The following is a 56,388-nucleotide window of genomic DNA, read 5'->3' on the forward strand; positions in this document are numbered from 1 at the left end:
TGGAGCTCGGTGAAGAGTTCTTCGAAGCTCTTGGTGGGTTTGTTCGCCATGATTCCCTCAGGGTACGGGTTCGGCGCGCACCCCCGGTGCCGGGGTTCACTCCGTGGACTACCGCCAGGGTTCGCTGACGGTGCGCAGGGTCATGGCGGTGGAGACGGCGGCGGTGACCGCTTCGTGCCCCTTGTCCTCGTTCGACCCCTCAAGGCCGGCGCGGTCCAGCGCCTGCTCCTCGTTGTCGCAGGTCAGGACGCCGAAGCCGACGGGGACTCCGGTGTCGATCGACACCTGCACCAGGCCCTGGGTGACGCCCTGGCAGACGTAGTCGAAGTGCGGGGTGCCGCCGCGGATGACCACTCCGAGCGCGACGACGGCATCGTAGCCGCGGCCGGCCAGTACCTTCGCCACGACCGGCAGCTCGAAGCTGCCGGGGACGCGCAGCAGGGTCGGCTCGTCGATGCCCAGCTCGTGCAGGGCCCGCAGGGCGCCGTCGACCAGACCGTCCATGATCTTCTCGTGCCACTGGGCCGCGATGACGGCCACCCGGAGGTCTCCGCAGTTCTTCACGCTCAGTTCGGGTGCGCCCTTGCCGCTCACAGCTCTGCTCCTCGGTGTTTCGTTCCGCTGGGGTGTCTTGAAGGGGGTGGGTGTACGTGCTTACTGGTTGCCGCAGGCGGAGGTGGGTACGGCACCCTCCAGCCAGGGCAGGTCGTGCCCCATCCGGTCCCGCTTGGTGCGCAGGTACCGCAGGTTGTGCTCGCCCGCCTCGACGGGCATGGGCTCCCGGCCGGCGACGGTGATGCCGTGGCGGACGAGGGCGTCGGACTTGTCGGGGTTGTTGGTCAGCAGCCGGACGCTGCGGACGCCGAGGTCGGCGAGGATCTGGGCGCCGGCCCCGTAGTCGCGGGCGTCGGCGGGCAGGCCGAGTTCCAGGTTGGCGTCCAGGGTGTCGCGGCCGCGCTCCTGGAGTTCGTAGGCGCGCATCTTGGACAGCAATCCGATGCCCCGGCCCTCGTGGCCGCGCAGGTAGACGACCACGCCGCGGCCCTCGGCCTGGATGCGGGCCATGGAGGCCTGGAGCTGGGGGCCGCAGTCGCAGCGCTGGGACTGGAAGATGTCGCCGGTCAGGCATTCGGAGTGCATCCGGACCAGGACGTCCTCGCCGTCGCCGATCTCACCGGTGACGAGGGCGACGTGCTCGACGCCGTCGGCGGTGGAGCGGTAGCCGTACGCCGTGAACTCGCCGGCGGCGGTCGGCAGGCTGACCTCGGCCTCGCGGCGCACGGTCGGCTCGGCGGAGCGGCGGTAGGCGATCAGGTCCTCGATGGAGATGATCGTCAGGCCGTGCTTGCGGGCGAAGGGGATCAGCTCGGGCAGCCGCAGCATCACCCCGTCCTCGCCGGCGATCTCCACGATGGCGCCGGCGGGCCGCAGGCCCGCGAGGCGGGCGAGGTCGACGGCGGCCTCGGTGTGGCCGTTGCGGACCAGGACGCCGCCGGGCTTGGCGCGCAGCGGGAAGATGTGGCCGGGGCGGACGAAGTCGCCCGCCTCGGAGGTGCCGTTGGCCAGCAGGCGCAGGGTGGTGGCGCGGTCGGCGGCGGAGATGCCGGTGGTGACGCCGTGGGCGGCGGTGGCGTCGACGGAGACGGTGAAGGCGGTCTTCATCGACTCGGTGTTGTTCTGGACCATCTGCGGGAGCTCGAGGCGCTCCAGCTCGGGGCCCTCCATCGGCGCGCAGATCAGGCCCCGGCACTCGCTCATCATGAACGCGACGATCTCGGGGGTGGCCTTCTCGGCGGCGATGACGAGGTCGCCCTCGTTCTCGCGGTCCTCGTCGTCGACGACGACCACGGGACGGCCGGCGGCGATGTCGCGGATGGCCTGCTCGACGGGGTCGAGGCGGAAGGTCTCCTGGGCGGGGTCCGGCACGGACTTGAGGATGGTGGTCATGCCGTTGCTCCTTCGAGGGCCGTGGCGGGGGTGGTGCGCGAGCGCTGGTACCAGTCGTAGGCGCCCCACAGGACGAGCGCGAAGTAGACGACGTAGACGAGGCCGGAGAAGACCAGGCCGCTGTTGAAGGCGAGGGGCACGCCGACGAGGTCGACGAGGAGCCAGGCGAACCAGAACTCCACGAGGCCGCGGGCCTGGGCCACCATCGCCACGATCGTGCCGACGAAGATGTAGGCGTCGGCCCACGGGCTCCACGACAGGGCCGGGTAGAGGGTGAACAGGCCGCCGACGGCGAGGGTGCCCGCCGCCGCCCCGGCCAGGAGCAGTCCGCGCTCCTTCCAGGTGGCGGTGCGCACGGCGATGGAGCCGTCCTGGGCGCTGCGGCGGCCGAGCTGCCAGGCGCGCCAGCCCCAGACCGCGACGGAGATCACCAGCAGCTGCTTGCCGATGCCGCCCGCGAGGTGGGCGGAGGCGTAGGCGGCGACGAGGATCAGGCCGGACAGCAGCTGGGCGGGCCAGGTCCATATGGAGCGCCGCCAGCCGAGGGCGAGGGCGGCCAGGCCCATCAGGTTGCCGATCATGTCGGACCAGATGACCTTCTGGCCGAAGACCTCGAAGGCCTGGGCGTTGAGCCAGGTCAGGGCGGTCACTGGTCCGTCTCCTTCGCGTCGAGGGGGTTCACGCCGGCGGCCAGCAGGCGCTCGACGTACTTCGCGAGGACGTCGACCTCGAGGTTGACCGGGTCTCCGCTCTGCTTGATGCCGAGGGTGGTCAGCGCGAGGGTGGTGGGGATGAGGCTGATGGTGAAGTAGTCGGCGGCGGCCTCGACCACGGTGAGGCTCACGCCGTCCACAGTGATAGAGCCCTTCTCTACGACGTACCTTGCGAGGTTCTCCGGCAGCGAGACCTTGACGATCTCCCAGTGCTCCGAGGGGGTGCGGGAGAGGATCCGTCCGGTGCCGTCCACGTGGCCCTGGACGAGGTGGCCGCCGAGCCGTCCGCCGAGGGCCATGGGGCGCTCCAGGTTCACCCGGGAGCCGGCGGCCAGCGCACCGAGGCTGGAGCGCTTGAGCGTCTCCTGCATGACGTCGGCGGTGAACTCGCCGTCCGCGGTGTCCACCACGGTCAGGCAGACGCCGTTGACGGCGATCGAGTCGCCGTGCTTGGCGCCTTCGGTCACGACGGGGCCGCGCAGACGGAAGCGGGAGGCTTCGGCGAGCTGCTCGACGGCGGTGACCTCGCCCAGTTCTTCGACGATTCCGGTGAACACTCAGTGCTCCTTGGGGGCGTGGGTGGGGACGGCGGTGATGCGCAGGTCGGTGCCGGTGCGGACGGCTTCGGTGATCTCGAGGCGGACCGCGTGGGCGATGTTCGTGATGCCGGCGCCGGCGAGGGCGGCGGGGCCGGCGCCGAGGAGGGCCGGGGCGATGTAGCCGACGACGCGGTCGACCACCCCGGCCTCAAGGAAGGCTCCGGCGAGGGTGGGGCCGCCTTCGAGGAGGACGGAGCGCACGCCGCGTGCGTACAGCCGCTCGAGGAGTTCGCGGACGTCGACGCGGCCGTCGTGCAGCGGGAGCCGCAGGACGTCGGTGCCGGGCAGGTGCGAGGTGTCGGCGTCCTCGCCGGTGACGAGCAGGGTCGGGGCGGCGTCGTCCAGGATCCGGGCGGCCGGCGGCAGGCCGGCGCGGGTGTCGAGGGCGACGCGCAGCGGCTGGACGGCCCCGTCGATGCCGCGGACGGCCAGGTGCGGGTCGTCGGCGCGCAGGGTGCCGCCGCCGACGAGGACCGCGTCGGCCTCGGCGCGCAGCCGGTGCACGTCGGCGCGGGACTCCGGGGAGGTGATCCAGCGGCTGCTGCCGTCCTCGGCGGCGCTGCGGCCGTCGAGGGTGGCGGCGTACTTCCAGGTGACGTGGGGGCGGCCCAGGCGCACGGAGGTCAGCCAGGCGGCGTTGCCCTGCTCGGCCTCGTCGGCGAGGAGGCCCGCCTCGGTGCGGACCCCGGCGGCGCGCAGGGTGGCTCCGCCGCCGCTGGCCTGGGGGTTCGGGTCGGAGACGGCGTAGACCACGCGGGTGATCCCGGCCTCGATGAGCGCCTGGGCGCAGGGGCCGGTGCGGCCGGTGTGGTTGCAGGGCTCGAGGGTGACGTAGGCGGTGCCGCCGCGGGCGGCTTCCCCTGCGGCGCGCAGGGCGTGGACCTCGGCGTGGGGGCCGCCCGCCCGCTCGTGCCAGCCTTCGCCGACGACGGTGCCCGCGGGGTCGGTGATGACGCAGCCGACGACGGGGTTGGGGCTGGTGGAGCCGAGTCCGCGGGAGGCCAGCTCGACGGCCCGGCGCATCGCGGTGACGCTCGGGTCGGGTGCTGCCTGCGCGGCGTGTGTCGCCACCGGGTCCTCCTGCCTCATCGGGCACGGACTCCGGGGCCTGTCGGGATACGACAGATGAAGCGGGTGAGCACACGCGGGGACGCCGAGGCCGGAGATACGGTCCTTCCGACACGTATCCGCTGGGGATACGCCGATGGACCGCCGACGGCGGCGTACCGGTGACTGGCCCGCCGCGCACTGCCTCCCATCCGGACTTTAACCGTCGGTCCAGGAATTTCACCTGGTCAACCGGCCGCTGGATGCGGACGGGTCGCGGACTATACCGCCGGTTCGGAATTACACCGACCCCGGAGTGCGCTGCTACTGGTACTAGGGCCAGTGTGCCACGGGTGATCCGCGGCCATGCGGGTGAAGCGCTGTGGCCTGGCTCACAGGCCGGCCGTTTTCGAGCGCCCCTCGTGCGCCGGTGGCGCCAGGACATCCACCCCGCCCCGCTTTGGTCCAGACCTATTGACGGGTTGGTCTAGTCCTCTTAACGTTCCCTTCATCTTCCCCGGGAGCCGGCCTGCCGACGTGCGCACGTCACGGGCCAACCAGCGCCGCCTTTCCGCCAGTTGCCGCACGTCGGCCCTGCCATCCTCCCCTCCCCAGGAGGCACCATGCCGTCCCCCACACGTACGAGAGCGATGCTCCTGGCATCCGGCGCCGCAATCGCCGCGATGCTGGCCGGCGGGCTCTCCGCGGGCGTCTCGCACGCCGCCGACAACGAATCGTGCCGCCCCGACGGGCTCTACAAGACCGCCGGCGTCGACGTCCCGTACTGCTCCGTCTACGACTCCGAAGGCCGCGAGAAGATGGGCGCCGACCACCAGCGCCGCGTCATCGGCTACTTCACCGGCTGGCGCACCGGCAAGGACGGCACACCCGCCTACCTCGCCAACAACGTCCCGTGGTCCAAGGTCACCCATCTGAACTACGCCTTCGCCCACGTCGGCGCCGACAACAAGATCTCGGTCGGCGCCGACAACGCGAACAACGCCGCCACCGGGATGACCTGGCCGGGGGTCGCGGGCGCCGAGATGGACCCGGCCCTCCCCTACAAGGGCCACTTCAACCTGCTCAACAAGTTCAAGAAGCAGTACCCGAACGTCAAGACGCTCATCTCGGTGGGCGGCTGGGCCGAGACGGGCGGCTACTTCGGCGACGACGGCAACCGCGTCGCCTCCGGCGGGTTCTACTCGATGGCCACCAACGCCGACGGCTCCGTCAACACCGCGGGCATCAACACCTTCGCGGACTCCTCCGTCGAGTTCGTCCGCACGTACGGCTTCAACGGCGTCGACATCGACTACGAGTACCCGACCACCATGAAGGACGCGGGCAACCCGCTGGACTGGCAGCTGTCCAACGCCCGCCGCGCCGGCCTGGTCAAGGGCTACGACGTCCTCATGAAGACCCTCCGCGAGAAGCTCGACCGCGCGGGCGCCGCCGACGGCAGGCACTACCTGCTCTCCGTCGCCGCCCCCTCCTCCGGCTACCTGCTGCGCGGCATGGAGACGTTCCAGATGCAGCAGTACCTGGACTACGTCAACATCATGTCCTACGACCTGCACGGCGCCTGGAACGAGTACGTCGGCCCCAACGCCTCCCTCTTCGACGACGGCAAGGACGCCGAACTGGCGGCCGCGGGCGTCTACTCCACCTCCCAGTACGGCGGCGTCGGCTACCTCAACACCGACTGGGCCTACCACTACTTCCGCGGCTCGATGCCGTCCGGCCGGATCAACATCGGCCTGCCGTACTACACCCGCGGCTTCAAGAACGTGCAGGGCGGCACGGACGGCCTGTGGGGCAAGGCGCCTGCCACCAGCTGCCCGGCGGGCGCCGGTCTGACCAAGTGCGGTGACGGCGCGGTCGGCATCGACAACCTCTGGCACGACCTGGACGCCAACGGCGCCGAGTCCCCGGCGGGCTCCAACCCGATGTGGCACGCGAAGAACCTGGAGAAGGGCGTCGTCGGCGACTACGTCACGAAGTACGGCTTCCCCGCGAACACCACGCTGACCGGCAGCTACGCCCGCAAGTACGACTCCACGCTGGTGGCGCCGTGGCTGTGGAACGCGCAGAAGAAGGTCTTCCTGTCGACGGAGGACGAGCAGTCGGTGGCCGCCAAGGCCGACTACGTGGTGAACAAGGGCATCGGCGGCACGATGGTCTGGGAGCTGGCCGGCGACTACGCGTACAACGCGGCCAAGGGCCAGTACGAGACGGGCGACACGCTCACCTCCCTGATGTACGACAAGTTCAAGGCCGCCGCCCCGTACGGGGCGAAGAAGGCGGGCTCGGCCCTGCCGGCGCAGGCCGTGGACATCAAGACGGAGTTCACCGACTTCAAGCTGGGCGACTCCAACTACCCGATCACCCCCAAGCTCAAGATCACCAACAACACCAGGAGCACGCTGCCCGGCGGCACCGAGTTCCAGTTCGACTACGGCACCTCCGCCCCGGCCAACGCCTCGGACCAGTCCGGCTTCGGCACCAAAGTGATCGCCACCGGCCACAGCGGCAGCAACGCCGGCGGCCTCAAGGGCGACTTCCAGCGGGTCTCCCTGAAGCTCCCGGCCTGGCAGTCGCTGGCCCCGGGCGCCTCGGTCGACCTGGCGTTCAACTACTACCTGCCGGTGTCCACGCCCTCCAACTGGACGGTCACCGTCTCCGGCACCGCCTACGCCCTCACCGGGGACCGGGCGCGCGGCGCCACGCCGACGGAGCCCGGCGGCACCCAGCCGCCGACCACGCCTCCCACCACCCCGCCGACCACTCCCCCGACGACGCCGCCGACCACCCCCGGGGCCTGCACCGGCCCGGCGTACGCGGCCGGCACGGTCTACAACGCGGGGAGCGTGGTCGCACACAAGGGCCACACCTGGAAGGCCCAGTGGTGGACGCAGAACGAGGAGCCCGGCACCACCGGCCAATGGGGCGTCTGGAAGGACCTGGGCGCCTGCTGACCCACCACCCCCGGTCAGAGCAGCGCAGACGAGGACCCGGCGGCCGACGGCCGCCGGGTCCTCGCGCATGCGGCGCCCCCGCGCGGAACTCCCGCGGAACTTTTCCGCGGGGGCTGTCACGTTCCGGCGGGCTGCCCTGTCACCTGGGTGCAAGCACCGCCCCAGGGAAGGACCCCACATCATGAGCACGATCCTCGTCACCGGCGGCACCGGGAACCTCGGGGCCCTCGTCGTCACCCGGCTGCGCGGCCGGGGAGACGACGTCCGGGTCCTGAGCCGGAGCTCCGCCGACTTCCCCGTCGACCTGCGCGACGGCACCGGGCTGGACGCGGCGATGGCCGGCGCGCAGGTGGTGGTGCACTGCGCGAGCTCGCCCCGCGGGGGTGACGACGTGGCGGCCGGGCACCTGATCGAGGCGGCCCGGCGCAGCGGCACCGTCACGAACGTCGTCTACATCTCGATCGTCGGGGTGGACGAGATCCCGTTCCCCTACTACAAGGTCAAGCTCCGGGTGGAGCGGCTGCTGGAGGAGTCGGGGCTCGGGGTGACGATCCTGCGGACCACCCAGTTCCACGATCTGGTGGCCCAGGTGGTGGACGCGGCCGCCAAGCTGCCGGTGGTCCCGCTGCCCGGCGGCGTGCGGATCCAGCCCATCGCCGTGGAGGAGGTCGCGGACCGGCTGGCCGAGCTGGCCGTCCCGGCTGCGGCGGGCCGGGTGGCGGACATGGGCGGCCCGGAGGTCCGCACCCTCCAGGAGTGGGGCCGCCTGCACCTCGCGGCGACCGGCCGCAGGCGCCGTGTGGTCCCGCTGCCGCTCGCGGGCAAGGCGTACGCGGGCTTCCGGCGCGGCGGCAACCTGACGCCCGGGCAGGCGGTGGGCCGCGGGACCTACGCGGAGTACCTGGAGCGGCGGGGCTGAGCGGTCAGCCGAAGAGGGCGTCCTGGGCGGCCTCCCGGGCGGCGAGGCGGGCGCCCTCCAGGACGGCCGGGCCGCCCAGGGCGGTGGCGCGGACCGCCGTCGGGACGGGGGTCAGGGTGGTCAGGCGGTGTGCGACGCGGGCGGCGAGGGCCGGCCCGCCCGCGCGGCCGATCTCCCCGCCGAGGACCACGCAGCCCGGGTCCAGGATCGCGGCGACCGCTGCGGCCGCGAGGGAGAGCCGCTCGGCGAGGGCGTCCAGGAAGGCCTCCCCGGCGGCGCCGGCGACGGCCTCCTCCACCGGCCCGGCGAAGCCGTGTTCCGCCGCCAGCGCGGCCACCGCCGCCCGGCCGGCCAGGGCGTGGAAGCCGCCGCCGCAGTCGGTGGCCGAGGGGAGGCCGCCGGTGCCGGGTACCGGCAGGAAGCCGATCTCCCCGGCCCCGCCGGAGGCGCCCCGGCGCAGCCGCCCGTCCAGCACGACGGCGGCGCCGACCCCCGCGCCGAGCCACAGCAGTACGAAGGAGTCCAGGTCGCGGGCGGCGCCGGTGCGCTGCTCGGCCAGGGCCGCCAGGTTGGTCTCGTTCTCCACCACCACCTGGGCGGGCAGCCTCCGCTGGAGGGCGGCCACCAGGTCCCGGTGCCAGGCGGGCAGGCCGCCGGTGTCGCGCAGCTCGCCGCTCGCCGGGGCGACGAGCCCGGGGGCGCCGACGACCACGGTGTGCAGCTGCCGGGTGCCCGCCTCGCGGGCCAGCTCCTCCAGCCGGTCCACGGCCTCGCCGACCGCGTCGACGGGCAGGGCGGCCCGGGCCAGGGGGCGTCCGAGCAGGTCGGTGACCACGGCCGTCGCGCTGTCGGTCCGTACGTCCAGCGCGGCCAGGTGGGCCCGGTCGGCGACGATCCCGTAGAGGCGGGCGTTGGGGCCGCGGCGCTGTGCGCCGGACTCCCCGACGATCTGGATGAGCCCGGCCGCGCCGAGCCGTTCGACGAGGTCGGCGACGGAGGGGCGGGACAGGCCGGTCAGCCGCTTGAGCTGGGCCGCCGTCAGGGGGCCCTCCGCCTGGAGGAGTTCGAGCGCGAGGCGGTCGTTGATGGCCCGGGCCGTGCTCGGCGAGGCGGGGGACGGCACGGTCGGCGCGGTGGCGGGGGTCGGCACCTTGGCAGGGATCACGGCGCCCATCTTAAGGAGGGAACGGCCACTAACTATCAGGCAGGCTCCCTGATAGTTTACGTCCATGACCGGGGAATCCGACCTCAGCCCGGCGCGCCTGCGCCATGCCCGCTTCGCGATCGCCGCCGTCTTCTGCGCCCACGGCGCCGTCACCGGCTCCTTCGCCACCCGCATCCCGTGGATCCAGGAGCACGCCCAGCTCGGTGCGGGCACCTTGGGCCTGGCCCTCGCCTTCCCCGCCCTGGGCGCGGCGCTTGCGATGCCGCTGGCCGGGCGGATCAACCACCGCTTCGGCGCCCGCACCGCCCTGCGCGGGATGCTGGCGCTGTGGACCCTGTCGCTGGCGCTGCCGAGCCTGGCTCCGGACCTGTGGACGCTCTGCGCCGCACTGTTCGTCTACGGGGCCACCTCCGGCCTGTCGGACGTGGCGATGAACGCCCTCGGGGTGGAGACCGAGAACCGGCTCGGCCGTTCCGTCATGTCCTCGCTGCACGGCATGTGGAGCGTCGGCGCGCTGCTGGGATCGGCCGCCGGTACGGTCGCCGCGCACGCGGGGACCGACGCCCGGCTCCACCACCTGGTGGCCGCGCTGGCCCTGACCGCGGCCGGGCTGGTGGCCGTACGCGGGGTGCTGGACCTGCGGGCGGAGCGGGAGGCGGAGGCTCCGCCGCGCTTCGCCCGGCCCCCGAAGGCGGCCCTGCTGATCGGCGGGGTGGGTTTCTGCGCGGTCTTCGCCGAGGGGGCGAGCCTGGACTGGTCGGCCGTGTACCTGCGGGACGTCCTGGACGCGGCGGCGGGCCCGGCCGCCGCCTCCACGACGGCCTTCGCGCTGACCATGGCGCTGGCCCGGCTGGCCGGGGACCGGGTGGTCGACCGGTTCGGGGCGGTGCGCACGGTGCGCGCGGGCGGGGCGTTGGCCGTCGCGGGCGGGCTGGTGGTGGTCGGCGTGCGGCATCCGGCGGCGGCCATGGCGGGCTTCGCACTCATCGGGCTCGGCATCGCGGTGGTGGTGCCGCTGGCCTTCGCGGCGGCGGCGCGCAGCGGCCCGGCTCCGGCGCAGGCCATCGCGGGGGTCGCGACGATCACCTACACCTCGGGGCTGATCGCCCCGTCGGCGATCGGCGCGGTGGCGGACGCCAGCTCGCTGGTGGTGTCGTTCGCACTGGTGACCCTGCTGGCGTGCGCGCTGACCGTCGGGGCGGGCGTCCTGCGGCCGAGGCCGGAGCCGGTCGGCTCCGCCAACCGGGACGAACCCGCCCCTATCCGGCCGTAATATATCCGCTGGCCCGCTGCGCGACCGACCGGCAGGCGGCCAGGATGCTTGATCGGCCGACGGAACGGAAGTGGTGGGACATGGGCTTCGGCGTGCGCTGGACCCTGCACGGAGACGGGCGGACCCCCGCTCCCGGCGCGGTGGTGCGGCCGGAGGAGCGGCTGTCGTGGCCCCGCACCGCCGGGCTCGGCGCCCAGCACGTCGTGGCGATGTTCGGCGCGAGCTTCGTCGCCCCGGTCCTCATGGGCCTGGACCCGAACCTGGCGATCATGATGTCGGGCGTCGCGACGGTGATCTTCCTGCTCGCGACGCGCGGCCGGGTCCCCTCCTACCTGGGCTGCTCGCTCTCCTTCGTCGGCGTCGCCGCGGCGATCCGGGCGGGCGGCGGTGACAGCGCGGTGGTCACCGGGGCGGTGTTCACCGTCGGCGCGGCGCTGTTCCTGGCGGGCCTGGCCGTCCAGCGGTTCGGGGCGCGGATCATCCACGCGGCGATGCCGCCGGTGGTGACGGGCGCGGTCGTCATGCTGATCGGCTTCAACCTGGCGCCGGTGACGGCGTCGACGTACTGGCCGCAGGACCAGTGGACGGCGCTGCTGACCATGCTGTTCACCGGGCTCGCGGTCGTGTGCCTGCGCGGGTTCTGGTCGCGCATCGCGATCTTCCTGGGGCTGGTCTTCGGGTACGCCCTCTCCTGGCTCTCCGACCTGGTCCTCGGCAGGATCCACTCCCCGGTGGGCGGGACCGGGGCGGTGGACCACTGGCGGCTCGACCTCTCCGGTGTGGGCAAGGCCGACTGGATCGGGCTGCCGTCCTTCCACGCGCCGTCCTTCGAGTGGTCGGCGATCCTCATCGCGCTGCCGGTGGTGATCGCGCTGATCGCCGAGAACGCCGGGCACATCAAGGCCGTCGGCGAGATGACCGGCGACCCCCTCGACGACAAGCTCGGCACCGCCATCGCCGCCGACGGCGCGGCGTCCATGCTGTCCACGGCGGTCGGCGGCCCGCCGAACACCACCTACTCCGAGAACATCGGGGTGATGGCCGCCACCCGCGTCTACTCCACGGCCGCCTACTGGGCGGCGGCCGGCTTCGCCCTGCTCTTCGGCCTGTGCCCGAAGTTCGGCGCCGTCGTCGCCGCGATCCCCGGCGGGGTGCTCGGCGGCATCACCGTGATCCTGTACGGCATGATCGGCCTGCTCGGCGCGCAGATCTGGCTGAACGGCCGGGTGGACCTGCGCAATCCGCTGAACCTGGTACCGGCCGCCGCAGGCATCATCATCGGCGTCGGCGGGGTGAAGCTCCGGTTCACCGACAGCTTCGAACTGGGCGGCATCGCGCTCGGCACGATCGTGGTGATCACCGGTTACCACGCGCTGCGCTACTTCGCCCCCGCGCACCTGAAGGAACAGCGGCCGCTGCTCGACGCCGGCACCTCGGACTACGACAGCGGCGCAGGCAAGCGGGGTTGACGGGCCTTTCGCCCGAACCGGCGAAGGAGACGGCCAAGTTCCCCGCGCGGGGCGTCCCGGCTGGGACGCTGCCCCCATGGAAGCGGTACTCGCGCGGATGCGCGCCCTCGACGAGCGGCTCCCCGCGCAGGACGGTGTGGCCGTCTTCAACCGGGTGTACATGACCGTGACGCAGACCCTGCACCGGCGGATCGGGCAGGGCCGGTTCCCGGCGCCCCGGCGCGCCGAGACACTGGCCGTCCGCTTCGCCGAGCGGTACCTGACGGCGGTGGAGGCGGACCGGGCCCCCGCCTGCTGGCGCCCGCTGCTCCAGTACCGCCGCCATCCGGGCGTGCGCCCGCTCCAGCACGCGCTGGCCGGGATCAACGCCCACATCGGGCACGACCTGGCCCTGGCGGTGGTGTCCACCTGCCGCGTGCTGGACTGCCCGCCCTCGGCCCTCGAAGCCGACTTCCACCAGGTCGGCGACACCCTGGTCGCCCTGGAGGAACGCATCCGCGAGGACCTGATGCCGGGGCCGGACCTGCTGGAGATCGCCGACCCGCTCACGCACCTGCTCGGCTCCTGGAGCCTGGAGCGCGCCCGCTCGGGCGCCTGGGCCTCGGCGCGCCTGCTGTGGACCCTGCGCCGCTCCCCCGACCTGGCCGAGGAGTTCGAGGAGTCCCTCGACGCGGGCGTCGGCCTGGTGGGCCGCTGCCTCCTGACCCCGACGGGCCGCCGCCCTGCCGGGCGGGGCTGCGCGCTCCCCTGGTGACGCCGTTGGCGGGGCTACGTGTAGCCCCGCCGGCGTTCGAGGCGAGAACGGGTGAAGGGCGGGTAGGGGACCTCGCCCCGCGCAGCGGCACACGCACCCGCACCCGCCCACCGGCCCGGACGCACGAACCGGCCCCGCCCCGCACACGCCGGACGGAGTCCGGCGCAGCGGCGCGAAGCCGGTAAGGCGCCTTGGCGCCGCACCGCGCGAGCGGTGCGTCGAGAGGATCAGTCCTCGGGGAGTTCGACCGGGGCGATCTCGTCGTAGACGTCGCCCGGGCCGGGGTTGGCGGCGTCCGTCGAGCCGCCGAGGTGGTGCATGACGCCCCAGACCGCGTTCAGGGCGGTCTGGACGGCGCCCTCGGCCCAGCCGGCCGTCCAGGAGATGTCGTCGCCCGCGAGGAAGATGCCGCGCTTGTCCTCGGGGAGGCGGTCCTGCATGAAGTGGGTGAACAGGCGCCGCTGGTAGCGGTAGTGACCCGGCAGGTTGGCCTTGAACGCGCCCATGAAGTAGGGCTCGTTCTCCCAGGACACGGTCACCGGGTTGCCGATGATGTGGCGGCGGATGTCGACCTTGGGGTAGATCTCGCCGAGGGACTTCAGCATGACCTCCATCCGCTCGCTCGCGGACAGCGGCAGCCACTTCAGGCTGTCGTCGCACCAGGTGTACGACAGGCAGATGACCGCCGGCTGGTCCGGGCCGTTGTCCAGCAGGTAGGTGCCGCGGGTCATGCGGTCCGTGAGCGTCATCGACATGACGTCGCGGCCCGTCTCCTCGTCCTTGTCCAGCCAGAAGGGGCGGTCGACGGGGATGAAGAGCTTGCTGGACTCCATGTAGTGGGTGCGCTCGATCGCCGTCCAGTGGTCGATCGGGAAGAGCGTGTCGTCACAGGCGATCTTGGACAGCAGCATCCACGACTGGGCCGTGAAGATCGCGGCGCGGTAGGTGCGGATGTCGCCGGAGGCGTCGGTGACGGTGATGCGGTTGCCGGCCGTGCGGTGCAGGCGGGTCACGGCCGGGCGCGGGGCGCCGTCGTGCAGGGAGGACAGGGACGTGCCCTGGGCCCAGTAAAGGATCTTCTCGGGCTCGCGCTCCCACAGGCGCAGCGGCAGCTGCTGCGAGCCGCCGACGATGCCCCGGTGGTGGTCGTCCGCCTCGGTGTAGACGACGCGCAGGATCTCCAGGATGGAGTTCGGGAAGTCCGTGTCCCAGCCGCCGGTGCCGAAGCCGACCTGGCCGAAGATCTCGCGCTTGCGGAAGGACTTGAAGGCCTCGGACTTGCAGAGGAACCCGTAGAAGGTCTCGTCGTCCAGCTTCTCGACGAGCTTCGCCCAGATCTCGCGGATGCGCGGGACGTCACGCTCGCGCATCGCGGTGTTCATGTCGGAGAAGTCGGCGCCCTCGTCGAGGCAGGCGTTCCACGCGGCGGCGACGTCGCGGTAGACCTGCGGGAGGTCGGCGATGGTCTCGGCGTAGTGGGTCTCGCCCTTGAGGTCCACGACCGTGGAGGGGGTGGCCTCGGCCAGCGGGTTCGGGAAGGGCTGGGTCTGCAGGCCCACCAGGTCGATGTAGTGCTGGAGCGCGGTGGAGGACGGCGGGAAGCGCATGGCGCCCATCTCCGCGGTCAGGCCCTCGGTACCGGCGCCCTCGAAGCCGACCGTGCGCAGCCGGCCGCCGATCTGGTCGGCCTCGTACACGACGGGCTTGAGGCCCATCTTCATCAGCTCGTAGGCGGAGATGATGCCGGACAGGCCGCCGCCGATGACGGCGACCTCGGTGCCGTGCTCGGTCGCCGGTATCTGGCCCAGGCCCGCCGGGTGGGCGAGGAAGTCGTCGTAGGCGTACGGGAAGTCCGGCCCGAACATGGTGATCGGGGGCTGACCGTCGCTGTGCGGGACGGCGGTGGTGGGCACCGTGGACGTCATGGGGGTACGTCTCCTTGCGGCAGAGCAGGCGGGGCGGGGAGGGCGGAGCGGGGGGCTTAGACGAGGGAGGCGTAGAGCCCCGGGCGGCGGTCGCGCAGGTACGGGTTGGTCTCGCGCGAGGCGGCCAGCAGCTCGGCGTCGACCTCCCCGTAGACCATCTCCTCGCCGCGGCCGGCACGGGTGCGGGTGACACCGTCGGGACTGGCGAGGCAGCTGAGGCCGACGAACTCGAACGCGCCCTCGGGGCCGGTCCGGTTGACGTACGCGATGTACATCTGGTTCTCGAAGGCCCGTACGGGCACGAGCTGTTCGGCGACGAACTGGAAGGGGTGCATCTGCGCGGTCGGGACCAGGAGGAGGTCGGTCCCGGCGAGCGCGTGGGCCCGTACGTTCTCCGGGAACTCCACGTCGTAGCAGATCATGATGCCGACGCGGAGGCCGTTCAGGTCCGCCTGGACGACGGGGGCGTCGCCGGGGGTGAAGGCGTCCTGCTCGAAGCAGCCGAACAGGTGGGTCTTGCGGTAGTTCGCCAGCCGCGAGCCGTCGGGGCCGACCAGCTGCGCCGAGTTGTAGACGGTCTCGCCGTCGCGCTCGGGGTAGCCGTACAGGACGGCGATCCCGTGGCGGCGGGCGATGCCGGCGACGGCGTGGGCGGACTCGCCGTCGGCCGGTTCGGCGAACCCCGGTACGTCCTGGAGGTCCAGCGCGTACCCGGTCAGGAACATCTCCGAGGTCACGAGGAGCCCGGCCCCGCCCTGTGCGGCGCGCGCCGCGGCCTCGTCGAGCCGCTTCAGGTTCTCGGCGGTGTCGCCGAGCCGTCCGGAGCTCTGGAGGAGTGCGGTGCGCAGCGGGGGCATGGGCGTACCTCTGTGACAGGTGGGGCGGGGGGTCGTAAAACGGTACGTTCGGGCGTTCGATCCGGACAAGCCGTGAGCGTTGCGCTGGGCGCATCGATTCGTTGCGCGTTCTGCGGGGTGCACGGCGATTCGTTGCGCGGGCGGCGCGAGGGGCGCCCTGGGCGGGCCCGGGCGCGGCGCGCGGCGGGCGCCCGCCGGGGCGTAGCGTGCGGGGCGCCGTCCAGCACTGGGAGACGGTGCTGCGCATCCCCGGCGTCCAGCTGGACGGCCGGGCGGTACGGGCCGAACCCGCGCCGGAGGCCGTCCCTCCGGCACGAGGGCCCGCTCGTGGCGATGGCCGGGGAGCGGATGCGGCCGCCGGGCTGGACGGCGCAGGAAAACGATCATCCGTAACACGCTTTAACACGGGGTTCATTGAGTACCGCCGGAGTTGCCCGTAGCGTCGGCGGAACGGGAGCGCGGGCAGCGGGCGGACGTCCGTGGCGATGAACACGCGGCAGATCAGCGGTCGTCCGGCCCGCCACCGCGCTCCCGGTTCCCGCCCGCGTGGCGGTTCCGTGTTTCAGTGCGCGCCGAGCGGTCAGATGCGCTACGAGGCAACGGAAAGGACTCACCATGACCGACCTCTCACGCCTGCCCGGCCCGGCCCTCCACCACTGGCAGTGGCAGTCCCGGGCCGCCTGCCGGGCGCTCGGGCCCAGCCGGTTCTTCCACCCCGCCGGGGAGCGGGGGGAGGAACGCGACGACCGGGACCGGGCGGCGAAGCAGGTCTGCGCCGGCTGCCCCGTCCGCGCGGCCTGCCTGGAGCACGCGCTGCGCACCCGCGAGCCCTTCGGCGTCTGGGGCGGGCTGACGGAGGAGGAGCGCCGGGCCATGCTGGCCCCGAGCGCCCGCCCCGTCACCGTGTGACCACCACGAGCCGGCCTACGAGCGGGCCGCCGCCCAGGCGCGGGCGAACAGCTCGTGCGGGGGCCGCGGCGCCAGTAGTCGCAGCAGCGGCGCGTGGAGCGTCGTACCGGAGGCGGACGCCAGGTGCGCGGCCAGTTTGGCCTGCTCCACCGGCAGGTGCGGAGCCTTGAACTCCATCCACTGGCCCGGGATGAACAGCGTGCGCCCCGCGCGGGCCCGCTTGCCGCTCTCCACGGCGCCGCAGGCCGCCAGCTCCGCCTGAGCCGCCTTGTGGCGGGCCGCCGTCCAGCCGTTCCAGCGGCGGACGGCGCGGTCCGTCGGGCGGGCGAGCGCCAGCAGCTGGAGGTACAAGGCGGCGGCGTCGGCCCCGACCCCGAGGGTTCCGGCGGCCTCCGCGACCAGGTCGGGGGCGCTCAGCGCCGGGTCGGCCTCGTAGCCGCCCTCCGGGACCGGGGTGGCGGCGGCGCGGGCGGCGAGGCTGCCGAGGCCGTCGAGGAGGTCCCGGTGCCGGCGCAGGACCGTCAGCAGGTGGCCTTGGCGCACCGCGCCGGCCACCCGCTCGGCCCGCTCCATCCGCTCCGGGTCGGTGAGGGCGGCCGTCCGCAGGAAGACGTCCCCGCTGGGCACCGCCACCACGAACAGCCCGTCGTCACGGACCGCGGAGGTCCCGGCGGCCCCCTCCCACAGCGGCTGCGGGCAGGGCAGGACGGTCCCCTCGTACGGGATGAACTCCGGGTCGGCCTCCGCGATCGCGACCAGCTCCTGGAAGAAGCCGCCCAGCGGGAGGAGCGCGCCGGGACCGTCCAGCTGGGCCCGCAGCCTTCCGTACAGGGCCAGCGCGCCCCGGGCCGCCGGATCCCCGACGGGCCGCTCGGTCAGCGCCCAGGCGATCACGGACGCGGCCTGCCGGTGCGCGGGCCACCGGGAGTCCACCCACTCCCCGGCGCTGCCGTCGGGGCCGGCGTGGTGGAGGTGGATCCCGCCCGTCCGGCTGCCGACGAGCAGCAGGCCGCCCTGGCCGAAGGGCGCGTCGGCGGGCGCGTGCCCGGCGGGCAGGGCCCGCGCCCAGCTGTCGGGCAGGCCCAGTTCGGCCTCCAGGGCGGCCGCCAGCTCCTCGTCCGCGGGTTCCTCGGCGCCGAGGAGCCCGGTCCACACGGCGGCCATCCGCTCGGCCGCCGCCGTGGCCCCGCCGGGCTGCCACAGGCCGGCGGGGTCCTGCGGCAGGCCGGCCGCGAGGACCGCGCGCCGTCCGGCGTCGCCGAGGCGGCGGCAGAGGGCGTCGTACTGCTCCGCGAGTGACTTGTTCGCCTTGTAGGGGGCGGACGCCAGCAGCTTGAGGTGCTCGCCGTGGTGGTCGCGGCCGGGGAAGCCCGCGAGGACCAGCCGCGCGACCGGGCCGCGTACGCCGGTCAGCCGGGCGAACGCCTCCACCGCGGCCGGCGGCACCTCCAGCGGGCCCCGCTCGGCGAGCAGGTCCAGCAGCCGGGGCAGGCGTACGGTGTCGTCGTCCTCGACGACGGTGGTGGCACAGTCCTCCGCGCCTTCCGGGGCGGGATCGCCGGCCCGCTGGAGGAACCAGGCCAGGCCGTCGCGGACGGCGCCGGACGTCAGGGTCCGCCCGGCGGCGCGGCAGCCGGCCAGCGCGTCCTCGCGGGCCCGGCCGGTGCGCCAGGCGCCGCCCCGCTCGGCGAAGGGCTGCCCGCTCCAGGTCCGCAGCAGCGCGGCCAGTGCCGTGCGGTCCTGGTCCGGGGTGGTCGCGACGGCGGCCCGCCAGGCGACGGCTCCGATCCCGCCGACCAGCGGCTCCCAGGTCTCGGGGGCGGCGGGGCGGGCCAGGACGCGGGCCTCGTCGCCGATCTCGCCGCGCAGGTGGCGCCCGTCGGCGGCGACGGCGGTCAGCAGCGCGGGCTGCGGGGCGGGCGCCGGCTCGTCGTAGCGGCGGCTGCGGTGGGGCACCAGCTGGTACAGGGCGGGGGCGAGGACGGAGTCGGGTACCTCGGTGCACAGGGAGACGACCGGGGCGGCCCGCATGACGGCCACCCGCCGGGCCAGCTCGCGCAGCCGGCGCAGGACGTCGGCGGCGAGCCGGGCGGCCCGGCCGACGCCGTCGGCGATGCGGGGTTCGAGGCGGCCGGGCAGGGCGGGGGCCGGGTCGCCCGCGAGGGCGGCGTCGAGCAGGGCCCGTACGGCGGTGTCGTCCACGCGGCGCAGGGCCTTGGAGGAGGTGTCGCAGCGCGGGGTGAGGAAGTGCCAGAAGGCGGGCGGCGGGAACGGGCCCGCGGCTTCTCCGAAGCCGGGGGTGCGGCGGCGGTCGGAGCCGGGGAAGCCGTGCACCTGCCAGAGGAGGGAGTTGTCCTCGGCGGCGTGGCAGCGGACGGCCTCCTGGCCGACGAGCACCGCGTCCTCACCGCCGTGGGGCATGCGGATCACGGCCCAGGGCCGGCGGCCCCAGCGGTGGCTGCGGTAGGAGGCCGTGCGGCCGTCGACGCCCTCCAGGACGAACGCGGTGGGCGAGGGGCCCGGGTACGGGGTGCGGTGCAGGACGCGGAAGCCGACGAGCGGGCCGTCCTGGCCGAGCGGGGAGGCCGGGGCGCCGTCGGGGAGGGCGGCGAGGGTCTGGAGGTCCCCGAAGTGCTCGGTGCCGGGCGGGAGCGGGGCGGCGGTGTGGAAGGGCGGCGCGTCGTGGCCGGGGCCGGCCGCTCCGGTGGCGGGGTCGACGCGGGTCCAGGTGCGCCAGGGGTCGTGGACGCCGGTGGACCAGAAGTGCTCGCCGTCGCTCATCTGGACGTCGTGGGAGCCGATGCCGTCGCGGTCGCCCGGGCGCAGCACCCGGCCTTCCTCCAGCCGTCCGCCGTCCGGGGTCTCGAACTGGTAGCCGAGGCCGCCCTGGATCATCCCGCCGTAGCGGCGCAGGCCGAGCTGCCGCTCGGGGGTGAAGACGTCCTCCGGCCGGTCGGCCCAGAAGGCGCGGTCGCCGAAGGAGGCCTTGGGCGTGGTGCCGAAGCCGACCAGGAAGGCGCCGCCGGCGTAGTGGACGGTGTGCGCCGTCGCTTCGCCGGGGAGGCGGAAGGTGCAGGAGGCGCGCGGGCCCGCGTGGTCGACGGCGACGGCCCGGTCGGGCCCGTAGACGGTCAGGACGGGCCAGGTGCAGGTCACCCCCGTGACCCCGGCGGGGCCGCCGAGGGCGGCGACGGCCTCGTCGAGGGCGGGCCAGCCGTACTCCTCGGGCAGTCCGGCGCGCAGGGCGCGGCCGAGCGGACCGGTCAGGTCCGGGGCGGCGAGGGCCTCGTCGAGGCCGTCCAGGGCGCGGGCCGTGGGGCGGTCCAGGAGGGTGCGGAGCTCCTCGACGGCCTCGTCGGCCGCGGCGAGGCCGCCGCCGCGCAGGGCGCCGAGCAGGCTCTCGACGCGGCCGTGCACCTCGGCGGTGATGCCCGCGTTGCGCGGGAGGCGGGTGATGGCGCTGCCGGAGCCGCGCAGGCCGGAGTGGACGGTGCCCTCCAGGCGGGGCCCGAAGACCGGGTCGGCGGCCAGGGCCTTGAGGTCGCGCCGCGAGCGGCCGTCCCGGAACACCAGCTCGACGGCGACACCGGGGTCCTCGACGGCGATGCCCTCGGCGAGGCAGGCGTCGAGGAGGTCGGCGTCCAGCCCCCGGTGGCGGTGGCGGTCCTCGTGCAGCCGCAGCGGGGAGTCGCAGGCGCGCAGCCGGGGGGCGAAGAGGGCGAGCAGCTCGAACAGCTCGGCGGGCATGGGCTGGCGCACGAGGCCGCTGCCGCTGCGGCCGTGGGCGTAGCGGCCCGCGTACCGGGAGAACCACTCGGTGAGGCCGCCCTCGGGGACGATCCGCCCGGCCGCGGCGGCGTCGGCCGCGCCGCAGCCGAGGAGCAGGCGCAGCCAGGAGGAGGCGTCGCCGCGGCTCTCGGGGAACAGGTCGAGGAGCCGGACCGCGACGTCCGGCGCCGGGGGGTGGGCGCGCAGCAGGGGCGCGGCGGCGTCCAGCAGCCGGTCGGGGACCATCTTGCCCCGCGCCGCGCCGAGTACGAGGCCCAGTACGCGGGCCTCCTCGGCGGTGTCCAGGCCGGCGGCGCGGGCGGAGAGCCGGACGCGGCGGGCCAGGTCGGCGGGGAGCTCACCGGGCGAGGCGGCCCAGGCGCCCAGGACGCGTACGTACTCCTCGTGCGCCGCGCCGGGCTCCAGGGCGCCGGCGAGCCAGGCCTGGTGCCCGCTGAGGCCGGTCGCGGGCAGGGCGCCGGCGCGGGCGAACAGCAGCACGTTGGCCCGGTGCCAGTCGGGGTCCACGGGGAGGCGGTGGGTGCGCTCGGCCGTGCGGGCCAGGGTGTGGGCGCGGGCGGCGGAGCGCAGGTGCCAGCCGATGAGCCGGTGGCCGACGGTGTCCCAGAACCAGGGCAGGTGGGCAGGATCCAGCTCCCGTACCCGCCGCTCCAGCCCGTCCACGAACCGGCCGGGCTTCTCGTAGGCCTGGTGGATCGAACCGAGGACCTCGCCGAACAGGGCGAGGGCGGCGGCCGCGGCTCCCGGGTCGTGGGCGCGGGCCCAGTCCGGGTAGACGGTCGAGGTCCGCGGGTCGGCCGGCAGCGGGATCTGGATCTTCATGCGCCGATCCTGGCACGCCGCTGTGACAGGCCCTCCGGCACGCCCTTCGAGACGCCCGGTCAGGCCCCGGTCAGGCCCCGGCCGGGCCGGCCTGGTCAGGCCCGCTCAGGCGGGCGCGCCCGACGTGAAGCGCCGCAGCAGCGGGGACAGGACGAGCACGGACTTCGTGCGCTCCACGAAGGGCTCGCCGGCGATGCGCTCCAGGACGCGCTCGAAGTGCCTCATGTCGGAGGCGAAGACCTGGACGAGGGCGTCCGCGTCGCCGGTGACGGTCGACGCGGACACCACCTCGGGGTACCGCTCCAGCCCCCGCCGGATGTCGTCCGGCGAGGTGTTGTGGCGGCAGTAGATCTCGATGAAGCCCTCGGTCTCCCAGCCCATCGCGGCCGGGTCGACGCGGACGGTGAACCCGGTGATGGCGCCTTCGGCGCGCAGCCGGTCCACGCGCCGCTTGACGGCGGGTGCGGAGAGGCCGACCTCGGAGCCGATGTCCGCGTAGGAGCGGCGGGCGTCCTCGGCGAGGGCGTGCACGATGCGTTCGTCGAGATCGTTCAGTCGCACTGCGGGCGGATCACTTCTCTGCTGTGGCCACTTCTTCCGTGGCCAGTCGGGAGCGGCGGATGCCGTACAGGAAGTAGAACACGAGGCCCACGATCATCCAGCCACCGAAGACCATCCACGTGGCGGTATCGAGCTCGAACATCATGTAGCCGCAGGCGAGGGCGCCCAGGATCGGGGTGACGGGGAACAGCGCCACCTTGAAGGTGCGCGGCATGTCGGGGCGGGACCGGCGCAGGATGATGACGGCGACGTTGACCAGGCCGAAGGCGAAGAGGGTGCCGATGCTGGTGGCGTCGGCGAGCTTGCCCAGCGGGATGAAGGCCGCGAGGACGCCGCAGAACAGGGAGACGATCACCACGTTGGCGCGGGGGGCGCCGGTCTTCTCGTCGACCTTGGCGAAGACCTTGGGGACGAGGCCGTCGCGGGACATCGCGAAGAGGATGCGGGTCTGTCCGTAGAGGACGGCGAAGACGACGGAGAAGATCGCGACGATGGCGCCGGCGGCGAGGACGACGCCCCAGACGGTGGTGCCGGTGACGTCGGTCATGATCTGGGCGAGCGCGGCCTCGGTGCCCTCGAAGTCCTGCCACGGCATGGCGCCGACGGCGACGAAGGCGACGAGGACGTAGAGGACGGTGACGATGGCCAGCGACAGCATGATCGCGCGCGGCAGGTCCTTCTTCGGGTCCTTGGCCTCCTCACCGGCGGTGGAGGCGGCGTCGAAGCCGATGTAGGAGAAGAAGAGGGTGGAGGCGCCGGCGGCGATGCCGCTCATGCCCAGCGGGGCGAGGGGGGTGTAGTTGCCCGCCTTGATGCCCATGACGCCGATGCCGATGAAGAGCAGCAGGGTCACGATCTTCACCGCGACCATGACCGAGTTGACGGTGGCGCTCTCCTTGGCGCCGCGCATCAGGAAGACCATCGAGAGCAGGACGACGACCAGGGCCGGCAGGTTGATGAACCCGCCCTCGCCCAGCGGTGCGGAGACCGACTCGGGGACGGTGACGCCGATGGTCCCGTCGAGGAACTCGTTGAGGTACTGGCCCCAGCCGACGGCGACGGCCGCGACGGAGACCGCGTACTCCAGGACCAGGCACCAGCCGCAGATCCAGGCTATGAGCTCGCCCATGGTGGCGTACGAGTACGAGTACGAGGAGCCGGACACGGGGACGGAGCCCGCCAGCTCGGCGTAGGAGAGGGCCGAGAACAGGGCGGTCAGGCCCGCGATCACGAAGGAGATCGTCACGGCGGGGCCGGCCTTGGGGGCGGCGGTGCCGAGGACGACGAAGATGCCGGTGCCCAGGGTGGCGCCGATGCTGATCATGGTCAGCTGCCACATGGTGAGCGAGCGGCGCAGCGAGCCGCCCTCGCCCTGGCCGCCCTCGGCGACGAGCCGCTCGACGGGCTTGCGCCGCATGAGCGGGTTCACGGGCTTGCGCGTCTCCGGGGAGAGCGGGGGTGCCTGGCCCTGATCGAGCACGAGGGGACTCCTTTGACACTGCGGATGGGGACGGGTCAGGCGTCGACCGCAGCGGTCCGGAGCAGTTGGCAGACGGGTGTGGGCCCGTCTGGGCATGGGGGACCGCCGAGCAGGCGGTCGGCGCCACTCCACGTACAGGGGGTGAGCCTACGAGCTGAGTGATACCGCCCGTAATGCACCATCCTTGCACATTGGCGGACGATCGTTGCGCGGATCCGCTCACCATGGACGTTTGTTGCGCACGGATGATCGATCGCTGCACGGGCCTCCCCGGAGGCCTGTCCTTGACACCTCGTCAGATCTGCCGCAGCGTGCCGCCATGGACCTGGACGGGCTCTACGGGATCTCCGTGCCGCGGCCCCGCCGGCACCGGGGCCGCCCTGTTTCCCCGCCGCGCCGCTGTCCTCGTACGTGACGGGGCAGACGCCGTTCATGGACGGCGGGAGCGGCGTGCGGTTCCCGCACCCGAGGATCGGAGAAGCACAGTGAGACCACCCCTGGGCCCCGACGGGCGCTGGCAGGATCCCGGACCCTTCCTGCGCGGGGTCGCCTGGCTGGACGAGGGCCGGCCGGTGCGCGCCGACCCGGCCGACACCATGCGGCTGCCCTGGGACACCGGCGAGCGGGCCACCCTGCCCATCGGGGTGCGGCTGGAGTTCACCACCCGGACGGCGCACGCCGTGGAGATCCGCTACCGGGCCACCGTGCCCGGGCCCACCGACGCGCTGCACGACCTCGCGCACGGCTTCGCCCTGTGGAACCGGTACGGGCTGCTCGCCGAGGTCTTCACCGAGCCGGCCGCGGAGTCCGTCGTACGCCTCGAACTGCCCCGGCAGCAGGCGCCCTTCACGCTGTACCCGCCCGAGGGGCAGTCCCCGCTGGTCCTCGGGCTGCGCGGGGTCGGCGGCGACCTCGCACCCGCCCCCGAGGCTCCCCGCTGGGTGGTGCACGGGGACTCCATCACCGAGGGCTGGTGGTCCACCCGCCCCGCCCACGGCTGGCCCGCCGTCGCCGGCCGGACCCTGGGCTGGGACACCGTGAACCTCGGCTACGCGGGCGGCGCGCGCGGGGAGCTCGCCACCGCCGAACAGCTCTCCGCCCTCCCGGCCGACGTCCTCACCCTCGCCTTCGGCACCAACTGCTGGACCCGGGTCCCGTACACGGCCCCGCTGCTGTACGAGACCACGCGCGTGTTCCTCGACCTGGTCCGCCAGGGCCACCCGCGCACCCCCCTGCTGCTCCTGTCCCCCGTGCTGCGCCCCGACGCCGAACGCGCCCCCAACCGCCTCGGCGCCACCCTGGGCGCCCTGCGGGACGCGATGGAGCGCGCCGTCCGGGACCGGATCGCCGCCGGGGACGGCCGGCTCGCCCTGCTGCCGGGCCGCGACGTCCTCGGACCCGAGCACCTCGCGGACGGCCTGCACCCCAACGACGCCGGACACCAGGTCCTCGGCCTCGCTGTGGTCACGGCCCTGCGGCGGGCCGGGTTCGACGGGGGGTGAGTGAAACACGCCATACCGCTCCCGCTGAACGGGGCCCGCCCGTGGCGCCGTGTCCCCGACGAGCAGCCGGGGCGGCGCGACGCACCGGACCGGGCCACGGCCCCGGCCCCGGCGGACACAGTGGGAGAGGACACCATGGGCATCAAGCGCGGAACGTCCCTGGCCGCCGTCGCGGCCGCCGTCACCCTGGCGGCGACCGCCTGCGGCACGAACGGCGGCTCCGACGAAACCGGACCGACCGGAGCCGCCCCCGTCCGCGCTCCTCCTGTTTGCGGCCAGCCGCCGCCCTTAGCCTCTGGCACCTCGGGCCTGACGGTCCAGGAACTCGATCAGTCGCGTCTCCGAACGCAGAAGCCGTTCCCGCTGCTCAGGAGGAAGAGACGCGAGGAGGTCGACCAGAACTCGCTTCCGCGGGACGTGCACCATGTTGCCGGAGTAGATCCGGCAAGTGGAACACCAGGCGAGTCCGATGCACCGCTCGAACATCGAGGACTCTCGCGGATGGAAGCGACGCTGGTACGAACAGACGGGCGTTCCGCAGACGGCGCAGACGCGTCGATCGCCGTCGGGAATCGTGTCCCAGCTCCCGACCTTTCGCCAATTCTGCCGCCCGGCCGGTGCTCTTCAAGTCGTCATGCCGACATTCTCCCTCACAGAGATCCACCCATCACAGGCTCCGAGCAAGACTCCGGCCGACCACCGAACGTCGCCTGATCACCCTCATGGAATCCGCGCCTGAACACCCTGTGCCGGCTCGACAAGGACACCGCCGAGCCGCCCGCATCGAACTGCGACGGGGACTGCGCGAAGGCCTGGCCGGTGGTCGCGGCGGGCGACGTCACCGCCGCCTCCGGGATGGACCCGGCGCTGCTGGGAGAGGTCGTCCGCAAGGACGGCGGCAAGCAGCTGACGGTGGCGGGCCGGCCCGCGTACCGCTTCGCCAAGGACACCGAGGCGGGCGACACCAACGGCCAGGGCGCCGGCGGCACCTGGTACGCCGTCGCCCCCGACGGCGGGCTCATCACCGCCCCGTGACCCCCGCCCGGAACCGCGCGGCCCCCGCCCCTTCCCCCCGGGCGGGGGCCGCGCACCCGATTGGCCCGCCCGCGGGCCTTCCCTAGACTCGGCCCATGCTGCGCGTACTGGCCGTCGACGACGAGAAGCCGCTCCTGGAGGAACTCCTCTACCTGCTGCGCTCCGACCCCCGGGTGCGGAGCGCGGAGGGCGCCTCGGACGCCACCGGGGCGCTGCGCCGGATCACCCGGGCGCTGGAGAGCGGCCCGGACGGGCCCGACGCCATCGACGTGGTCTTCCTGGACATCCAGATGGCCGGGCTGACCGGGCTGGACATCGCCCGGCTGCTGGCCGGCTTCGCCCGGCCGCCGCTGATCGTGTTCGTCACCGCGCACGAGGGGTTCGCCGTGCAGGCCTTCGACCTCAAGGCCGTGGACTACGTGCTCAAGCCGGTGCGGCCGGAGCGGCTGGCGGAGGCGGTCCGGCGGGCCCGCGCGCTGCTGGCCGGGCCCGAGCGGGAGCCGGAGCGGGCCGCCGCGCCGGCGCCGCGCCGCCCGGCTTCCGGGGCGGCCGTCGCCGACCGGGCGCCGGAGCAGATCGCCGTCGAACTGGGCGGGGTCACCCGGTTCGTGGCGATCGCCGACATCGCGTACGTGGAGGCCCAGGGGGACTACGCCCGGCTGCACACCGAGGAGGGCAGCCACCTCGTGCGGATCCCGCTGTCGACGCTGGAGGAGCGCTGGGCGGCCCGGGGCTTCGTACGGATCCACCGGCGGCATCTGGTGGCGCTGGGCCGGATCGACGAGCTCCGCCTGGACGCGGGCGCCACCAGCGTCCGCGTGGGCGCGGCGGAACTCCAGGTCAGCCGCCGCCACGCACGCCAGCTCCGGGACCTGCTGATGCGGCAGGCCACCGGCTGAGCACGGCCCGCAGCCCGGACGACCGCCCGGCGTACCGGCGAGCCGTTCGTCGCACCGGGACGGGCGTACGGCGATCCGCCGGGCCCGTCGGCCGCAGGGGCACGCCCGGCGGCCCCCTCGCCGGGACCGGCCGCGCCTATCGTGGACCATCCGGCCCGGGAGGAGCGACATGTCCGAGATCGAGGCGCTGTTGGACGCGCTGAGCGGACTCCCCCGCACCCCGCCCTCGGGCCCCGCCGAGGCCGAGGAGCTGCTGGCCCGGCTGCGCAGCGCCGCCGCCCGCTGGGCCGACGTCCTGTACGAGGCGCAGGAGGGCACCCGCTGCCGGCTGCCGCCGCGCGCGGAGGCGGCCCTGACCCTCGCCTTCCGGCGCGCGGAGGAGTCGTACGTGGAGCTGGAGATCGCCCTGCGCGACTGCGCGGAGCACCGCGACCCGGCCCTCTGACGGGCGCCGCGGCGCCCGGCGGACCGGCCCGGGGCGCCTGCCGGAGCGGGCCTGTTGTGCCGCCGGAGGCGCTGCGTAGACTCCGAGGATCCCCTCCCCCGTCGAAGGACTCCGGTGAACCAGACGTACGCGCTGACCGCGGTCACCGTCGTCGTCCTGGTGACGGTGCTGGTCGGCGCGCTGGGACTGCGCATATCCCGGACCACCTCCGACTTCTACGTGGCCTCCCGCACCGTGGGCCCCCGGCTGAACGCGGCGGCCATCAGCGGGGAGTACCTCTCCGCCGCCTCCTTCCTCGGCGTCGCCGGGCTGGTGCTGCTCCAGGGGCCGGAGATGCTCTGGTACCCCGTCGGCTACACGGCCGGGTACCTGGTGCTGCTCGTGCTGGTCGCGGCCCCGCTGCGGCGTTCGGGGGCGTACACGCTGCCCGACTTCGCGGAGGCCCGGCTCCAGTCGCGGGCGGTGCGCCGGATCGCGGTCGGGTTCGTGCTCGGGGTGGGCTGGCTGTACCTGCTGCCCCAGCTCCAGGGGGCCGGGCTGACCCTGACCGTGCTCACCGGGGCCCCTGACTGGGCGGGCGGGGTCGTGGTCGCCTTCGTGGTCACGGCGGCCGTCGCCGCGGGCGGCATGCGCAGCATCACCTTCGTCCAGGCGTTCCAGTACTGGCTCAAGCTGTGCGCCCTGCTGGTGCCCGCCTTCTTCCTGCTGGCCGCATGGGCGGGGGACGGCGCGCCGCGCGCCTCCTTCGACGCCCCGGCGGTGTTCCGCGAGCACACCGCCGTGACCGTGGGGCAGGACGTCCGGCTGTCGGTGGACACCCCGCTCACGCTGACGGTGACGGGCCGGGTGGACGGGCGGTCCCACGCGGGCACCCGGCTGACCCTGACGCCGGGCCGGCACGCGGTGGGGGCGCGCACCCGGCTGGAGTTCACCCCGGGGACCCCCGTCCCGGAGTCCCGCGCGGGCCGGGTCCCGGACTCGCCCGGCTGGTCGAAGCCGCTGTCCGGGGGCGGGCGCGAGCACCGGCTGTACGCCACGTACGGGCTGATCCTGGCCACGTTCCTCGGCACGATGGGCCTGCCGCACGTCGCGGTGCGCTTCTACACCAGCCCCGACGGCCGGGCGGCCCGCCGCACCACCCTGGTGGTGCTCGGACTGCTCGGGGTCTTCTACCTGCTGCCGCAGGTGTACGGGGCGCTCGGCCGGATCTACGCGCCCGAGCTGGCGCTGACCGGCAACGCGGACGCGGCGGTGCTGGTGCTGCCGGAACGGATGCTGGGCGGACTGCTCGGGGAGCTGCTGGGGGCGCTGCTGGCCGGCGGGGCCTTCGCGGCGTTCCTGTCGACGGCCTCGGGGCTGACGATGGCGGTGGCGGGGGTGCTGCACCAGGACGTGCTGCCCCGGCGGGGGGTGGGCAGTTTCCGCCTGGCGGTGGTGGTGGCGATGGCGGTGCCGCTGGCGTGCGGGGTGGTGGCCACCCGGGTGCCGGTCGCGGACGCGGTCGGGCTGGCCTTCGCGGTGTCGGCGTCCTCGTTCTGCCCGCTGCTGGTGCTCGGGATCTGGTGGCGGGGTCTGACCCCGCCGGGTGCGGTGGCGGGGCTGCTCACGGGTGGCGGGGCCGCGCTCGGGGCGGTGCTGGCGACGCGGGTCGGGCTGGCCCCCCGGGGGTGGGCGCACGCGCTGCTGGCCTGGCCGGCGGTGTGGTCGGTGCCGCTGGGGTTCCTGACGATGGTGCTGGTGTCGCTGGCCACCCGGTCCCGGGTCCCGGCCGGGACGGCGGCGGCGCTGGCGCGGCTGCACCTGCCCGAGGACGTGACCGGGGAGCGTGCGGCGGGGGGCGCGTGGTGACGGGGGCGCTGGTGCTGCTGGAGGCGGCGGGTGCGGCCCTGCTGCTGGGGCTGGGCTGGGCCGGGGGCCGGTGGCAGGCCCGGCGCGGGGAGCGGGCGGCGGGGCTGGACCTGGGCACGCCGGTCGAGCGGGCCACCTTCCACACCCTGCACACCGCTTCGCTGGCCGCTCCCCCGCTGCGGGCGGGCCTGACCGAGGACGCCGCTCGCAAGGCGGCGCGGCGGCTGCGTTCGCTGCTGGGGACGGAGGCGCTGTGCCTGACGGACCGGGAAGCGGTGCTGGCCTGGGACGGGCCGGGCGCCGACCACCACCAGCGGCGGGCGATGGCCCGGGTGGCGGTGATGCTGGAGTCGGGGCGCAGCCAGAGCGTGCGCACGGAATGCCCGCGTCCCGGATGCCCGCTGAAGTGGGCGGTGTTCGCGCCGCTGACCGGTGAGGACGGGGTGCTGGGGGCGCTGGTCGCGTACGGGTCGCGGGAGTCGGCGGTGCTGGTGCGGGCCGCGACGGAGGTGGCGCGGTGGGTCTCCGTACAGCTGGAGCTGTCGGAGCTGGACCGGGCCCGCACCCGGCTGATGGAGGCGGAGATCAAGGCGCTGCGGGCCCAGATCTCCCCGCACTTCATCTTCAACTCCCTGGCGGCGATCGCCTCGTTCGTGCGGACCGATCCGGAGCGGGCGCGGGAGCTGCTGCTGGAGTTCGCGGACTTCACCCGCTACTCCTTCCGCAGGCACGGCGAATTCACCACTCTGGCCGACGAGTTGCGTTCCATCGAGCAGTATCTGGCCCTCGCCGGCGCCCGCTTCGGGGACCGGCTGAAGGTGACGCTGCAGGTGGCGCCGGAGGTGCTGCCGGTGGCGCTGCCGTTCCTGTGCCTGCAGCCGCTGGTGGAGAACGCCGTCAAGCACGGGGTGGAGGACTCGACCGAGGAGTGCCGGATCACGATCGCGGCGCGGGACGCGGGCGCGGAGGCGGTCCTGACGATCGAGGACAACGGCGTGGGGATGGACCCGGCGCGGCTGCGGCGGATCCTGGCCGGGGAGCGGGCGGGCTCCGCGTCGGGGATCGGGCTGCCCAATGTGGACGAGCGGATGCGGCAGGTGTACGGGGACGCCTACGGCCTGGTCGTCGAGACGGGTGTGGGCGCCGGCATGAAGGTCACGGTGCGGATCCCGAAGTACCGCGCGGGCGTGCTCCCCTTCTGACGCGCCGCCCGTTGAAGCGGGCGGGCCGCCGCCCGCACCGCTGCGCCCGGGGGTGTGCGCGTGGCCCCCGCCGCGCCCGGGAGGGCGGGGCGGGGGCCACGGGCGGACGGACTAGCTCCAGCTGGCGTGCAGCGGCTTGCCCTCGGCGTAGCCCGCCGCGGACTGGATGCCGACGACGGCCTTCTCCTCGAACTCGGCCAGCGAGCCGGCACCGGCGTACGTGCAGGAGGAGCGGACGCCCGCGATGATCGAGTCGATCAGGTCCTCGACGCCCGGGCGGGCCGGGTCGAGGAACATCCGCGAGGTGGAGATGCCCTCCTCGAACAGCGCCTTGCGGGCGCGGTCGTAGGCCGACTCCTCCGACGTGCGGTTGCGCACGGCGCGCGCCGAGGCCATGCCGAAGGACTCCTTGTACAGGCGGCCCTCGGCCGACTGCTGGAGGTCGCCCGGGGACTCGTACGTACCGGCGAACCAGGAGCCGATCATGACGTTCGAGGCGCCGGCGGCCAGCGCCATGGCCACGTCGCGCGGGTGGCGGACGCCGCCGTCGGCCCACACGTGCTTGCCGTACTTCTTGGCCTCGGCCGCGCACTCCAGCACCGCGGAGAACTGCGGGCGGCCCACGCCGGTCATCATGCGGGTGGTGCACATGGCGCCGGGGCCCACACCGACCTTGATGATGTCGGCGCCGGCGTCGATGAGGTCCTTGACGCCCTCGGCGGCGACGATGTTGCCGGCCACGATCGGGACCTGCGGGTCCAGCGCGCGCACGGCCTTGATCGCGCTGATCATCGACTCCTGGTGGCCGTGGGCCGTGTCGATGACGAGCGTGTCCACGCCGGCGTCGAGCAGCTGCTTGGCCTTGCCGACGAAGTCGCCGTTGATGCCGACGGCCGCCGCGATGCGCAGCTTGCCGTCGGCGTCGGTGGCCGGGGTGTACAGCGTCGCCCGCAGGGCGCCCTTGCGGGTCAGGATGCCGACCAGGCGGCCGTCCTTGTCGACGGCCGGGGCCAGCTTGCGGTGGCCCGCGTCGAGCTGGTTGAAGGCGTCGCGGGGGTCGATGTCGGCGTCGATGAGCAGGAGCTCCTTCGACATGACCTCGGAGAGCTGGGTGAAGCGGTCCACGCCGGTGAGGTCGTGGTCGGTGACGACGCCGACGGGGCGGTTCTCCTCGTCGACGACGACGCCGGCGCCGTGGGCGCGCTTGGGCAGCAGCGACAGCGCGTCGGCGACGGTCTGGGTGGGCGCCAGCGTGATCGGGGTGTCGAGCACGAGGTGGCGGGTCTTGACCCAGGAGATGACGTCGGTGACGACCTCGATCGGGATGTCCTGGGGGATGACGACGATTCCACCGCGGCGGGCGACGGTCTCGGCCATACGTCGGCCCGCGATGGCGGTCATATTCGCCACCACGAGCGGAATGGTGGTGCCGGTCCCGTCGGGCGAAGAGAGGTCCACGCCCTGGCGAGAGCCGACCGCGGAGCGGCTCGGCACCATGAACACATCGTCGTACGTCAGGTCGTACGGCGGCTTCAGGTCATTGAGGAAACGCACGTGCTGAACATCCCAGTCGATCGAAGGATCTTTCTACGGCCTCGACGGGGCAGCCAGCCGAGGAAACGCACGTACTTCATTCTCCCACGGCCTGGCGTTTATGCCGCCCGGGCTGATCGTCCAGGACATTACGGGCCGCCTGGTCGTTTCCTACGGGACCTGCTCCCGCGGGGCGGGAGCGGGCCGGCGGACGGACAGTGGGAGGAGGGGGAACCACCGGCCGGGCAGGAGGAGCCATGGCGAAGACGACGCGGGAGGAAACGCCCGTCGAGATCGAGGACGGCGCACTGGAGGTCCGGGTCAAGGAGATCGGCGGGGACCTCAGCGTGGGGTTCTTCCGCTTCCCCGAGGGTGCGGACCTGACCGAGGCGCTCCAGGGGCTGGAGGGCGACATGTGCCAGTGCCCCCACTGGGGATACCTGCTCAAGGGCCGCCTCAGGCTGCGCACCGCGGACGGAGACGAGGAGTACGTGGCGGGAGACGCCTTCTACTGGGGGCCCGGGCACGTTCCCGTGGCGCTGGCCGACACCGAGTACGTCGATTTCTCCCCGAGCGGCGAGTTCCGCAAGGTCATCGACCACGTGAAGGGCCTGCCGGGCTAGCCCGGCAGGCCACCCCGGTGCGGAACGGGCTCCCCTCCGTACCGGGGTCGGCGTGCCCGGGGGCACCAGCGGGTGTACGGACGGGGGCCCGGCCGGGCTAGGGGGACGCCGGCCCGGCCAGCAGCACCTTCAGCGCGGGAGCCCCGTCCTGCTCGCGCCAGAAGCCGGCCGCCTCCTCCAGGACCTCCCGCAGGGTGTCCCAGTCGTCCGGCCGCTCGGCGGCGTAGCCGCGCCACGAGGTCACCGCCAGCAGCCGTCCGGGGGCGTCCGGCAGCCAGGACAGGTCGGTCAGCACGTCGGCCAGCGCGTCCCAGTTCCCGCCGAACCACTGCGGCGCCCCCAGGGTCCGCGCGCAGCGCCGCATCAGCGCCGCCTTGCTCCGTACGCCGTCCAGGTCGAGCCGTACGACGCTCCAGCCGGCCTCCTCGGCGGCGGCCAGAGCCGGGGCGAGCGGCTGCGGGTCGAGGCTCATCGGAGAACCGCCTTGAAGGTTTCGTAGTGGTCGTCCGTGTAGTAGAACTCCCCGCCCTGGCCCGTCACGATCCGCCGGGCGCCGCGGTCGTGCTCGCCCGGTGTCCGTACCGTGAACTCGTGGTAGTAGCCGCGCTTCTGCTTCGGCAGGGCCTTCTCGAAGTTCCCGAAGACGGTCCCGTCCTGCCGGTACGCGTACGGCCCGCCCCGGTCGATGAGCGCCAGGACCTCGCGCGCCTGCGGCGGCAGCGCATCGGCCCGTACGGTGGGCATCCCCTTCGCCCAGGCGGGAGCGGCCGCGGCGGTGGAGCGCGCGGCGGACGGCGCCGGGGCACCCCTGCCGCCGCAGCCCAGCAGCGAGGCGGTCAGTACGGCGCACAGGAACAGGGCTCCCAGCACACGCGCCGGCGATCGGGGCACGTTCCCTAGGATCATGCCCCGATCGTCCCAAACATCCGGTCCGGCCGCTAACGGCCCGACGGCGTCAGAGCGCGGACATCTTGGTGTACGGACTCAGAACTCGTTTTTGGACCGAACCGAAGTCGACGAGGACGGCGACCCCCTCCTCCACACCGACGACACGGCCGAGGCCGTGCTCGTCGTGACTGACCCGGTCGCCCACGGCGAACTGCCGCAACGGCGGTTCCACGGGAGCCTTGAACGGGCTTGACGGCAAATGACGGCGAGGCACTGCAGACTTGGTCATCGGAATCAGTATGCGCCCGCGAGGCCGTCCCGCGCCCCACCGGAGGGTCTCGATTACGGCACCATTCGTCCCGCGGGCCGCCACAGCACCGCCACAGCACCTCCGCGGCACGCCGCGAGGGCCCGGAAGAACCCGGTCCGGCGCCGGCCCGTCAGTCGTCCGGGTCGGCCCGCTCCAGCGCCGGCCGCAGCCCCGGAGCGGACTCGGTCAGCAGGTAGTCGGCGACGGCCGTGTCCGTGACGAGGCTGGTCACGAGCCCGGATCGGAGCACCGCACCGATCGCGGAGGCCTTGCGCAGGCCGCCCGCGATCGCCACGACCTCGGGGATCCGGCGCAGCCGGTCGGCCTCGACGGTGATGCAGCGCTCGCCCAGGTCCCGGCCGACCCGCCGGCCCTGCGAGTCGAAGAGGTGGGCGGACATCTCGGCGGCGACACCGAGCGAGGCGTAGTGCGCCCGCTCCTCGTCGGTCAGCATGTCGTGGACCGTGGAGATCCCCGGCTCCCAGGAGCCGATGGACACGGCCGCGACGGTCACCTTGTCGAAGTACTCGAAGGCCCGCGCGATCCCGGTCTGGCTGCGCAGCGCGGCCGCGGTCGCCGGGTCCGGGAGGAGCATCGGGGCGTAGATCGGGTGCGCGTCCCCGCCGGAGACCTGCGCGGCCCTGCGCACGGCCTCCACGGAGCCGCGCTCGGCGGTCCCCGCGTCGTAGACGCCGGTCAGCTGGACGACGGTGCAGGGGGGCAGCCGGTGCAGGGAGGCGGCCATGTGGATGGTCGAACGCCCCCACGCCAGCCCGAGCACGTCGCCCTCGTTGACCAGCTCACCCAGCAGATCGGCCGCGACCGCGCCGAGGTTCTCCGGGTCCGGGGCGTCCTCGCTCGCGTCGGCGGGCGACTCCACCACGACGGCGTGCCGCAGCCCGTACCGGGCGCGGAGCGCGTCGGAGCGCTCCGCGTCCAGTTCCGCCGGCACCCGGATCTCGATGCGTACGAGGTCGCGTTCGAGGGCGGTCTCCAGGACCCGGGCCACCTTGAAGCGGCTCACGCCGAACTCCTCGGCGATCTGGATCTTGGACTTGCCCTCCAGGTAGAAGCGGCGCGCCATGGCCGCCGCCTGAACCAGCTCCGCGGGTCCCATCCGCAGGGCTGACCGTCCCGCCGACATTGCAGACACCGCGCTCTCCTCACTGCTGTTCACACTGTCGTGTTCACACTCTCGACTCGCCGTTCATCCTGTCAGATCCGACGGCCGTTGATCAGCCTGGACGGCTTCCGTTCACCGAGCCGTCCCCCGGGGCACGCCTCAGTGGTCGCACGCCCAGGGCGCCGCGGCGATCGCCGCCCCGGCCTGCTCGCGCAGGGTCCGGACCGCGGCGGCCGGATCGACCGCCCCGTAGACCGCGCTGCCCGCCACGAACACGTCGGCGCCGGCCTCGGCCACCCGCTCGATCGTGCTGGCCGAGACCCCGCCGTCCACCTGGAGCCACAGGTCCAGCCCGTGCTTGGCGATCAGCTCACGGGTCCGGCGGACCTTGGGCAGCATGATGTCGAGGAAGGCCTGGCCGCCGAAGCCCGGCTCGACCGTCATGATCAGCACCATGTCGAGTTCGGGGAGGATGTCCTCGTACTGCTCGATCGGGGTGCCGGGCTTGAGCGCCATCGCCGCCCGGGCGCCCTTGGCCCGGATCTCCCGCGCGAGGCGGACGGGGGCCGCGGCGGCCTCGGCGTGGAAGGTGACCGACCCGGCGCCGGCCTCCACGTACTGCGGCGCCCAGCGGTCCGGGTCCTCGATCATCAGATGCAGGTCCAGCGGGATGTCCGTGGCCCGGCTGAGCGACTCCACGATCGGCACGCCGAGGGTGAGGTTCGGGACGAAATGGTTGTCCATGACGTCGACGTGCAGCCAGTCGGCCCCCTCGACGGCCCTCGCCTCTTCGGCGAGGCGGGAGAAGTCGGCGGACAGGATGCTGGGATTGATCTGAACGGCCATGCCCCAAGCCTGCCATGCCGCCGGGCAGTTCCGGCCACGGCCCCGGCACTCCGATTGCGCGCAGCGGCACGCGGCCGGTCACGGCCCGCGGGCCGCCCGCCGGGCGCGGTGGACCCGCTCCGGCGGGCGCAGCGGGCGGGCGGCTACGCCGTGCGCCGCAGCAGCGCCAGGTACATGGCGTCGGTACCGTGCAGGTGCGGCCACAGCTGGACGTCCGGGCCGTCGCCCAGCGCCGGTACGCCCTCCATGTACGGCCGGGCGTCGATCAGTTCCGCCGCCACCGGCTGCGCTCCCGCGCCCCGGCCCCGCAGGACGTCCTCGACGACCACCCGGGTTTCCGCCAGGTGCGGGGAGCAGGTCGCGTAGCCCACGACCCCGCCCACGCGCACGGCGGACAGGGCCTCGCGCAGCAGGCCCCGCTGGAGCGGCGCGAAGCCCTCCAGGTCCTCCGGGCGGCGCCGCCAGCGGGCCTCCGGGCGGCGGCGCAGCGCCCCCAGGCCGGAGCAGGGCACGTCCATCAGGACCCGGTCGAAGGAGCCCGGCAGCCAGGCCGGCCGGGTGCCGTCGGCCGCGATGACCTGGTACGGGCCCGGGTTGCCGGCCAGCGACTTCTCCACCAGGCGCGCCCGGTGCGGCTGCTTCTCGGAGGCCAGCAGGAAGGCCCCGCGCCGCGCGGCGAGGGCCCCGAGCAGGGCCGCCTTGCCGCCTGGGCCGGCGCAGCCGTCCAGCCACCGCTCGTCGCGGCCCTCGACCGGGACCGCCGCCAGGGCCAGGGCCACCAGCTGGCTGCCCTCGTCCTGCACCCCGGCGCGCCCCTCGCGGACCGCCTCCAGCGCCCCCGGCTCGCCACCCTCGGCCATCCGCACCGCGTACGGGGACCAGCGCCCCGGCAGCGCCGACTCCTCGCCGAGCGCCTCCAGCAGCTCCTGGGGCGTGGACCGGCCCGGGCGGGCCACCAGCGTCACCTCGGGCCGCTCGTTGTCGGCCTCCAGCAGGTCCTCGATCCCGGCGCGGCCGCCTCCCAGCGCGTCCCACAGGGCGCTGACGACCCAGCGGGGGTGGGAGTGGCGGACCGCGAGGTGCTCCTCGGCGTCCTCCTCGTACGGCGGCGCGACCCGCTCCAGCCAGGTGTCGAGGTCGTGCGCGGCGATCTTGCGCAGCACGGCGTTGACGAACTTCGCCCGTCCGTCGCCGAGCACCACGCGGGCCAGCTCCACGCTGGCGGAGACCGCCGCGTGCGTGGGGATGCGGGTGCCGAGGAGCTGGTGGGCGCCCAGCGAGAGCACGTCCAGGACCGGCGGGTCCACCTCGCGCAGCGGCCGGTCCACGCAGGCGGAGATGACCGCGTCGTACGTGCCCTGCCGGCGCAGGGTGCCGTAGACCAGCTCGGTGGCCAGGGCCGCGTCGCGCGCCTGGAACCGCTCGTCCTGCCGGGCCTTCTTCAGCAGCGGGGGCAGGACCAGGTTGGCGTACGCGTCGCGCTCGTCCACCGCCCGCAGCACCTCGTAGGCCAGCAACCGGACGGGGTCCTTCTGGGGCCGGCGGTAGGGCTTGGCCTGCTTGCCGGCGCCCGTCTTGGGGGCGGGACGACGACGGGGCTGTTCGCTCACGTGAAAGGTGCTCCGGGGTTACGAGGTGCGGTTGCGGTGGGGCTCGGGATCAGCCTACGTCGGCCCCGCCCAGGCGCTCGCCGGGAGCGATGCGCACCCCGCGGGCCCAGTCGGCGCCCTTCATCGGCTTCTTGCCCTGCGGCTGCACCCAGAGCAGCTCGACGGCGTGCGAGCCGGTGCCGGCGTAGACGTTGTTCTTGGCGGGGGCCAGCACGCCCGGGGCCAGGTCCGTGCGGTCGGGGACGAGCCCGAGGGAGATCAGCTTGAGGCGCTCGCCGCGGAAGACGGTCCAGGCGCCGGGGGCCGGGGTGCAGCCGCGCACCACGCGGTCGGCGCGCAGCGCGGGGGCGTTCCAGTCCACCCGGGCGTCCTCGACGGTGATCTTCGGCGCGAGGGAGACGCCCTCGGCGGGCTGCTCCATGGCGCGCAGGCTGCCGTCCTCGATGCCGTCCATGGTGGCCGACAGCAGTCCGGAGCCGGCGAACGCGAGGCGGGTCAGCAGGTCGCCGCTGGTGTCGGTCGGGCGGATCTCCTCGGTGAGGACCCCGAAGACCGGGCCGGTGTCGAGGCCCTCCTCGATGCGGAAGGTGGAGGCGCCGGTGACCTGGTCGCCCGCCATGATCGAGTGCTGGACGGGGGCGGCGCCGCGCCAGGCGGGCAGCAGCGAGAAGTGCAGGTTGATCCACCCGTGGCGGGGGATGTCGAGCGCGCTCTTGGGGATCAGCGCCCCGTACGCGACGACCGGGCAGCAGTCCGGGGCGATCTCCCTCAGCCGGGCCTGGAACTCCTCGTCGCGCGGCCGGGCGGGCTTGAGGACCTCGATCCCCGCCTCCTCGGCGCGTTCGGCGACGGGGCTGGCGACGAGCCGGCGGCCCCGCCCGGCGGGGGCGTCGGGCCGGGTGACGACGGCCGCGACCTCGTGCCGCCCGGAGGCGATCAGGGCGTCCAGGGCGGGTACGGCGACCTCGGGGGTGCCGGCGAAGACGAGCTTCACTGGGTCCTACCTCGCTATCTCGGCTGTCAGCAGCACACCAGTCTAGGGGACGTCCACCCCGGCCCACCTGCGGTATCGGGGGGCGTACGGACACCCGCGCGCCCCTCGCATATGCCGACACGCCCCCAGTGCGTGACCTGGGCGCCCGCTGGCGCGTTGGTCAAGTGAGATTGACCGACCCGGGCCGCGATCAAGAACGGTGTCTGCGGCCCGATCCGCTCTCCAGCACCGGTTCGAGAGGCTTCTCCATGGCCGACCACGCCACCCATGACGCCCAAGCACGGGCCAGCCTGCACCTCCTCGTGCGGGACATCGAGCGGGTTCGCCGGCAGGTGGACGCACTGCGTACGCTCACGGCCCAGCTCGGCAACGTCTACCGCCCGCGCCGCTCCGGGCCCTCGACGGGCTTCGTCGTCTACGGCAGGGCCCCCGCCCCCACCGTCCGCCTCGCCCAGGAGCTGAGGGACAGCGTCGAGACGCTGGTCACCGCGGCGGTGGACTTCGACCGCTCCCTCGGCTTCTCCTGGGACGCGGTCGGCTCGGCGCTCGGCGTGACCAAGCAGGCCGTGCACCGCCGCTACGGTGCGCGCCGCGCGCAGGCCGCCGAGGCCGCCGAACCGCTGGCCGAGGGCACCACCACCCGCACCCTGGGACCGCTCCCCACGATCCCGGCGGCCCGCTCGGTGCCCCCGCAGCCCGTACGCGAGGAGGCCCACGCCCCCGTGGTGTCGGCCGCCGCACGCCAGTCGGCCTTCCCCGGCCCCCGCAACGGCTGACCCGTCCCCGCCGCCGGGACGCCGACCCCCGACGGCACGCCACCGCGTGCCCGCCGCCCCCGCACCGTGCCCGGGCGGCGGGCACGCGTACGGCTCAGCCGATGTCCGGGGGGTCGATCCGCACCCGGACCGCCTCCCCCGCCGCGATCCCCCGCGCGAGCCGGGCGGCCTGCGCCTCCTTCAGCGCCCGGGCGAGCGCGGCCCCGCTCCCCGGCGGGACCCGCACGAGCACCCGTTCCCCCGGCGAGCCCCCGCCCCGCCGCCCGGGCAGCGGCACCGGGCCCAGCACCTCCGCGTCGGCCGGCAGGTCGGCGGCTTCGAGGAAGGCCTCCAGCGCGTCCCCCCGGCCGGCCACCTCGGCCATCCGCGACACCGGCGGGAAGCCCAGCTGGGCCCGCTCGGCCAGTTCCCGTACGGCATGCCCGACGGGGTCCCAGCGCACCAGGGCCTGGACGGGGCGCAGCGTCGGCTCGGCGACCACCACCACCTGCCCGTCGCTGCGGACCAGCGAGGCGGCGGCGATCCAGCGGCGCAGGGCGTCCTCCCCCGCCCGCAGGTCGGGCCGGGTGAGCATCGCCCAGCCGTCCAGCAGCAGCGCGGCCGCGTACCCGGCGCCCGCCGCGACCGGTTCGGCGCCCGGCGTGCTCACCACCAGCGCCGGCCGGTCGGGCACCTCGTCCAGCACGTGGTCGCGCCCGGAGGTGCGTACGGCCACCGCGGGGAAGGCCCGGCCCAGCTCCTCGGCGGTGCGCCGCGCGCCCACCACCTGGGCGCGCAGCCGGAAGGAGCCGCACTCCTCGCAGTGCCAGGCGCTCTCGGTCCGCCCGCACCACCCGCAGTGCAGCTCCCGCTCGTCGGGGGCCTCCAGCGGTCCGGCGCACACCGTGCACCGGGCGGGGGTCCGGCAGCGCTCGCAGGCGAGGCGGGGCACGTACCCCCGCCGGGGCACCTGCACCAGTACGGGCCCGCTCTTCAGGCCCTCCCGTACGGTCTCCCACGCCAGGCTCGGCAGCCGCGCCGCGCGGGCCGCCCCGTCGCGGGCCAGCAGTTCGTCGCCGACGGTGCGGATGCGGGGCGCGGCGGCCCGTACGGTCTCCCGGTCCGCGACGAGCGGCCGGGCCCAGCCGGACTCCACCAGCTGCGCGGCCTCCACCGTGCAGCTGGTGCTCCCGGCCAGGAAGCCGCAGCCGTCGCTGACCGCGCGCAGCTCCAGCACCTCGCGGACGTGGGGGAAGGGGGCGTGGTCGTCGCTGTGGCTGGAGTCGCCGTCGTCCCAGACCGCGACCAGCCCGAGGTCCCGTACGGGGGCGAACATCGCCGCCCGGGTGCCGACGACGGCGCGTACGGAGCCCCGGCTGACCGCGAGCCACTGCCGGTAGCGCTTCTCGGGGCCGGACTCGGCGGTCAGCAGCGCGTGCCGGCCCTCGCCGAGCAGGGCGGTGAGGGCGGCGTCGACCCGGGCGGCGGTGCGCCCGTCGGGCACCACCGCGAGGGCGCCGCGCCCGGAGGCGAGGGTGGCGGCCATGGCCCGGGCCAGTTCGTCGGCCCAGCCGGGTCCGGGCAGCGCGGTCCACACCGCGCGGGGGGTGCCCCCGGTGGCCAGGGCCCGCAGGAAGGCGGGGCCGGCGCCGTAGCGGCTCCAGCCGCCGGGCTCGGGCGCGGCGGGCGGCGGCAGCGGCTCCGGCGAGGGCCTGGCCTCGGCGCGGGCGCTGCGCGGGGGCAGGGCCAGCTGGAGCACGTCGGCCAGGCTCCCGGCGTACCGGTCGGCGACGGCCCGGGCGAGGGCCAGCAGGCGGGGGCCGAGGACCACCTCGGGCGAGACGACCTGGGCGAGGGCGGCCAGGGCGCCGTCGTAGTCGGAGTCGGCGCGCCGTTCCACGATGAAGCCGTCGATGAGCCCACCGCCCTCGCGGCGGCCGCCGTGCACCCGGTGGGAGCCGGCTCCGAAGCGCACCCGGACGCGCACACCGGGCTGGGCGGCCTCGGACAGCTCGGCGGGGACGGCGTAGTCGAAGAGCCGGTCGAGGTGGAGCACACCCTTGTTCACGAGGACACGGGCGACGGGCAGCTCCTCGGCGACGGCGGCCCCGCGCCAGGTACGCGGCTTGGCCTTGGGCGCCTTGGCCTTCGCCTCGGCGACCATCTCCCGGATCAGGGCGAGCTGTTCCGGCGGGGAATCGTTCGCGCTGCTCACACAGGCATTCTTACCAAACGCCACCGACAGCGAACGGCCCCGGACCGCGAGGGTCCGGGGCCGTTCACGCGGAGCGGTACCGCTTACAGGCCGGCGGCGGCGCGCAGGGCGTCGACGCGGTCGGTGCGCTCCCAGGTGAAGTCGGGGAGCTCGCGGCCGAAGTGGCCGTAGGCGGCGGTCTGGGCGTAGATCGGGCGCAGCAGGTCGAGGTCGCGGATGATGGCGGCCGGGCGGAGGTCGAAGACCTCGCCGATGGCGTCCTCGATCTTCTGGACGTCGACCTTGGCGGTGCCGAAGGTCTCCACGAAGAGGCCGACGGGCTCGGCCTTGCCGATGGCGTACGCGACCTGCACCTCGCAGCGGGCGGCCAGGCCGGCGGCGACGACGTTCTTGGCGACCCAGCGCATCGCGTACGCGGCGGAGCGGTCCACCTTGGACGGGTCCTTGCCGGAGAAGGCGCCGCCGCCGTGGCGGGCCATGCCGCCGTAGGTGTCGATGATGATCTTGCGGCCGGTCAGGCCGGCGTCGCCCATCGGGCCGCCGATCTCGAAGCGGCCGGTCGGGTTCACCAGCAGCCGGTAGCCCTCGGTGTCCAGCTTGATGCCGTCCTCGACGAGCTGCGCGAGGACGTGCTCGACGACGAACTCGCGGATGTCGGGAGCGAGGAGCGAGTCGAGGTCGATGTCGGCCGCGTGCTGCGAGGACACGACGACCGTGTCGAGGCGGACCGGCTTGTCACCGTCGTACTCGATGGTGACCTGGGTCTTGCCGTCGGGCCGCAGGTAGGGGATGGTGCCGTTCTTGCGGACCTCGGACAGGCGGCGCGAGAGGCGGTGCGCGATGTGGATCGGCAGCGGCATCAGCTCGGGCGTCTCGTCCGTCGCGTAGCCGAACATCAAGCCCTGGTCGCCGGCGCCCTGGCGGTCGAGCTCGTCCTCGTCGCCCTCGACCCGGGACTCGTAGGCCGTGTCGACGCCCTGCGCGATGTCCGGGGACTGGGCGCCGATGGACACCGACACGCCGCAGGAGGCGCCGTCGAAGCCCTTCTTCGACGAGTCGTAGCCGATCTCGAGGATCTTGTCGCGCACGAGCTGGGCGATCGGCGCGTAGGCCTTGGTGGTCACCTCGCCCGCGATGTGCACGAGACCGGTGGTGATGAGAGTCTCCACGGCCACACGCGAGGTCGGGTCCTCGGTGAGGAGCGCGTCGAGGATCGTGTCGCTGATCTGGTCAGCGATCTTGTCGGGGTGACCCTCGGTCACGGACTCGGAGGTGAACAGGCGACGGGACACAACGCTCCCTGGGGTTGCAGCGGCTGCTGGCTGATCATTTGGCGGAACCACACCGGAGGCTGCGCCCGGTCACGTTCCAGATGCAGTTTATCGGTCGCCACCGTTCACCGGACCACCCGTCTCGCCTTATGGGAGCCATGTGACCTGCGGCACTCCATTCTGGCGCACGGACCTACCGGCGAGAAGGGCGACGCTCAGGCGCGTCGGAGATCGCGCGGGGGCGCGAGTCGCGGGACGACCTGGTCCCAGATGACGTCCGCCAGCACTTCCTTGGGACCGTGGGCTACCGGGGTCTCGGCCCCGTCGGAGGCCAGGATGACGGCCTCGTTCTCCTCTGATCCGAAGGTCTTGGCCTCGCCGACCTCGTTGACCACGAGCAGGTCGCACCCCTTGCGCCGCAGCTTGGCCCGGCCGTTGGCGAGCACGTCGTCCGTCTCGGCCGCGAAACCGACCACGATCTGGCCCTCCTGGGGCCGCTCGGCGGAGATCTCCGCGAGGACGTCGGGGTTGCGCACGAGGGCCACGGGCTCGGGATCCTTCCCGTCCTGCTTCTTGATCTTGCCGTCGGCGTACCGGGCGGGCCGGAAGTCGGCCACGGCCGCCGCCATCACCACGGCGTCGGCGTCCGCGGCGGCCTTGAGCACCGCCTCGCGCAGCTGGAGGGCCGTTCCCACCCGTACGACGTCCACCCCGGCCGGGTCGGGCAGCGCGGTGTTGGCGGCCACCAGGGTGACCCGGGCGCCCCGGGCGGCGGCGGTGCGGGCGAGGGCGTAGCCCTGCTTGCCGGAGGAACGGTTGCCGAGGAAGCGCACCGGGTCCAGGGGCTCGCGGGTGCCGCCGGCGCTGACGACCACGTGCCGCCCGGCGAGGTCGGGTTCCGCCGCCCCGCGGGCCATACCGTGCCTGCGCAAGACGTGGCGGCAGACCTCGTAGATCTCGTCCGGGTCGGGCAGCCGGCCCTTGCCGGTGTCCTTGCCGGTCAGCCGGCCTACGGCGGGCTCGATGACCACGGCGCCGCGGCGGCGCAGCGTGGCGACGTTCTCCTGGGTGGCCGGGTGCTCCCACATCTCGGTGTGCATGGCGGGGGCGAAGACGACGGGGCAGCGGGCGGTGAGCAGGGTGTTCGTGAGCAGGTCGTCGGCCAGCCCGTGCGCGGCCTTGGCGAGCAGGTCGGCGGTGGCCGGGGCGACGACGACGAGGTCGGCCCCCTGGCCGATGCGTACGTGGGGCACCTCGTGGACGGTCTCCCAGACCTGCGTGGAGGCCGGGTTCCCGGAGAGCGCGGCCCAGGTGGCCTCGCCGACGAAGTTCAGGGACGCCGCCGTGGGCACCACCCGTACGTCGTGCCCGGACTCGGTCAGCCGGCGCAGCAGCTCGCAGGCCTTGTAGGCGGCGATCCCGCCGCTGACGCCCAGCACGACCTTCGGCTTGTCCACCACGCACTCCCCATTCACGATTCGCTACGACACCTATGACACACCACAGGCCCGGCAGATGTTCTGCCGGGCCTGTGATGAAAGGAATTCCTTGCTGCCTACTGGGCCGGGGCCTCGATGGCCTCGGAGGTCAGCAGACCCGCGTTGATCTCGCGCAGCGCGATCGAAAGCGGCTTCTCGTGGACGTGGGTGTCCACCAGCGGGCCGACGTACTCGAGCAGGCCCTCACCGAGCTGCGAGTAGTACGCGTTGATCTGACGCGCGCGCTTGGCCGCGTAGATCACGAGGCTGTACTTCGAGTCCGTGGCCTCGAGCAGCTCGTCGATCGGCGGGTTGATGATGCCCTCGGGCGCAGTGATGGAAGAGGACACGCTCTACCTTCCGAAGATGGGTGAAGATCGAAACAAATCGATCAAACAACTTTCATCAAGGCTAGCAGCTCACGCGCCACGTCCTCGACGGAGGTGTTCACCAGGGTGGTGTCGAACTCGGACTCGGCAGCGAGTTCGATCTTCGCGCTCGCCAGCCGGCGCTCGATGACCTCGGGCGACTCGGTGCCGCGGCCGGTGAGGCGGCGGACCAGTTCGTCCCAGCTGGGCGGGGCCAGGAAGACGAGCTGGGCGTCGGGCTTGGACTCGCGGACGAGCCGGGCGCCCTGGAGGTCGATCTCCAGCAGCACCGGTTCGCCGTTGTCCAGGCGTTCCAGTACCGCGCCGCGCGGTGTGCCGTAGCGGTTGCCCGCGAACTCGGCCCACTCCAGCAGCTCGCCGTTGGCGATCAGCTTGTCGAACTCGTCGTCGTTGACGAAGAAGTAGTGGACTCCGTGTCGCTCACCGGGCCGCGGCTTGCGGGTGGTGGCCGACACCGAGAGCCACACCTCGGGGTGGACCTTGCGCATATGCGCGACGACCGTGCTCTTGCCGACACCCGAAGGGCCGGAGAGCACGGTCAGCCGCGGACGAACCTCTGCTGCCATAGAGCGATTATCCAGGTTCCCGGGACTGCCTGGGAACGCCGGGAGAACTTCGGGCGACGCCTCAGGCGCTGCTACCGCCGAACTCACGCTCCAGAGAGGCGATCTGGTTGGAGCCGAGACCTCGGACACGCCGGGACTCGGAGATGCCGAGGCGCTCCATGATCTGCTTGGCGCGGACCTTGCCGACGCCGGGCAGCGACTCGAGAAGGGCGGAGACCTTCATCTTTCCGATGACGTCGTTCTCCTGACCCGTCTTGATGACGTCGTGGAGGGAGGCGCCGGAGTGCTTGAGTCGATTCTTCACCTCGGCCCGCTCCCGGCGAGCCGCGGCGGCCTTTTCGAGCGCTGCTGCGCGCTGTTCAGGGGTAAGGGGCGGAAGAGCCACGCCTACGTCACCTCGGATGTCGAACTGTCGGATACGGACCGGCGGGGAGCCCGTGGGCACCACGCCGGGCGAGGTCCCGAACAGCGATGGAACTGCCTCGCTGCGCGTTCGCTCTGGTCGGAGACTAGCGGCCAAGGCCGCTCCAGTCAGCGAGAACGGACGAAAAGTCCTGGTCAGCCTCCACTGAACCGTACATCACAGACAAACCACCCCGGTTTTGTCCGGGGAAAGACGTTCGAATTTCGTCATCGCGCGTCGCCGGGGCGCCCGGCACCCGCCCGATCAGGCCGCGACGGCCTCGCGGACCTCGTCGGCGAAGCGCTTCGCGGAGGCGCGCAGCGCGGCCGCGTCCGGGCCGTGCCGCAGGACGCCCCGCGAGACGTTCGGGACCACGTTGGCGACGGCCGCGCCGAAGACGGCGGGGAGGTCGGCCGCGGTCGCGCCCTGGGCGCCGATGCCCGGGGCCAGCAGCGGGCCGTTGATGTCCAGGTCGAAGGAGGACAGGTCGCCCAGCGTGGCACCGACCACCGCGCCGAAGGAGCCCATCGGCTCGGCGCCCGCGTTCTCCGCCGCCAGGTGGGCCAGCATGGTCGCGCCGATCGTACGGCCGTCCTCGCGGACCGCGCGCTGCACCTCGGCGCCGTCCGGGTTGGAGGTGAGGGCCAGGACGAAGAGTCCGGCGCCCGACTCCCGGGCCAGCTCCACGGCCGGGGCGAGCGAGCCGTAGCCCAGGTACGGGGAGACCGTCAGCGCGTCCGAGAACAGCGGGGACGCGGGGTCCAGGAAGGCCGAGGCGTACGCGGCCATGGTCGAGCCGATGTCGCCGCGCTTGGCGTCCATGACCACCAGCGTCCCGGCGGCCCGGGCGTCGGCGACCGTCCGCTCCAGGACCGCGACGCCCTTCGAGCCGAACCGCTCGAAGAAGGCGGCCTGCGGCTTGAAGACGGCGACGGAGTCGGCCAGGGCCTCGACCACCGTGCGGGAGAACCGCTCCAGACCGGCGATGTCGTCGTCCAGCCCCCAGGAGGCCAGCAGGGCGGCGTGCGGGTCGATTCCCACGCACAGCGGCCCGCGGGCGTCCATGGCGGCGCGCAGACGGGTTCCGAAGGGGGTCACAGGGCTCACAGGGCGGCCTTTCGGGTCTCGGCGCCCACGGCTTCGGCCAGGGTCGCGTACGGGCTGGCGGCCAGGCGCGCGGCCAGGCCCTTGTGGAGGGCGCGGGCGTAGAACGGGCCCTCGTAGACGAAGGCGCTGTAGCCCTGGATCAGGGTGGCGCCGGCCAGGATGCGCTGCCAGGCGTCCTCGGCGTTCTCGATGCCGCCCACGCCGACCAGGACCAGGCGGTCGCCGACGCGCGCGTACAGGCGGCGCAGGACCTCCAGGGAGCGCTCCTTGACCGGGGCGCCCGACAGGCCGCCGGTCTCCTTGACGAGGGCGGCGTCCGACCTCAGGCCGAGGCCCTCGCGGGCGATGGTGGTGTTGGTGGCGATGATGCCGTCCAGGCCCAGCTCCAGGGCCAGGTCGGCGACCGCGTCGACGTCCTCGTCCGCGAGGTCCGGGGCGATCTTGACCAGCAGCGGGACCCGGCGGTCGGTGACCGCGCGGTCCGCGGCCTCCCGTACGGCGGTCAGCAGCGGCCGCAGCGACTCCGTGGCCTGGAGGTTGCGCAGGCCCGGGGTGTTCGGCGAGGAGACGTTGACGACCAGGTAGTCGGCGTGGCGGGCGAGGCGCTCGGTGGAGAGCACGTAGTCGGCCGCGGCCTCGGCCTCCGGCACGACCTTGGTCTTGCCGATGTTGACGCCCACGACGGTCCTGAAGACAGGGTTGCGGGCGGCGAGGCGGGCGGCGACGGCGGCCGAGCCCTCGTTGTTGAAGCCCATGCGGTTGATCAGCGCCCGGTCGGGGACCAGGCGGAAGAGCCGCTTCTTGGGGTTGCCGGGCTGTGCCTGGCCGGTGACCGTGCCGATCTCGACGTGGTCGAAGCCGAGCATCGACATGCCGTCGATGGCCACGGCGTTCTTGTCGAAGCCGGCCGCGAGCCCGAAGGGGCCGTGCATCCGCAGGCCGAGCGCCTCGGTGCGCAGGGACTCGTAGCGCGGCGCCAGGACGGCCGCGACGAGGGTGCGCAGCACCGGGACGCGGGCGGCGAGGCGGATCCACCGGAAGGCCGTGTAGTGGGCCTTCTCGGGGTCCATCCGCTTGAAGACCAGGTTGAAGAACAGTTTGTACATCGTCCGAAGTGTCCCTTCTGCGCTCATGAAGAGGGGGACACCCGGCGCGGTCCGCGCCGTCGGTGTCCCCCTCTCCCCTACGGGCTGCTAGTCGCGGGCCGCGTTGAGGTCCTGCGCGTGCTCCTGGAGGGAGCGCACGCCGACGTCGCCGCGGTTGAGCGCGTCGATGCCCTGGACGGCGGCGGCGAGCGCCTGGACCGTGGTCAGGCACGGGACGCTGCGCGCCACGGCGGCCGTACGGATCTCGTAGCCGTCGAGGCGGCCGCCGGTGCCGTACGGGGTGTTGACGATCAGGTCGACCTGGCCGTCGTGGATGAGCTGGACGATGGTCTTCTCGCCGTTCGCGCCCTCGCCCTCGCTGAGCTTGCGCACGATGGTGGCGTTGATGCCGTTGCGGCGCAGCACCTCGGCGGTGCCGGAGGTGGCGAGCAGCTCGAAGCCGTGGGCGACGAGCTCGCGGGCCGGGAAGATCATCGAGCGCTTGTCGCGGTTGGCGACGGAGATGAACGCGCGGCCCTTGGTCGGCAGCGGGCCGTAGGCGCCGGCCTGCGACTTGGCGTAGGCGGTGCCGAAGACCGTGTCGATGCCCATGACCTCGCCGGTGGAGCGCATCTCCGGGCCGAGGACGGTGTCCACGCCGCGGCCGTGGATGTCGCGGAAGCGCGACCACGGCATGACGGCCTCCTTGACGGAGATCGGCGCGTCCAGCGGCAGGGTGCCGCCGTCGCCGGTCTTCGGGAGCATGCCCTCGGCGCGCAGCTCGGCGATGGTGGCGCCGAGCGAGATGCGCGCGGCGGCCTTCGCGAGCGGGACGGCGGTCGCCTTCGAGGTGAAGGGGACGGTCCGGGAGGCGCGGGGGTTGGCCTCGAGGACGTAGAGGATGTCGCCCGCCATCGCGAACTGGATGTTGATCAGGCCTCGGACGCCGACGCCCTTGGCGATGGCCTCGGTGGAGGCGCGCAGGCGCTTGATGTCGAAGCCGCCGAGGGTGATCGGGGGCAGGGCGCAGGCCGAGTCGCCGGAGTGGATGCCGGCTTCCTCGATGTGCTCCATGACGCCGCCGAGGTAGAGCTCCTCGCCGTCGTAGAGCGCGTCCACGTCGATCTCGATGGCGTCGTCGAGGAAGCGGTCGACCAGCACGGGGCGGGTCGGGCTGATCTCGGTGGACTCCGCGATGTACGACTCCAGGCGGGCCTCGTCGTAGACGATCTCCATGCCGCGGCCGCCGAGCACGTAGGACGGGCGGACGAGGACCGGGTAGCCGATCTCGTCGGCGATCGCCTTCGCGCCCGCGAAGGTGGTGGCGGTGCCGTGCTTGGGGGCCGGCAGGCCGGCGTCGGCGAGGACCTGGCCGAAGGCGCCGCGGTCCTCGGCGGCGTGGATGGCCTCCGGGGAGGTGCCGACGACCGGGACGCCGTTGTCCTTGAGCGCCTGGGCGAGACCGAGGGGGGTCTGGCCGCCGAGCTGGACGACGACACCGGCGATCGGGCCGGCCAGCGACTCGGCGTGGACGATCTCCAGCACGTCCTCGAGCGTCAGCGGCTCGAAGTACAGGCGGTCGGAGGTGTCGTAGTCCGTCGAGACGGTCTCCGGGTTGCAGTTGACCATCACGGTCTCGTAGCCGGCGTCGCTGAGCGCGAAGGAGGCGTGGACGCAGGAGTAGTCGAACTCGATGCCCTGGCCGATGCGGTTCGGGCCGGAGCCCAGGATGATCACCGCGGGCTTCTCGCGGGGCGCGACCTCGGACTCCTCGTCGTAGGACGAGTAGAAGTACGGGGTCTTCGCGGCGAACTCGGCGGCGCAGGTGTCGACCGTCTTGTAGACCGGGCGGACGCCCAGGGCGTGGCGGACCTCGCGGACGACGTCCTCGCGCAGGCCGCGGATCTCGGCGATCTGGGCGTCGGAGAAGCCGTGGCGCTTGGCCTCGGCGAGCAGCTCGGGGTGGAGCTTCTCGGCGGCGGCGAGCTCGTCCGCGATCTCCTTGATCAGGAAGAGCTGGTCGACGAACCAGGGGTCGATCTTCGTGGACTCGAAGACCTCTTCCTGGGTGGCGCCGGCGCGGATGGCCTGCATGACGGTGTTGATGCGGCCGTCGGTCGGGCGGACCGCGGTGGCCAGCAGCTCGTCCTTGTCGCCGGGCTCGCCGACGAAGGTGAACTGCGAGCCCTTCTTCTCCAGGGAGCGCAGGGCCTTCTGGAGGGCCTCGGTGAAGTTGCGGCCGATGGCCATGGCCTCGCCCACCGACTTCATGGTGGTGGTGAGGGTGGCGTCGGCGGCCGGGAACTTCTCGAAGGCGAAGCGCGGGGCCTTGACGACGACGTAGTCGAGGGTCGGCTCGAAGGAGGCCGGCGTCTTCTCGGTGATGTCGTTGGGGACCTCGTCCAGCGTGTAGCCGATGGCCAGCTTGGCGGCGATCTTGGCGATCGGGAAGCCGGTGGCCTTGGAGGCGAGCGCGGAGGAGCGGGAGACGCGCGGGTTCATCTCGATGACGATGACGCGGCCGTCGTCCGGGTTGATCGCGAACTGGATGTTGCAGCCGCCGGTGTCGACGCCGACCTCGCGGATGATCGCGATGCCAATGTCGCGCAGCCGCTGGTACTCGCGGTCGGTGAGCGTCATCGAGGGGGCGACGGTGATGGAGTCGCCGGTGTGGACGCCCATCGGGTCGAAGTTCTCGATGGAGCAGACGACGACCACGTTGTCCTTGGTGTCGCGCATCAGCTCCAGCTCGTACTCCTTCCAGCCGAGGATGGACTCCTCCAGGAGCACCTCGGTGGTCGGGGAGAGCGTCAGGCCCTGGCCGGCGATGCGGCGCAGTTCCTCCTCGTCGTGGGCGAAGCCGGAGCCGGCGCCGCCCATGGTGAAGGAGGGGCGGACGACGACGGGGTAGCCGCCGAGCGTCTCGACGCCGCCCAGGACGTCGTCCATCGAGTGGCAGATGACCGAGCGGGCCGACTCGCCGTAGCCGATCTTGCGCTTGACGGCCTCGACGACGCCCTTGAAGAGGTCGCGGTCCTCGCCCTTGTTGATGGCCTCGACGTTGGCGCCGATGAGCTCGACGCCGTACTTCTCCAGCACACCCTGCTGGTGCATGGAGATGGCGGTGTTCAGGGCCGTCTGGCCGCCGAGGGTCGGCAGCAGCGCGTCGGGGCGCTCCTTGGCGATGATCTTCTCGACGAACTCGGGGGTGATCGGCTCGACGTACGTGGCGTCGGCGATCTCCGGGTCGGTCATGATCGTCGCGGGGTTGGAGTTCACCAGGATGACCCGCAGGCCCTCGGCCTTGAGGATGCGGCAGGCCTGGGTGCCGGAGTAGTCGAACTCCGCGGCCTGGCCGATGACGATCGGGCCGGAGCCGATGACCAGGACGGACTGGATATCGGTGCGCTTAGGCACGCTCGGCCTCCATCAGGGATACGAAACGGTCGAAGAGGTAGGCGGCGTCGTGCGGGCCGGCTGCCGCTTCGGGGTGGTACTGGACGGAGAAGGCCGGCTGGTCGAGCAGCTGGAGGCCTTCCACGACGTTGTCGTTCAGGCAGACGTGGGAGACCTCGGCGCGGCCGTAGGGGGTCTCGGAGACCTTGTCGAGGGGCGCGTCGACGGCGAAGCCGTGGTTGTGCGCGGTGACCTCGACCTTGCCGGTGGTGCGGTCCTGGACCGGCTGGTTGATGCCGCGGTGGCCGTACTTCAGCTTGTAGGTGCCGAAGCCGAGGGAGCGGCCGAGGATCTGGTTGCCGAAGCAGATGCCGAAGAGCGGGGTCTTGCGCTCCAGGACGCCCTGCATAACGGAGACCGCGTGGTCGGCGGTGGCCGGGTCCCCGGGGCCGTTGGAGAAGAACACGCCGTCCGGCTGGACCGCGTACACGTCCTCGACGGTGGCGGTGGCGGGCAGTACGTGCACCTCGATGCCGCGCTGGGCCATCCGGTGCGGGGTCATGCCCTTGATGCCGAGGTCCACGGCAGCGACGGTGAACTTCTTCTCGCCGATCGCGGGGACGACGTACGCCTCCTTGGTGGCGACCTCCGCGGAGAGGTCGGCGCCCTTCATCTGGGGGGCGTCCTGGACCTTGGCCAGCAGCACGGCGTCGTCCATGACGGCGTCGCCGGAGAAGATGCCGACGCGCATGGCGCCGCGCTCGCGCAGGTGGCGGGTCAGGGCGCGGGTGTCGACGCCGGAGATCCCGACGACGCCCTGCCTGACCAGCTCCTCGTCCAGCGAGCGCTGCGAGCGCCAGTTGGAGGGGACGCGGGCGGGGTCGCGCACGACGTAGCCGGCGACCCAGATGCGGGAGGACTCGGGGTCCTCGTCGTTGACGCCGGTGTTGCCCACGTGGGGGGCGGTCATCACGACGACCTGCCGGTGGTACGACGGGTCGGTGAGGGTCTCCTGGTAGCCGGTCATTCCGGTGGAGAACACGGCCTCGCCGAAGGTCTCCCCCACAGCGCCGTAGGCGCGGCCGCGGAAGATCCGACCGTCCTCCAGGACGAGTACGGCGGGAGCTTTGGCTGCTCCCCTGGTGGAGGTCGTCATCGTTCGGCGCCTTCCGTCGTGATGGATTGGTTCATGAGGTTGATGGCTTCGACCCAGGCGGCGTGCTCGGCAGCCCGGTCGGAGCGGAATCCGGAGTCGATCAGCTTGTCGCCGTGCGCCCAGGTGACGACGAGCAGACCGCCCTCGGTGAGTACCTTGCCCGCGATTCCCTTGTCGAGGCGGGCGCCGCGCAGCTGCGCGGCCGGTACGAAGAAGTCGGTTGCCCCCGGACGGACCACGTCGAGGCCCGCGTCGGTGAGGGTGAGCTCGACCCGGCTGCGGACTCCGAGTCCGTGGGCGACGATCCGGTCGAGCCACTGCCCCGCGGTGGTGGACCCGTGGTACCGGCCGGTCAGGGCCAGCCGGTGCTCGGGGAGTCCGCCGGGGGCGGCGGGGAGCTCCGGCAGATCGCTCTGCAGTGCGCCGCGCCATTTCCAGCCCTGCCGCATCAGCCAGTACACGAAGGCGATGAAGACGAGCAGGCCGAGCACCCACGCGATGCGGGCGTCCCAGTCCGTCACCTCCGCCGACTGTCGTCCGGCGGCCTCGGCGGCCAGTTGGATCACTGCAGGTGTCACGCCAGTTTCCCGTCCACGACCGTTGCCCGGCCCCGCAGGAAGGTGTGAGTGACGCGCCCCGGCAGCTCACGGCCCTCGTAAGGCGTGTTGCGGCTGCGGGAGGCGAAGTGTGCGGGGTCCACGACACCACGGTACGAGGTGTCGACCAGGGTCAGGTTCGCGGGTTCACCTGCCGAGACGGGCCGGCCGTGGCCCGGGAGGCTGCCGATGCGCGCCGGAGCGTGGGACATCCGCTCCGCGACGCCCGCCCAGTCGAGCAGCCCGGTCTCCACCATCGTCTGCTGGACGACGGAGAGCGCGGTCTCCAGGCCCACCATGCCCATGGCGGCGGCGGCCCACTCGCAGTCCTTGTCCTCGTGCGGGTGCGGGGCGTGGTCGGTGGCGACGATGTCGATCGTGCCGTCGGCGAGCGCCTCGCGCAGGGCCATCACGTCGCGCTCGGTGCGCAGCGGCGGGTTGACCTTGTAGACCGGGTTGTACGAGCGCACGAGCTCGTCGGTGAGGAGCAGGTGGTGCGGGGTGACCTCGGCGGTGACGTCGATGCCGCGGGACTTGGCCCAGCGGACGATCTCGACGGAGCCGGCGGTGGAGAGGTGGCAGATGTGCACGCGGGAGCCGACGTGCTCGGCGAGCAGGACGTCGCGGGCGATGACCGACTCCTCGGCGACGGCCGGCCAGCCGCCGAGTCCCAGCTCGGCCGAGACGACGCCCTCGTTCATCTGGGCGCCCTCGGTGAGGCGGGGCTCCTGGGCGTGCTGGGCGACGACGCCGCCGAAGGCCTTCACGTACTCCAGGGCGCGGCGCATGATCACGGCGTCGTCCACGCACTTGCCGTCGTCGGAGAAGACGGTGACGCGGGCGGCGGACTCGTGCATGGCGCCGAGCTCGGAGAGCTTCTTGCCCTCCAGGCCGACGGTGACGGCGCCGATGGGCTGCACGTCGCAGTAGCCGGACTCCTTGCCCAGGCGCCAGACCTGCTCGACGACGCCGGCGGTGTCGGCGACCGGGAAGGTGTTGGCCATGGCGAAGACGGCCGTGTAGCCGCCGGAGGCCGCGGCGCGGGTACCGGTGAGGACGGTCTCGGAGTCCTCGCGGCCGGGCTCGCGCAGGTGGGTGTGCAGGTCCACCAGGCCCGGGAGGAGGACCTGGCCGGCGGCCTCGATCACCTGGGCGCCCTCGGCGGAGAGGTCCTGGCCGACCCGGGCGATGGTCTCGCCGTCGATCAGGACGTCCTGCGCCTCGCCGCCGAGGACCTTCGCACCGCGGATAAGGATCTTGCTCATGGTTACTTGTTCTCCTCGGTGCGGGCGGCGGGGCTGGTGGTGACGGCGGGCTCGGATCCTCCGAGCAGCAGGTACAGGACGGCCATGCGGATGGAGACGCCGTTGGAGACCTGCTCGACGACCGTGCAGCGGTCGGAGTCGGCGACCTCGGCGGTGATCTCCATGCCGCGGACCATGGGGCCGGGGTGCATCACGATGGCGTGCTCGGGCATCCGGGCCATCCGGGCGGCGTCCAGGCCGTAGCGGCGGGAGTACTCGCGCTCGGTGGGGAAGAAGGCGGCGTTCATCCGCTCGCGCTGCACACGCAGCATCATGACCGCGTCGGACTTCGGCAGCACCTCGTCGAGGCTGTACGAGATCTCGCAGGGCCAGTTCTCGATGCCGACGGGCACCAGGGTCGGCGGGGCCACCAGGGTGACCTCGGCGCCGAGGGTGTGCAGCAGGTCGACGTTGGAGCGGGCCACGCGGCTGTGCAGGACGTCGCCCACGAGGGTGATCCGGCGGCCGTCGAGGCCCTTGCCGAGCCCGGCGTCCCGGCCGACCAGGCGGCGGCGCATGGTGAACGCGTCGAGCAGGGCCTGGGTGGGGTGCTGGTGGGTGCCGTCGCCGGCGTTGATCACCGGGGCGTCGATCCAGCCGGAGTTGGCGAGCCGGTAGGGGGCGCCGGAGGCGTGGTGGCGGATGACCACGGCGTCCACGCCCATGGCCTCCAGGGTCTGGGCCGTGTCCTTGAGGGACTCGCCCTTGGAGACGCTGGAGCCCTTCGCGGCGAAGTTGATGACGTCGGCGGAGAGGCGCTTCTCGGCTGCTTCGAAGGAGATCCGGGTGCGGGTCGAGTCCTCGAAGAACAGGTTGCAGATGGTGAGGCCGCGCAGGGTGGGCAGCTTCTTGATCGGCCGGTCGCCGACGCGGGCCATCTCCTCGGCGGTGTCGAGGATCAGGACCGCGTCGTCGCGCGTGAGGTCGGCGGCCGAGATGAGGTGGCGCTTCATCTGGGTGCTCCGTAAGTCGGGAGGGCAGGCAGGCGGGGCTGACGGTGGTGCGGGCACGGCAGGCCGCGGCACGGGCCCCGCGGGGTCCCGTACGCGTGGGGGTTACTGCCCTGCGGCCCGGGCGGTCCGCTGGCCGAGCAGCACGGCGTCGCGGCCGTCCTCCTCCTGGAGCTGGACCATGACGGTCTCCCGCAGCGACGTGGGCAGGTTCTTGCCCACGTAGTCGGCGCGGATCGGAAGTTCGCGGTGGCCGCGGTCGACGAGGACCGCGAGCTGGACGGCGCGGGGGCGGCCGATGTCGCCGAGGGCGTCGAGGGCGGCCCGGATGGTGCGGCCGGAGAACAGGACGTCGTCGAGGAGGACCACCAGGCGGCCGTCGATGCCGTCGCCGGGGATCTCGGTGCGGCCGATCGCCCGCGCGGGCTTCAGGCGCAGGTCGTCGCGGTACATGGTGATGTCGAGCGAGCCGACCGGGACCTTCGTCCCGGTGATCTCCTCGAGCTTGGCGGCCAGCCGGCGGGCCAGGTACACACCGCGGGTGGGGATGCCGAGAAGCACCACGTCGTCGGCGCCCTTGGCGCGTTCGACGATCTCGTGGGCGATACGGGTCAGGACCCGGGCGATGTCCTGCGCCTCCAGAACGGGGCGCATCGCTTCGTCGGCCGGAACCCGGGAAGTCGTGCTGTCCATGAAAAGGACCTCCTTCTCCGCCTCACGGGACGGACCTTAAAGGACGTCTGATGTACGCCGTCCACGGTACCAGGCGCCGGTGCCCGGCCCCGCACCCGGCCCGGGGACCTCCCCTCGTACGAGGGCGTACAAGAGCATTCGGCTTGACGCATCCACGTAACGCTGCGTAACCTCACAGTGAGTTACCAGCCGCGCGGCGGAGCCGCATGGTCTCCATGTCGTCACAGCGTCACAGCGTCCGGGAGCGTTATGTCCAGCGAATACGCCAAACAGCTCGGGGCCAAGCTCCGCGCCATCCGCACCCAGCAGGGCCTCTCCCTCCACGGTGTCGAGGAGAAGTCCCAGGGCCGTTGGAAGGCCGTGGTGGTCGGGTCGTACGAGCGCGGGGACCGCGCCGTGACCGTCCAGCGCCTCGCCGAGCTGGCGGACTTCTACGGGGTTCCGGTCCAGGAACTGCTGCCGGGCACGACCCCCGGCGGTGCGGCCGAGCCGCCGCCGAAGCTGCGCCTCGACCTGGAGCGCCTGGCGGGCGTCCCGGCGGAGAAGGCCGGCCCGCTCCAGCGCTACGCGGCGACCATCCAGAGCCAGCGCGGCGACTACAACGGCAAGGTGCTGTCGATCCGCCAGGACGACCTGCGCACCCTGGCCGTCATCTACGACCAGTCCCCCTCGGTCCTGACCGAGCAGCTGATCAGCTGGGGCGTCCTGGACGCCGACGCGCGTCGCGCCGTGGCCCACGAGGACATCTAGTCCCACGGGCTCCGGCCCAGCTCAGCAGAAACGTTACCGGCGGGTGCCGGTGCCCCGGCGGGGGTGCCGGCACCCGCCGTTTTCCGTACTCCGAACCGGTGGGGTGACATGCGGAGGGGGCGCGGGGGGGGGGGGGCGGGGGGGCCCGCCCCGCCCCCGGCCCGCGGGGGGGGGCGGCCCCCCCCCCCGCCGCCGGGCAAAAAGGGGTGGAA

48 protein-coding genes, 1 pseudogene and 1 riboswitch (1 of these 50 cut by a window edge) are annotated in these 56,388 nt (G+C 73.4%); of the genes and pseudogenes, 15 read left to right on the top strand and 34 right to left on the bottom strand.

Annotated features, from left to right (window positions below):
- The 6 genes in view from AB0D45_RS11120 to ribD are tightly spaced (at most 60 nt apart) and all read right to left on the bottom strand, a layout consistent with a single transcriptional unit that may run on beyond the window.
- On the bottom strand, positions 1–50 hold the start of the coding sequence (locus AB0D45_RS11120; protein ID WP_361603381.1) for a phosphoribosyl-ATP diphosphatase. The gene continues 232 nt to the left of window position 1, outside the view; 50 of the gene's 282 nt are visible here — the first part of the coding sequence; the start codon lies at positions 48–50; its stop codon lies beyond the left edge, outside the window.
- Between the two features lie 58 nt (positions 51–108).
- Entirely contained in the window at positions 109–594 is a 486-nt protein-coding gene (ribH, locus tag AB0D45_RS11125) for a 6,7-dimethyl-8-ribityllumazine synthase (RefSeq protein WP_361603384.1), read from the bottom strand.
- Between the two features lie 60 nt (positions 595–654).
- Positions 655–1,947, bottom strand: a complete 1,293-nt coding sequence (locus tag AB0D45_RS11130; RefSeq protein ID WP_361603387.1) for a bifunctional 3,4-dihydroxy-2-butanone-4-phosphate synthase/GTP cyclohydrolase II — start codon at positions 1,945–1,947, stop codon at positions 655–657.
- Positions 1,944–2,597, bottom strand: coding sequence for a nicotinamide mononucleotide transporter family protein (locus tag AB0D45_RS11135; RefSeq protein ID WP_361603390.1), 654 nt, complete (start codon positions 2,595–2,597; stop codon positions 1,944–1,946). The genes AB0D45_RS11130 and AB0D45_RS11135 overlap by 4 nt, the downstream gene beginning before the upstream one ends.
- On the bottom strand, positions 2,594–3,217 hold the full coding sequence (locus AB0D45_RS11140) for a riboflavin synthase (protein ID WP_361603393.1): 624 nt from the start codon (positions 3,215–3,217) through the stop codon (positions 2,594–2,596). The genes AB0D45_RS11135 and AB0D45_RS11140 overlap by 4 nt, the downstream gene beginning before the upstream one ends.
- Positions 3,218–4,282 carry a bifunctional diaminohydroxyphosphoribosylaminopyrimidine deaminase/5-amino-6-(5-phosphoribosylamino)uracil reductase RibD gene (gene ribD, locus AB0D45_RS11145; RefSeq protein ID WP_362457244.1) on the bottom strand — a complete coding sequence of 355 codons (1,065 nt, stop codon included), beginning with the start codon at positions 4,280–4,282 and terminating at the stop codon, positions 3,218–3,220.
- A 218-nt stretch (positions 4,283–4,500) separates the two neighbouring features.
- Positions 4,501–4,630: riboswitch (FMN riboswitch) on the bottom strand.
- A 299-nt stretch (positions 4,631–4,929) separates the two neighbouring features.
- Here ribD and AB0D45_RS11150 point away from each other — a divergent pair.
- A complete protein-coding gene (locus AB0D45_RS11150) occupies positions 4,930–7,281 on the top strand; it encodes a chitinase C-terminal domain-containing protein (RefSeq protein WP_362457171.1) in 2,352 nt (783 codons plus the stop codon).
- Positions 7,282–7,462: 181 nt separating this feature from the next.
- On the top strand, positions 7,463–8,200 hold the full coding sequence (locus AB0D45_RS11155; protein ID WP_362457174.1) for an NAD(P)H-binding protein: 738 nt from the start codon (positions 7,463–7,465) through the stop codon (positions 8,198–8,200).
- A gap of 4 nt (positions 8,201–8,204) precedes the next feature.
- Here AB0D45_RS11155 and AB0D45_RS11160 read toward each other — a convergent pair whose 3' ends face one another.
- Complete coding sequence (locus AB0D45_RS11160; protein ID WP_362457177.1) at positions 8,205–9,374, bottom strand: ROK family transcriptional regulator; 1,170 nt, start codon at positions 9,372–9,374, stop codon at positions 8,205–8,207.
- A 55-nt stretch (positions 9,375–9,429) separates the two neighbouring features.
- Here AB0D45_RS11160 and AB0D45_RS11165 point away from each other — a divergent pair, with 55 nt between their 5' ends.
- From AB0D45_RS11165 to AB0D45_RS11175, 3 genes are all read left to right on the top strand, one after another.
- On the top strand, positions 9,430–10,638 hold the full coding sequence (locus AB0D45_RS11165) for an MFS transporter (protein WP_362457180.1): 1,209 nt from the start codon (positions 9,430–9,432) through the stop codon (positions 10,636–10,638).
- Positions 10,639–10,718: 80 nt separating this feature from the next.
- Positions 10,719–12,107 carry a solute carrier family 23 protein gene (locus AB0D45_RS11170; RefSeq protein WP_362457247.1) on the top strand — a complete coding sequence of 463 codons (1,389 nt, stop codon included), beginning with the start codon at positions 10,719–10,721 and terminating at the stop codon, positions 12,105–12,107.
- Between the two features lie 76 nt (positions 12,108–12,183).
- A complete protein-coding gene (locus tag AB0D45_RS11175; protein ID WP_362457183.1) occupies positions 12,184–12,861 on the top strand; it encodes a DUF5995 family protein in 678 nt (225 codons plus the stop codon).
- A gap of 227 nt (positions 12,862–13,088) precedes the next feature.
- Here AB0D45_RS11175 and AB0D45_RS11180 read toward each other — a convergent pair whose 3' ends face one another.
- Positions 13,089–14,786: an NAD(P)/FAD-dependent oxidoreductase gene (locus AB0D45_RS11180; RefSeq protein WP_361609723.1), complete on the bottom strand. Its 1,698-nt coding sequence runs from the start codon at positions 14,784–14,786 to the stop codon at positions 13,089–13,091.
- 56 nt (positions 14,787–14,842) lie between these two features.
- Positions 14,843–15,643, bottom strand: coding sequence for a carbon-nitrogen hydrolase family protein (locus tag AB0D45_RS11185; protein WP_361609725.1), 801 nt, complete (start codon positions 15,641–15,643; stop codon positions 14,843–14,845).
- A gap of 615 nt (positions 15,644–16,258) precedes the next feature.
- Between AB0D45_RS11185 and AB0D45_RS11190 the strand changes: the two genes are divergently transcribed.
- Positions 16,259–16,552, top strand: a complete 294-nt coding sequence (locus AB0D45_RS11190) for a WhiB family transcriptional regulator (protein WP_362457186.1) — start codon at positions 16,259–16,261, stop codon at positions 16,550–16,552.
- A gap of 15 nt (positions 16,553–16,567) precedes the next feature.
- Here AB0D45_RS11190 and AB0D45_RS11195 read toward each other — a convergent pair whose 3' ends face one another.
- The 3 genes from AB0D45_RS11195 to AB0D45_RS11205 form a co-directional block, all read right to left on the bottom strand.
- A complete protein-coding gene (locus AB0D45_RS11195; protein WP_362457189.1) occupies positions 16,568–21,163 on the bottom strand; it encodes a hypothetical protein in 4,596 nt (1,531 codons plus the stop codon).
- A 105-nt stretch (positions 21,164–21,268) separates the two neighbouring features.
- Entirely contained in the window at positions 21,269–21,724 is a 456-nt protein-coding gene (locus AB0D45_RS11200) for an Lrp/AsnC family transcriptional regulator (RefSeq protein ID WP_007262967.1), read from the bottom strand.
- A 10-nt stretch (positions 21,725–21,734) separates the two neighbouring features.
- A complete protein-coding gene (locus AB0D45_RS11205; protein ID WP_361608873.1) occupies positions 21,735–23,204 on the bottom strand; it encodes an amino acid transporter in 1,470 nt (489 codons plus the stop codon).
- 485 nt (positions 23,205–23,689) lie between these two features.
- Here AB0D45_RS11205 and AB0D45_RS11210 point away from each other — a divergent pair, with 485 nt between their 5' ends.
- The 6 genes and pseudogenes from AB0D45_RS11210 (at position 23,690) to AB0D45_RS11235 (ending at position 30,135) form a co-directional block, all read left to right on the top strand.
- The gene (locus AB0D45_RS11210; protein WP_362457193.1) at positions 23,690–24,706 is read left to right on the top strand and encodes a GDSL-type esterase/lipase family protein; all 1,017 of its coding nucleotides are present in this window, start codon (positions 23,690–23,692) and stop codon (positions 24,704–24,706) included.
- A gap of 741 nt (positions 24,707–25,447) precedes the next feature.
- Positions 25,448–25,720 (top strand): annotated as a pseudogene (locus AB0D45_RS11215) (hypothetical protein); the annotation flags it as partial.
- Between the two features lie 116 nt (positions 25,721–25,836).
- Positions 25,837–26,640 (top strand): LytTR family DNA-binding domain-containing protein, encoded by an 804-nt coding sequence (locus tag AB0D45_RS11220; protein ID WP_361608867.1) that lies wholly within the window; start codon positions 25,837–25,839, stop codon positions 26,638–26,640.
- Positions 26,641–26,809: 169 nt separating this feature from the next.
- Positions 26,810–27,085: a hypothetical protein gene (locus tag AB0D45_RS11225; protein ID WP_362457196.1), complete on the top strand. Its 276-nt coding sequence runs from the start codon at positions 26,810–26,812 to the stop codon at positions 27,083–27,085.
- 114 nt (positions 27,086–27,199) lie between these two features.
- Entirely contained in the window at positions 27,200–28,933 is a 1,734-nt protein-coding gene (locus AB0D45_RS11230) for a cation acetate symporter (protein ID WP_361608863.1), read from the top strand.
- Positions 28,930–30,135 (top strand): histidine kinase, encoded by a 1,206-nt coding sequence (locus tag AB0D45_RS11235; RefSeq protein WP_362457199.1) that lies wholly within the window; start codon positions 28,930–28,932, stop codon positions 30,133–30,135. The genes AB0D45_RS11230 and AB0D45_RS11235 overlap by 4 nt, the downstream gene beginning before the upstream one ends.
- A 111-nt stretch (positions 30,136–30,246) precedes the next feature.
- On the opposite strand, the gene AB0D45_RS11240 is transcribed toward AB0D45_RS11235, so the two are convergent.
- A complete protein-coding gene (locus AB0D45_RS11240) occupies positions 30,247–31,710 on the bottom strand; it encodes a GuaB1 family IMP dehydrogenase-related protein (protein ID WP_361609478.1) in 1,464 nt (487 codons plus the stop codon).
- Between the two features lie 215 nt (positions 31,711–31,925).
- Here AB0D45_RS11240 and AB0D45_RS11245 point away from each other — a divergent pair, with 215 nt between their 5' ends.
- Positions 31,926–32,291, top strand: a complete 366-nt coding sequence (locus AB0D45_RS11245; protein WP_362457202.1) for a hypothetical protein — start codon at positions 31,926–31,928, stop codon at positions 32,289–32,291.
- Positions 32,292–32,388: 97 nt separating this feature from the next.
- Here the strand turns inward: AB0D45_RS11245 and AB0D45_RS11250 are convergent, their stop codons facing one another.
- From AB0D45_RS11250 to fmt, 7 genes are all read right to left on the bottom strand, one after another.
- Positions 32,389–32,763, bottom strand: coding sequence for a barstar family protein (locus tag AB0D45_RS11250; protein ID WP_362457205.1), 375 nt, complete (start codon positions 32,761–32,763; stop codon positions 32,389–32,391).
- Positions 32,760–33,197, bottom strand: coding sequence for a ribonuclease domain-containing protein (locus tag AB0D45_RS11255; protein ID WP_362457208.1), 438 nt, complete (start codon positions 33,195–33,197; stop codon positions 32,760–32,762). The genes AB0D45_RS11250 and AB0D45_RS11255 overlap by 4 nt, the downstream gene beginning before the upstream one ends.
- 49 nt (positions 33,198–33,246) lie before the next feature.
- The gene (locus tag AB0D45_RS11260; protein ID WP_361609466.1) at positions 33,247–33,468 is read right to left on the bottom strand and encodes a hypothetical protein; all 222 of its coding nucleotides are present in this window, start codon (positions 33,466–33,468) and stop codon (positions 33,247–33,249) included.
- A 151-nt stretch (positions 33,469–33,619) separates the two neighbouring features.
- Entirely contained in the window at positions 33,620–34,633 is a 1,014-nt protein-coding gene (locus tag AB0D45_RS11265; RefSeq protein WP_361609480.1) for a sugar-binding domain-containing protein, read from the bottom strand.
- Between the two features lie 138 nt (positions 34,634–34,771).
- The gene (rpe, locus tag AB0D45_RS11270) at positions 34,772–35,458 is read right to left on the bottom strand and encodes a ribulose-phosphate 3-epimerase (RefSeq protein WP_361609468.1); all 687 of its coding nucleotides are present in this window, start codon (positions 35,456–35,458) and stop codon (positions 34,772–34,774) included.
- A gap of 143 nt (positions 35,459–35,601) precedes the next feature.
- Positions 35,602–37,068 (bottom strand): transcription antitermination factor NusB, encoded by a 1,467-nt coding sequence (locus tag AB0D45_RS11275; RefSeq protein ID WP_361609470.1) that lies wholly within the window; start codon positions 37,066–37,068, stop codon positions 35,602–35,604.
- A gap of 49 nt (positions 37,069–37,117) precedes the next feature.
- Complete coding sequence (gene fmt / locus AB0D45_RS11280) at positions 37,118–38,062, bottom strand: methionyl-tRNA formyltransferase (RefSeq protein WP_361609472.1); 945 nt, start codon at positions 38,060–38,062, stop codon at positions 37,118–37,120.
- Positions 38,063–38,310: 248 nt separating this feature from the next.
- Between fmt and AB0D45_RS11285 the strand changes: the two genes are divergently transcribed.
- Positions 38,311–38,838: a hypothetical protein gene (locus tag AB0D45_RS11285; protein ID WP_361609474.1), complete on the top strand. Its 528-nt coding sequence runs from the start codon at positions 38,311–38,313 to the stop codon at positions 38,836–38,838.
- 94 nt (positions 38,839–38,932) lie between these two features.
- On the opposite strand, the gene AB0D45_RS11290 is transcribed toward AB0D45_RS11285, so the two are convergent.
- From AB0D45_RS11290 to pyrR, 14 genes are all read right to left on the bottom strand, one after another.
- Entirely contained in the window at positions 38,933–41,032 is a 2,100-nt protein-coding gene (locus tag AB0D45_RS11290; RefSeq protein ID WP_362457213.1) for a primosomal protein N', read from the bottom strand.
- An 83-nt stretch (positions 41,033–41,115) separates the two neighbouring features.
- Positions 41,116–42,324, bottom strand: a complete 1,209-nt coding sequence (gene metK, locus AB0D45_RS11295) for a methionine adenosyltransferase (RefSeq protein WP_362457216.1) — start codon at positions 42,322–42,324, stop codon at positions 41,116–41,118.
- A gap of 194 nt (positions 42,325–42,518) precedes the next feature.
- A complete protein-coding gene (gene coaBC / locus AB0D45_RS11300) occupies positions 42,519–43,760 on the bottom strand; it encodes a bifunctional phosphopantothenoylcysteine decarboxylase/phosphopantothenate--cysteine ligase CoaBC (RefSeq protein WP_362457218.1) in 1,242 nt (413 codons plus the stop codon).
- A gap of 98 nt (positions 43,761–43,858) precedes the next feature.
- Positions 43,859–44,131 carry a DNA-directed RNA polymerase subunit omega gene (rpoZ, locus tag AB0D45_RS11305; RefSeq protein ID WP_004948662.1) on the bottom strand — a complete coding sequence of 91 codons (273 nt, stop codon included), beginning with the start codon at positions 44,129–44,131 and terminating at the stop codon, positions 43,859–43,861.
- A 41-nt stretch (positions 44,132–44,172) separates the two neighbouring features.
- On the bottom strand, positions 44,173–44,736 hold the full coding sequence (gene gmk, locus AB0D45_RS11310; RefSeq protein ID WP_361607388.1) for a guanylate kinase: 564 nt from the start codon (positions 44,734–44,736) through the stop codon (positions 44,173–44,175).
- A gap of 61 nt (positions 44,737–44,797) precedes the next feature.
- Positions 44,798–45,121, bottom strand: a complete 324-nt coding sequence (locus AB0D45_RS11315) for an integration host factor (protein WP_361607391.1) — start codon at positions 45,119–45,121, stop codon at positions 44,798–44,800.
- 282 nt (positions 45,122–45,403) lie between these two features.
- Positions 45,404–46,246: an orotidine-5'-phosphate decarboxylase gene (gene pyrF, locus AB0D45_RS11320; protein ID WP_362457223.1), complete on the bottom strand. Its 843-nt coding sequence runs from the start codon at positions 46,244–46,246 to the stop codon at positions 45,404–45,406.
- The gene (locus AB0D45_RS11325; protein WP_362457225.1) at positions 46,243–47,352 is read right to left on the bottom strand and encodes a quinone-dependent dihydroorotate dehydrogenase; all 1,110 of its coding nucleotides are present in this window, start codon (positions 47,350–47,352) and stop codon (positions 46,243–46,245) included. The genes pyrF and AB0D45_RS11325 overlap by 4 nt, the downstream gene beginning before the upstream one ends.
- An 87-nt stretch (positions 47,353–47,439) precedes the next feature.
- Complete coding sequence (carB, locus tag AB0D45_RS11330; protein ID WP_361607400.1) at positions 47,440–50,748, bottom strand: carbamoyl-phosphate synthase large subunit; 3,309 nt, start codon at positions 50,746–50,748, stop codon at positions 47,440–47,442.
- Positions 50,741–51,883 (bottom strand): glutamine-hydrolyzing carbamoyl-phosphate synthase small subunit, encoded by a 1,143-nt coding sequence (gene carA / locus AB0D45_RS11335; protein ID WP_362457228.1) that lies wholly within the window; start codon positions 51,881–51,883, stop codon positions 50,741–50,743. The genes carB and carA overlap by 8 nt, the downstream gene beginning before the upstream one ends.
- On the bottom strand, positions 51,880–52,461 hold the full coding sequence (locus AB0D45_RS11340) for a hypothetical protein (RefSeq protein WP_361607406.1): 582 nt from the start codon (positions 52,459–52,461) through the stop codon (positions 51,880–51,882). Before AB0D45_RS11340 ends, carA begins: the two co-directional genes overlap by 4 nt.
- The gene (locus AB0D45_RS11345) at positions 52,458–53,744 is read right to left on the bottom strand and encodes a dihydroorotase (RefSeq protein ID WP_362457231.1); all 1,287 of its coding nucleotides are present in this window, start codon (positions 53,742–53,744) and stop codon (positions 52,458–52,460) included. Before AB0D45_RS11345 ends, AB0D45_RS11340 begins: the two co-directional genes overlap by 4 nt.
- 2 nt (positions 53,745–53,746) lie before the next feature.
- Positions 53,747–54,736 carry an aspartate carbamoyltransferase catalytic subunit gene (locus AB0D45_RS11350; RefSeq protein ID WP_362457234.1) on the bottom strand — a complete coding sequence of 330 codons (990 nt, stop codon included), beginning with the start codon at positions 54,734–54,736 and terminating at the stop codon, positions 53,747–53,749.
- Positions 54,737–54,838: 102 nt separating this feature from the next.
- The gene (gene pyrR, locus AB0D45_RS11355) at positions 54,839–55,426 is read right to left on the bottom strand and encodes a bifunctional pyr operon transcriptional regulator/uracil phosphoribosyltransferase PyrR (protein ID WP_361607415.1); all 588 of its coding nucleotides are present in this window, start codon (positions 55,424–55,426) and stop codon (positions 54,839–54,841) included.
- 249 nt (positions 55,427–55,675) lie between these two features.
- On the opposite strand from pyrR, the gene bldD reads away from it, so the two are divergent.
- Positions 55,676–56,176, top strand: coding sequence for a transcriptional regulator BldD (gene bldD, locus AB0D45_RS11360; RefSeq protein WP_007263032.1), 501 nt, complete (start codon positions 55,676–55,678; stop codon positions 56,174–56,176).
- Positions 56,177–56,388 lie beyond the last annotated feature (212 nt).

The sequence above is a fragment of the Streptomyces sp. NPDC048352 genome (genome assembly GCF_040651895.1).
Taxonomy (GTDB): domain Bacteria; phylum Actinomycetota; class Actinomycetes; order Streptomycetales; family Streptomycetaceae; genus Streptomyces.

Coding starts and splice junctions, on each gene's coding strand:
- AB0D45_RS11285 (WP_361609474.1), top strand. CDS start 38,311: ATGGCCGACCACGCCACCCATGACGCCCAAGCACGGGCCAGCCTGCAC.
- bldD (WP_007263032.1), top strand. CDS start 55,676: ATGTCCAGCGAATACGCCAAACAGCTCGGGGCCAAGCTCCGCGCCATC.
- AB0D45_RS11345 (WP_362457231.1), bottom strand. CDS start 53,744: ATGAGCAAGATCCTTATCCGCGGTGCGAAGGTCCTCGGCGGCGAGGCG.
- AB0D45_RS11130 (WP_361603387.1), bottom strand. CDS start 1,947: ATGACCACCATCCTCAAGTCCGTGCCGGACCCCGCCCAGGAGACCTTC.
- AB0D45_RS11150 (WP_362457171.1), top strand. CDS start 4,930: ATGCCGTCCCCCACACGTACGAGAGCGATGCTCCTGGCATCCGGCGCC.
- AB0D45_RS11195 (WP_362457189.1), bottom strand. CDS start 21,163: ATGAAGATCCAGATCCCGCTGCCGGCCGACCCGCGGACCTCGACCGTC.
- AB0D45_RS11245 (WP_362457202.1), top strand. CDS start 31,926: ATGGCGAAGACGACGCGGGAGGAAACGCCCGTCGAGATCGAGGACGGC.
- AB0D45_RS11350 (WP_362457234.1), bottom strand. CDS start 54,736: ATGAAGCGCCACCTCATCTCGGCCGCCGACCTCACGCGCGACGACGCG.
- AB0D45_RS11190 (WP_362457186.1), top strand. CDS start 16,259: ATGACCGACCTCTCACGCCTGCCCGGCCCGGCCCTCCACCACTGGCAG.
- carA (WP_362457228.1), bottom strand. CDS start 51,883: ATGACGACCTCCACCAGGGGAGCAGCCAAAGCTCCCGCCGTACTCGTC.
- AB0D45_RS11260 (WP_361609466.1), bottom strand. CDS start 33,468: ATGACCAAGTCTGCAGTGCCTCGCCGTCATTTGCCGTCAAGCCCGTTC.
- AB0D45_RS11185 (WP_361609725.1), bottom strand. CDS start 15,643: ATGCCCCCGCTGCGCACCGCACTCCTCCAGAGCTCCGGACGGCTCGGC.
- AB0D45_RS11255 (WP_362457208.1), bottom strand. CDS start 33,197: ATGATCCTAGGGAACGTGCCCCGATCGCCGGCGCGTGTGCTGGGAGCC.
- rpe (WP_361609468.1), bottom strand. CDS start 35,458: ATGGCCGTTCAGATCAATCCCAGCATCCTGTCCGCCGACTTCTCCCGC.
- AB0D45_RS11165 (WP_362457180.1), top strand. CDS start 9,430: ATGACCGGGGAATCCGACCTCAGCCCGGCGCGCCTGCGCCATGCCCGC.
- AB0D45_RS11180 (WP_361609723.1), bottom strand. CDS start 14,786: ATGACGTCCACGGTGCCCACCACCGCCGTCCCGCACAGCGACGGTCAG.
- AB0D45_RS11160 (WP_362457177.1), bottom strand. CDS start 9,374: ATGGGCGCCGTGATCCCTGCCAAGGTGCCGACCCCCGCCACCGCGCCG.
- pyrR (WP_361607415.1), bottom strand. CDS start 55,426: ATGGACAGCACGACTTCCCGGGTTCCGGCCGACGAAGCGATGCGCCCC.
- AB0D45_RS11175 (WP_362457183.1), top strand. CDS start 12,184: ATGGAAGCGGTACTCGCGCGGATGCGCGCCCTCGACGAGCGGCTCCCC.
- AB0D45_RS11250 (WP_362457205.1), bottom strand. CDS start 32,763: ATGAGCCTCGACCCGCAGCCGCTCGCCCCGGCTCTGGCCGCCGCCGAG.
- AB0D45_RS11265 (WP_361609480.1), bottom strand. CDS start 34,633: ATGTCGGCGGGACGGTCAGCCCTGCGGATGGGACCCGCGGAGCTGGTT.
- ribD (WP_362457244.1), bottom strand. CDS start 4,282: ATGCGCCGGGCCGTCGAGCTGGCCTCCCGCGGACTCGGCTCCACCAGC.
- AB0D45_RS11225 (WP_362457196.1), top strand. CDS start 26,810: ATGTCCGAGATCGAGGCGCTGTTGGACGCGCTGAGCGGACTCCCCCGC.
- gmk (WP_361607388.1), bottom strand. CDS start 44,736: ATGGCAGCAGAGGTTCGTCCGCGGCTGACCGTGCTCTCCGGCCCTTCG.
- AB0D45_RS11220 (WP_361608867.1), top strand. CDS start 25,837: ATGCTGCGCGTACTGGCCGTCGACGACGAGAAGCCGCTCCTGGAGGAA.
- AB0D45_RS11170 (WP_362457247.1), top strand. CDS start 10,719: ATGGGCTTCGGCGTGCGCTGGACCCTGCACGGAGACGGGCGGACCCCC.
- AB0D45_RS11325 (WP_362457225.1), bottom strand. CDS start 47,352: ATGTACAAACTGTTCTTCAACCTGGTCTTCAAGCGGATGGACCCCGAG.
- AB0D45_RS11155 (WP_362457174.1), top strand. CDS start 7,463: ATGAGCACGATCCTCGTCACCGGCGGCACCGGGAACCTCGGGGCCCTC.